The sequence below is a fragment of the Ideonella lacteola genome, from assembly GCF_038066555.1.
Taxonomy (GTDB): domain Bacteria; phylum Pseudomonadota; class Gammaproteobacteria; order Burkholderiales; family Burkholderiaceae_C; genus Ideonella; species Ideonella lacteola.
Map to the genome: position 1 here is coordinate 1 of NZ_JBBUTG010000015.1, position 55,334 is coordinate 55,334.

The following is a 55,334-nucleotide window of genomic DNA, read 5'->3' on the forward strand; positions in this document are numbered from 1 at the left end:
GCCGCGTCGGCCGAAGGCCTGACCCGCGACGCCGTGCAGGCCCAGTACATCGCCAAGCGCGCAGCCAGCAACATCGCCAGCTTCAACCCGGAAGCCGCCTACTTCGCGCAGAACAACGATTCGAGCCAGGCCATCGCCGCGCTGTTCAGCCGCCAGCCGGCGGCGTCGTCTGCCGGCCTGAGCCGCGATGCCGTGCGTGCCGAACTGGCCGGGGCCCGCGCCAGCGGCGAGCGCAACGTGTTCGACACCGAAACCGACCTGCGCGTGCCGAGCAATTCGGTTCCGGCCACGGCCGTCGCACAGCGCTGAGCTTCAGCGAACTCAATGCCCAGACCGGGCACATCGCGCAGGGCGGGCCGCTGACATCAGCGACCCGACCTGCGCCGCCCTGGGCCGCCTTGAGCCCGTGCTGGCTGGCCGCCCTCTGCGAGCCCGTCAGTTTCGGGAGGTCGGCCGAAACATCTCGCGGTGCAGACCCCAGTGTTCGACCGCGGCGGTCAGCACGGTCGACTCGCCCTCGTGGACGTGCGCGTCGACTTCTGCCAATTCGACACACAGACGCAACAAGGTCAACCGCAGCTCAGGGTTCTGAATCTCGGCCATCAGGTCGGCCAACGTGCGCTCGTCCACCGGGCAGGTATCGGACCATTGCAGCTGCCCGCTCGACAGCAAGTCTTCGCAGAAGGTGTCCAGCAGCGCGTGCAACTCATCGCGCCCCATGCCCAGCTGTTCGTGCACGGCCAGACGGCCGAGCAAGTCGATCTCGGTGTCGCCGATGTCGCCATCGGCCACCACGGTCAAGGCGACGATGCGGGCGGCGGCTTGGGGGCTGTTCGTGGGATAGCTGCGCATGAGGGGGCTCTCCTTGGGGGCTGTCGGTCGCGGGTTCAGCTTTCTGGGCTGATGAGTCGTTGGCGCATGCGGCGCGAGTCGCTGCTGCGGCGCCACAGGCGCATCAGGAAGCGCGCAGCACGTGCCAGCGCCTGGTCCAGCGCCGTCCGCCAGTCGGCGGCCACCGAGGTGACGACCACCGATCCGGCGCCGTCGGTTCGCAGCTCCACCTGGCAGCGTTTGTCGACGCCGCCGCGTGGGCCGTTCACATCGGACATCTGCACCTCGGCACGGGGCACCAACCAGCCCATTCGTCGCAGCACGAAGCGCACGCGGCGTTCGGCCAGGTCGCGCAGGTCATGGGCTTTCGGATGGCGGGACTTGAAGAGCACTTGCACCAACGATCTCCATCGGTTGAGGAACAGATGGAATGTGGCTGGCGCCAAGCTTCTAAAAAAGCAGCATTTGTGGAACGCGAACTTCGGACAAATCTGTGCGCTGGGACGAGGCTTCAGCCGCAGACTCCGGGGTTTGGCGCGCTTCGCCGTGCCACGCTCCCGGCAGCTATGTCGGCCGCTCTGTCGGCAGCTCGGGCGGCCGGTCGTCAGGCTGGGGCCTGGCCCGCCGCCTCGACGTGCGGACGAAGTCGATGCGGCCCGCGCTGCGCCCCTGCAAGGCCGTTCAAGGCCTTGCCTTGTCGATGGCCTCGCACAGTTGCCGCGCGCCTTGCACGAAGCGTGGCCCCATCCGGCCGATGAGGTCACCGTCGATCATGGCGAAGCGCTGGTGCTTGACCGCATCCACGTCGGCAAATCGAGGCCATTGAGCCAGCTCGGGTCGATCGCTGGGCGCGCCCGCCATGGCGATGACCTGAGGATTGCGTTGAACGGCGGTTTCCCAGCTCACGGTGGGCGTGAGGCTGGGCAATTCGGCGAACAGGTTGGTGCCACCGCACGCGGTGATCGCCTGGTGGATCAGGTGCTCGCGGTTGATCGTCATCAGCGGCTGGTGCCACAGCTGGTAGAAGACCCTCACGGGCGAGCGTCGGGCGTACTCGGCCTGCAGTTGGGCCCATTGGCTTTCCACGCGCCGCGCCTGCTCGTTACCGGCTTCGGAGCGGCCCATCAGGCGGCCCAGCGAGCGCAGGCTCTGCGCCAATCCGGCGACGGAACGGATCTCGCTCTCGTACACCGGAATGCCCAGCGCTTGTAGTGGCGCGCGGGCACGTTCGGGAAAGCCGGTGCGCCACACCAGCACCAGATCGGGTTTGAGCTTGGCGATGGCTTCGTGCTGCACGGCCACGGCGTCGCCGACGATCGGCAAGGCCTGGGCGGCCGCTGGGTAGTCGCTGTAGCGGCTCACGCCCACCACCTGTGGCCCGGCGCCGATGGCGAACAGCTGCTCGGTCAGGTGAGGGCCGAGTGCAATCACCCGCTGGGGCGGCTTGTCCAGCCGGATCGTGTGGCCGCTGTCGTCGACGACGCTGACGGCCTGGCCGTGGACCGCGTGGCACCACAGCAGGGCCAGTGACAGGCCAAGGCGACGCATCAGACCGCCGCTGACTTGGGCTCGAAGTCGCACCAGGCGCGCACCTGGCAGGCCGCGCAGCGCGGCAGGCGCGCCTGGCAGACATAGCGCCCATGCAGGATGAGCCAGTGGTGCGCGTCGACGCGGTAGGCCTCGGGCACACGCCTCAGCAGCTTCTGCTCGACCTCCAGCGGGTTCTTGCCGGGCGCCAGGCCGGTGCGGTTGCTGACCCGGAAGATGTGCGTGTCCACCGCCATCGTCGGTTCGCCGAAGGCCACGTTGAGCACCACGTTGGCCGTCTTGCGGCCCACGCCAGGCAGGGCTTCCAGGGCTTCGCGTTGCGCTGGCACCTGCCCGCCATGCTGCTCCACCAGGATGCGGCAGGTTTCGATGAGGTGGCGCGCCTTGGTGCGGTACAGGCCGATGGTCTTGATGTGACGCTCGACGCCTTCCACCTCCAATGCCAGCATCTTGGCCGGCGTGGGGGCCGCAGCGAACAGCGCGCGGCTGGCCTTGTTCACGCTCACGTCGGTGGCCTGGGCCGAGAGCAAGACCGCAGCCAGCAGCTCGAAGACGTTGGTGAACTCCAGCTCGGTTTCGGGCTGCGGGTTGGCGGCCTTGAGCGTGGCGAAGAAGCTTTCGATGTGAGCCGGCGTCATGCGGAGGTGGCGTCGTCGGGGGAGGCGTTGTTGGGGTTAGGGGGCGATGGCGCGTCGGTGGCCTGCCGCTGTGCCCGGGCGCGGGCCAGGGCGGCTTCGATGATGGCGCGCTTGCGGTCGATGACGACCGGGTCGGTGTGCTGGGTCTGGTTGACGAGGTCGGCCAGTTTGTTGGCGGCCTTGGCAGCCAGGCGTTCGTCGTTCTCGCGCTTGTCGCGCGCCACCCGCATCTGGCGGAACTCGTAGCGCTGGCGCGCCTCGTTGGCGAGCGACTCGCTCCAGGCGGCCCAGCCGGTGGCGCCGCCGCTGACCGGCTCCATCACGATGCAGTCGACCGGACAGGCGGGGATGCACAGCTCACAGCCGGTGCATTGCGATTCGATCACCGTGTGCATCTTCTTCGCGGCACCCACGATGCAATCCACCGGGCAGGCCTTGATGCAGAGGGTGCAGCCGATGCACCAGTTCTCGTCGATCACCGCCACGCCACGGGCGCCCTCGTGGCCGTGCGCAGGGTTCAGCGGCAGCACGGCCCGGCCGGTGAGCGCCGCCAACCGGGCGATACCTTCCGCGCCGCCGGGCGGGCATTGGTTGATCGGCGCCTCGCCCACGGCGATGGCAGCCGCGTAGCCGTGGCAATCGGGATAACTGCAGCGGGTGCACTGCGTTTGCGGCAGTGCGGCGTTGAGGCGCTCGGCCAGGCTGGCCTGGGCGGGGGTGAGATTCGTCGGCGCGGGATGGATCACCCGCAGATTATCCCCAGCCGGGCTCGTTCATTTCTTGACGCCACCGACCATCAGCCGCGAGACCATGCCCTCGGCCTTCACCTGTTCGAAGGCCTCGCGCGTGCGCTGGACGACCTCGTCGGGCGTCTGACGGCTGTAGGCCATGTAGATGCCGGTCGTCATCTCGCTGAGCGTGAGCACTTTTTCGAGGGCGGCGGGGTCGACATTGGCCTCCTTGCAAAAGCGCAGCACGTCGTTGTCGGGCAGGGGCAGCAGCTGCACCTTGCGGTCCAGCAGCATGCGCAGGCTGTCGGCATTGCGGGCGGAGACCACCAGCTTTTCGAACCCGCGCGACTGCAGGTACTGCTGGCGCACGTCGTCGCGCATCACGCCCACGCTGTAGGCCTTGGCGTCCTGCAGATTTCGCACGGTCACGTCGTCACGGCCGCGCAGCTTGTACAGGTGGTACTCGATGCGCATGAATTCGCCGGCCCACTTGAACTGGTCTTCGCGCGCCTGGGTGCGGGCGATCAGGAAGATCAGCACGTTCGGTTCCTGCAGCGCCAGGTCGTAGGCGCGGGCCCAGGGGTAGAGCGCGATCTTGTAGTCGTTCAACTGCGCCCGCTTCATGGTGGCTTCAACGATGTCGGTGGCCGGGCCGGTCACCTTGCCGTTGCGCAAGTAGGTGTACGACGAGTCTTCGGTGACGATGCGGATGGGCTCGGCGTGGGGGGCGCCGAGCGCGAAAACCGACATCAGCAGCGCCATCGCCGAAGCCCAGAGCCGGCGCGACAAGGCGAAGCGGGGGTGTTGGGGTGACAGGGGGTACGGCATGGGCACCTCGTGTGGTCGTGTCGTCACTCGGAAATCCGGTCGCGGCCCTGGCTCTTGGCGCGGTAGAGCGCCTGGTCGGCCTGGTGCAGCAGTTGGTCGAACTGGTCCATCGTGGCGGGGTCGTACTCCGCCAGGCCGATGCTCAGCGTGAGCACCGGGGCCACGGGCGAATCGCGGTGTGGCACGGCCAACATGGCCATGCGTCGGCGCAGGCGCTCGGCCGCGGTGCGGGCGAACTGGATGTTCATGCTCGGCAGCAGCACGGCGAACTCTTCGCCGCCCATGCGGGCGACGATTTCGCCGGCGCGGGCAAAGTTGTCGCGAAGGGCCTCGGCCACCTGCTGCAGACAGCGGTCACCCTGGGCGTGGCCGTAGGCGTCGTTGTAGCGTTTGAAGAAATCCACATCGCACATCAGCACGCTCAGAGGCTGGCCCAGGCGCTGCGCGCGGCGGAACTCCACATCTTTGATCTCGTCGAAATGGCGGCGGTTGGCCAGGCCCGTCAGCGGGTCCACCCGCGACAACTCTTCGAGACGGCGGTTGGCGGCACGCAATTCGGCGGTCTGCTCATCGACCAGCTCGGCCAGCCGGTCGCGGTGGGCGGCGAGGTCGCGCTCGTCTTGCTTCTGGCGTTCAAGGTAGGTGGAGAGTTTGTGCTGCAGATCGTTGACGCCGACCTCCAGCAGGGCCAACTCGTCACCGCCGCGTGGGCGCCGATTCAGGCGCAACGCGCGTCCGAGCGTGGCAGGGGTCAGCTCTTCGAGGTGTCGCGCGATCACCCGCACGTGCACGGTCACGAGGCTGTTGAACAGCCACATGATCACGCCGGCCAGCAACAACGATTGGACCAACTGGGTGAGCACGATGCCCAGCACATCGGCCTGCAAACGCTCGCGCAGCACCCGCTCATCGCCCACGAGGTGCAACTCGCCCACCACCTCGCGGCCGCCAGGGTAAGGCTCGTAGGTGAGCTCGCGGGTGATCTGCGGCGTCATCGGCGAGACGGCCTGTCCGTCGCGATGCGCTTCCATCACCTCGGGCGTGCGGCCCATCTGCTGGATGCGCAGTTCGATGCGGCCCACCGAGGCCACCTGGGCGGCGCTGTCGAGCTGGGTGCGCAGGGCGTCGCGGTCCATCTCCCAGATGGCCTTGGACAAGGTGCGCTGGAAGACCTGGTCGATCAGCGTCAGCTCGGCGGTCATGGAGGCCAGGTGCGCACGCCAGGCCTGCCAGGTGCGCACGGCGGCCGCCATGCCGGTGAAGATCAGGCCGAACACCAGGGTGGCCAACACCAGCCTGCGCCCGAGCGAGCCGTTGCGCACCGGGCCAGTCGGCGCGGGTGTGCCGTGCATGTCGGGCGTGCCGGTGTCGGCGTCGAGCGGCGGCGGCACGGTCAACCCCAGGGCAGCGTCAGGACTGCCATTTGCGGCGGATGGCATCGTAGGTGCCGTTTCGGCGGACCACGTCGAGGCCCTTTCGAAAGCGTTCGACGACCGCGTCCGAGGTCTTCAGGCTGAAGGCCATGCTCAGCCCTTCCTCGGGGGCCAGATCTGGCAGCGGCAGGACACGGACCAGCGCGGTCTCGGGGTTGTCGCCCGCCTGTCGGCTGAGATAGTGGGCGTTCAGCTCCGCCGCGATCCACAGGTCGACGCGGCCCAGCTTGAGCTTCTGGTAGTTGAATTCGTACTTGTTGCTCGACTGCAGGTTCTTGCCGATCTCGAAACCTTTGCCGATGAGGTACTGCTCGCCGGCGTCTTCATTGACGGTGGCGGTTTGGTAGCGGCGCGCGTCGTCGAGTTGCCGGATGCCCAGATGGCGACCAGGCAGGGCGAACAGGTACCACTGGGTCGGCGAGATCACGCCCACCCACTTGAACAGCTTCTCTCGCTGGGTGGTGCGCGTGATCGAGTAGATCAGCACGTTCTCTTCATTGCGTGCGATGTCGTACGCACGGGCCCAGGGCATGCTCTTGATGGGGGCCTGGATGCCAACTTCCTTCATCACCGCCTGGACCACCTCGGTGCTCATGCCGGTGATCTGGCCACCCTGCGTCATGTTGTACGGAGGGAGCTCTTCGGTGACGACGCGCAGCTCGACGCCGGCGGCTCGAGCCGGGGCCCGGCTGGTGAGCGCGAGGCCGGCCCAGGCCCATGCCATGGCGGCACGGCGTGTGGGCCAGGCGCAAGGCGTTACAAGCAGAGGAGGGCGGCTCATCGGAGGCAGGCGACCTTTGTTATGGGCGCCAGCCTCCCATCGAGCCGACGCTGCCTGGCCACGAGAGGCCAGGCATGCGTCAGGTATCGGCAGGGACAGCCGAAAATTGAGGGGCCGTGGCGTTCACGGCCCGGCGGCGATCAGCCCGCCTTGGCGCTGCGCTTGGAGGCCGCTTTGCGTGACGCCGCGGCCTTGGGGGCGGGGAGGGCGACTTCCGTCGGCTCGTTGTAGCGCTGGATGAAGCTGCGCACTTCGGGATAGACCTTCTCCCGCCAGCGGCGGCCGGAGAAGATGCCGTAGTGGCCGGCACCGACCACGTCGTAATGGAACTGCCGCGCCTTGGGGATGCCCGTGCAAAGCTCGTGGGCGGCCTTGGTCTGGCCGGCACCAGAGATGTCGTCCAGCTCACCCTCGACCGTCAGCAGCGCGCTGGTGGTGATGTCCTGCGGGCGCACCAAATGGCCATCGACCTGCCACGTGCCGTTGACCAGTGCGAAGTCCTGGAACACCGTCTTGATGGTGTCCAGGTAGTACTCGGCGGGCATGTCGAGCACGGCGTTGTACTCGTCGTAGAACTTGCGGTGCGAATCGGCGCTGTCGTCGTCGCCGCGCACCAGGTCCAGGAAGTAGTCGTAGTGCGAGCTGAGGTGGCGGTCCGGGTTCATCGCCACGAAGCCGGTGTGCTGCAGGAAGCCCGGGTACACGCGGCGGCCCGAGCCCGGGAAGTGCGGCGGCACCCGGTAGATGACGTTGTTTTCGAACCAGCTGTAGCTCTTGTTCATCGCCAGGTTGTTCACCGCCGTCGGCGACTTGCGGGCGTCGATGGGTCCGCCCATCATCGTCAGCGTGCGCGGTGTGAATTCACCGGCACTGGCCAGCAGCGACACGGCCGCCAGCACCGGCACCGTGGGCTGGCACACCGAGATCACATGCACCTCGGGGCCGATGTGGCGGATGAACTCTTGCACGTAGGCGACGTAATCGTCGAGGTGGAACGGGCCCGCCTCGGTGGGCACCATGCGGGCGTCGGTCCAGTCGGTGATGTAGACCTTGTGGTCTTGCAACAGGCTCTTCACGGTGTCGCGCAGCAGCGTCGAGTGGTGGCCCGACAAGGGCGCGACCACCAGGACCGTCGGCTGCGACTTCATGTCGACCAGCGCAGTGGGGTCGTCGGTGAAGCGCTTGAAGCGGATCAGGCGGCAAAACGGCTTCTCGACCGCCACCTGCTCTTGCACGGCGACATCGACATCATCGACGCGCACTGTCTTGATCTCGAATTCGGGCTTTTCGTAGTCCTTGGCCAGGCGGTGCATCAGGTCGAGCCCGGCTGCCACGCGCTGCGACATCGGCAGGTGCGTGAAGGGCGACAGAGGGTGGCTGTACAGCTTGGCCGACGCGCTGGCGAATTCAGAGAACGGCGCCAGCAGCGCGCGTTGGGTTTCATAAAGCTGATACAGCATGAGCGGGGCTCCGGCGGGGCTTCAGGGCGTCAGTCGCAGATCGAGGCGAACCTTGCAAGCGCAAAACCAGCCTCGCTTTGACAAACGTTTTCACGTATTGTGCAACGCAACATGACCGCGTGCATGCGTGGATTCACGATGGGCATTCACCCTGATTGGATGCGATGTGCGTCCGCAGCATCCGTGGAAAAGCGCACGCCAGCCCGGCCAGTTTCCGTGGGGCGCTTCCCACAGCCGTGCCGCGGCCTGCCGCCCCGGCGCTGAAAGACCTGTGGGCGGACGGGGGCTGCACGGTGGGATGGCCCCTTGTCCGATCAGCTCATCCAGAACAGCACCACTGCCATGCGCTGGTCCGCAGGATCGTCGCCGCCCCAGTAGGCGGTGGCGCTGTGGATGAGGTCGGCGCGGTACAGCAGCAGGCGGTTGAACCGGTGGTCGACCGCCTGGTCGAGCACGAACAGGTTCGGGGGCACGAAACGCGTGTCCAGCGCCTCGACGAGGTTGTCGAACCGGGCGGGGATGGTGTTGCCGCCGAGTTGCCCATCGGGCAAGCGAACCCGGTAGAAGCCGGTGCCGCAGTGATCCGGCACATTCGGGTGGAGGTAGAGCACCGCGGCGAATCGGCACAGGCGGCGCGCGTCGGTGTGGGGGCGGGGGCCGGCATCGTTGGCCCCGACCAGTTGCACGCAGTTGTGGTTCAGCATGTTGCCCGTGCCAGCTGCCGCCGAGACGGCGAACAGGCGCTTTTGGCCCGTCTGGGCCTTGGCCCAGGCCTCGATCGGGGCCAGTTCCTCGGGTGTCAGGGCGGGCTGGGCGCGGCGGCCGGGCCAGCTTTCAGGGCGCTTGGGGGCGCCTTCGACCCAGTCTTGGCGGGCCAGCAGCCGCTCGCGCACGGCCATCGGGTCGGGCAGGACGTCGTCGAGAACCCAGTATTCCTTGCCCAGTACCGGCGGGCGGTAGATGAGGCGGTGGGCTTTGGGGGCGGGCGGATGCGCTGGGCGCGGCGGCAGGCTGGCGATCGGCATGGTGCGGATTGGATCACGCGCGCGGCCGGCAGCGCCCCCGGGCGCGCCCGCCGTGGCGGCCGCCAGGGCGCGAGGCGGCGAGTCGCCCCGGCCCGGTCACTTGGCGGCGGGCGCCTCTGGGCGAATGCGGTAGGCGCAGCGGCGGCCCCCGGCCAGCACGTGCTCGACACGCTCGACCGTGGCCGACGGCCCGAGACATCGCTGGAACAGCGCCAGCTCAGAGCGGCAGAAGCCCTGGCACTGGGTGGCCGCGGCGCAAATCGGGCAGTGGTCTTCGACGAGCAACCACCCTTGTTCATCTGCCGTGGCGTGCGCCATGTAGCCTTCCTCGCTGCGCACGCGGGCAAGGCCTTGTACCCGTTCGCCCACGTTGTCCAGGCCTTCGAGCTGGCGGCGATAGACCTGCTCGGACTCGGCCTCGCGCGCGGCGATGAGGGTGTCCAGCGCCTGCGGGCCGAAGTGTTCCGCCGCGTGTCGCAGCAACTGCACGGTGAGGTCGCCGTGGCGGTCGGGGAAGCGCCCATGTCCGGCGTGGGTCAGGCGCCAGATGCGGCGAGGCCGGCCCACACCCTGGGGCTCGTCGTGGAAGTCCACCAGGCCCTGTGTGGCCAAGGCCTGCAACTGCTTGTGTGCGCCCATCGGCGTGATGGCGCAGGCTGCGGCGAGGGTGGCGGCGGTCTGCGGGCCACGGCTTTTGAGTTGGAACAGCAGGCGATCGGTGGTTTGTGCGGCCATCGGGGGGGGGGCGATAGGGGGCGGTGCAGGCGATGCGACGGGATGTTTGGGCTTCTTACGCGGCCACCGATGATGCCGCCGAACGCTCGCGCCGGGCTTCATGGTGGGCCCAGCGCCACAAGGCCCAGGCGGCGCAGCCGGCGCACAGGGCGCCCATGGCCATCACCGCGCGCACATGCCACAGCGACAAAGCGCCGCCAGCCAGCGCCACCGCCACGTTCGAGAAGCAGAAGATGGTCGTCAACAGGCCCATCACGCGCCCTTGGCCGTGCCGCGCGAAGCGGGCAGACACCCAGGCCGGCATGAAGGCGTTGTAGACGGCCAGCGGTGTGCCCAGCAGCCCGATCACCAGCAGCCCCGGCGTGCCCGGCAACACCACCAGCAGCGCCAGCCCGGTGGCGCCGCACAGGGCGGCGATGGCGGTGATGCGCATCGGGTGATCGGCCGAGGGGATGCGACCGGCCAGCCAGGTGCCCAGCAACATCGAGCCGCTTTGGGCGGCGGTGATCCAGGCGATGCCCGTGCTGGTGAAGCCGGCTTCCGTGACACACCAAAGCGGCGCGTACTCGTACAAAGCCGTGACGCCGCACATGTAGACCAGCTGCAGCAGGAAGAGCCGTCGCAGGTCGGGATCGTGAACCAGCGGCGCCAAGGTGGAGCCGGCCATCGCACCAGCCGGGGCGGGTGCCGCCCGTGTGTTGTCGCCCGCTGCCATCGACCTCCCACCCGGCACGCCCGTCATCACCAGCCCGATGCAGCCGGCCATGGCTGCCGCGGCCACGGCAAAGGGCACGGCATCGCCCCAACGCAGCAGCAGGCCGCCGAACAGCGGGCCGACGATCCAGCCGCCGTACTGGAAAGCATTGAGCCAGGCGAACGCCTTGACGCGGGTCGATTCACCATGGTGATCGGCCAGCAGGGCGCGTGCGATCGCGACCACGCCTTCCGTGAGGCCGGTGGCAAAGCGCGCCAAGACGAAAAGCAGGTACCAGCGTTCTTCGAGCGCCCCGGCGGTCAGGAGATTGAACAACGCGCACGCCAGCAGGCTGACGACCAGCACCTTGCGCCGCCCCAGGCGGTCGGACAGCGGGCCCAAGACCAGGCTGCCCAGCAGGATGCCCGCGGGGTTGGCGGCCAGCGCCACGCCCAGCAGCCACTCGGGCGGCATGCCGGCGAAATGGGTGAAATTGTCGGCCGGGCCCTCGACGAAGATCGGCGCCAGGATCGGGTAGGGCATGGCCATGCCCACCGTGCACAAGAAGGTCACGGCACACACGGCCACCAGCAGCCGCCAAGAGGCGCGATCCGGGCTCACGGTTGGGGCCTCGGGTTGGCTGCCACCGCTGGCGATGCAGGCAGCACGCGGGCATAGCCGGGCCAGCCTCTGAAGCGCCATTCGGCCAGCGCAGTCCAGGCGAGCTTGATCTGGTGATCATCGCCTTGCGCCGTGAGGGTGGGCAGCGCATCGGCCCAGTGGGCCTCGACCGCTGCAGGCCCCAGGCGCACGGCCACCCAGTCGGGCGCGGGACGGCCGCAGCTCACCCACGCGGCGAGCCAGGCACGCCAGAAACCGCGCATCACGGTGCGCGTTTGTTCCGGGCTCAGCCGGGCGTGGGGCAGCACGAGCCGAAGCGCGTGGCACGCGGTCACCAGGTGAAGCGCAACGAAATCGCGGCTGGCCAGGTAGGCAGCCAGTGAGGCCTCGGCGAATGCGTCGAGGGTGAGCGCCGCGTCACTCGGTGCGCGGGCGCCGATGACGAACTCGTCGAAACCGGGCATTGCCGCGCAAGCCTGCATGTCGTCGGTGATCGTGGATTCCGGCGGCGCGCTGAAGTCGAAGGCCTCGACGTTCATCGCTTCGCCCAACGCGGCGGCGATGGTTGGCAGGCCAACCGGGACCGCGTCGGAGAGTGGCGGGCCCAGGAATTCGAGGCGGTATGTCCACCCCGCCAGGGCATGCGCCAGCTCGCCAGGGTGGCCGGCGTCGATCGCATAGGCCACACGGATGAGCCCATGAAAGCTCGAACTCTCACTCGCCAGCAGAAGCGCCGGCAGATAACGCGCCAACACGGCGGACCGGCCATCTTCGGCCAGCGCTTGCGCATGTCGGCGCGCGGTGTCGGCCTCGGGGCTGTCGGGGGCGAGCGGTGCGAGGCGCGGCGCGATCCGCTCGAACTGCGTCCACATCGTCGCGACGGGCGCCTTCAGGCGGTGAAGGGCTGTCATCACCATGGGCAGGTGATTGGACAGCAGCATGCGCCGCACGGGGTAGCTGGCGGCATACGCGAGCGAGGCGGTCAAGGCCTGATGCAGCGATGAATTGCCGTCCTCGGCTGGCAGGTCGGTGGGGCTGGACATGGCGGTTCGAGGTGTCGTGAGGTGACGCGATTGTCGCCCAAGACCCTCATTTAATAAACAAACAGTTTATTAAATGACGATGCTGACAGGGACTTGAAGGCGGGATCGGAAAGTGTTGGTTTTGAAACCGCTTGCATACCAGTTGTGTCGAGGAGAGTGTCGCAACTTGGTGCACTGAATGCGCGTTTCTGGGTTTGTCGAAAACGGCCCCACGCCTGGGAAACGGGTGTGACGGGCGGTATCGGCGGGGTACGCGCCAAGCCACTCGGGTGTACACAGCTGGCACCCAACTGGTATTGAAAGGAGAGAGCCCCATGACATCTCGCCGAATCGTCTTCGAGCTGGCCGCTGTGTGCCTCAGCAGCCTGCTCGTCACGGCCGTACAGGCCAAATCCATGCCGTATGGCGGCAAGCCCGTTGCCATCCCCGGAATCATCCAGGCCGAGAACTTCGACCTGGGGGGTGACAACGTCGGCTACCACACCAAGGACAACATCAACCATTTCGCGCAGTACCGGCCGGATGAGGGGGTGAGCCTGGAAAAGAGCACCGACACCGGCGGTGGCTACAACATTGGCTGGGCCCGCGCGGGTGACTGGCTGAACTACACCATCAAGGTCGACAAGGCGGGCACCTACACGATCTACACACGCGTGGCCTGCGTGGGCAAGGGCGGCACGTTCCACTACAAGCTCGACTTTGTGGACGCCACCGCAGCTCAGGCCATCCCCGACACGGGCGGCTGGCAAAACTGGGTCACCTTGAGCACGACGATCCAATTGCCGGCGGGCCGCCATGTACTGCAGCTGCACGAAGACACCCCGGGGGCTGACAGCAATGGCGATGTCGGCAACTTCAACTGGATCAAGATCAAGAAGGGCGGATCCGGAGGGGGCGACGGGCGCGAGAAGCTGTTGAGCTTCTTGAAGAACACCTCGGGCGTGGCCACGGTGGTGGGCATGCACAACAAGTACTCGAGCACGCCCCACAGCTACACCGACGAGAACGACGCCATCGCCGGACGGCCTTCGGCGCTGTGGGGAGGCGACTTCCTCTTTGGCGACCAAGTGCAGTACCGCAGCCGCATGATCAACGAAGCCAAGGCCCAATACGCCAAGGGTGCATTGGTGGCGTTGACCTACCACGCCTGCTCGCCCAAGCGCGACGAATACTGCAGCTGGGACGACATCGGCGGCAGCAACCACGCCCAGCTTTCGGACGAGGAGTTCCGCCAGCTCACCACGCCGGGCACGACGCTTTACAACAACTGGATCGGGCGCCTGAACACGCTGGCCGGCTTCTTCCAGGAATTGAAGGACGCCGGGGTGGCAGTGGTGTTCCGGCCGCTGCACGAGATGAACCAGTGCGTGTTCTGGTGGGCCTGCCACACCGGGGCCAACGGCAGTGCGCAGCTGTACCGCATCACCCATGACTACCTGACGAACACCAAGGGGCTGACCAACATCGTCTGGGCCTGGAACATCCAGGATTTCTCCAGCATGCCCAATGACTTGAGCCGCTACGACCCGGGGTCGGCCTACTACGACGTGCTGACGCTCGACATCTACGAAAGCGGCTTCCGTCAGGACTACTACGACACGATGGTCAACTACGCCAAGGGCAAGCCCATCGCCGTGGGTGAAGTGCAGTACATGCCCAGCGCCGACAAGCTGCGCCAGCAGCCCAAGTGGACTTGGGTGATGCAGTGGTCTGACTTCATCTACGACAACGACCACATGATCGCGGATCTGTACGCCGCGCCCAACGTGACGACCCTGGACGAGATGCCCGGCTGGTGAGCCGCGGCGAACGCTGTCAGGCGGGCTGGGCGTTCGTCCAGCCCGCGTTCTGAAGCACGATGCGGTAGCCATCGGGGTCGGCGAAGCTGCGGCCCCGTTGGTCCCAATAGGGGTTGAACGACACCACGGGCAGGAAGCCTGCGTTCAACAGCCGCTCGCAGGCGGCCTGCCACTCGGCCGCCTCGGGCAGGTAAAGCACGATCAGGTCTTCTGGCGTTGGCGTCGGAGGCACCGGATGCTGCCGCGAGTGGGTGAACTCGAAGTGATAGGCGCCACCGGGCTCACCGAGCATCGCGCCATCGAACCCTTCATGGTCTTCAAACCCGCCCAGCCAGGTGAGGCCGAGGCCGCGGCGGTACATCTCGATGGTGCGAGCCAGTTGCGAGACAGGACGGGCGATGCGAAGGTGGGCGGGCATGGCGATTTGCGTGGGTTCGACGTGAAGCCATCATGCCGCATCACTCTAAAATTAAAAACAAACAGTTTATAAACTGCACAACGAAAAGGGCCTTGCGGCCCTCTGCGGAACTCGATGCCAGCTCAGATCACCTTGGCGATCGACTCGGCCACGTAGCCGATGTTCTTCTCGTTCAGCGCCGCCACGCAGATGCGGCCCGAATCAACACCGTACACACCGAACTCGCCGCGCAGGCGTTCCATCTGCGGCTTGGTCAGGCCTGAATAGCTGAACATGCCGCGCTGAGTGGTGATGAACGAGAGGTCTTGCTTCACGCCGGCCGCCTTGAGCCGTTCGACCAGGGCCGTGCGCATGGCCTTGATGCGATTGCGCATGCCTGCGAGTTCCTGCTCCCACTGCTGGCGAAGCGCAGGGGTGGTCAGCACGGTGGCGACCACCTGGGCGCCATGCGTGGGCGGATTCGAGTAGTTGGTGCGGATGACGATCTTCAGCTGCGACAGCACGCGGGCCGCTTCTTCCTTGTTTTCGCAGACGACCGACAGGGCGCCGACACGCTCGCCGTACAGGGAAAAGCTCTTCGAGAACGAGGTGGAGACGAAGAAGTCGATCCCGGCCTGGACGAAGCGGCCGATCACCGCGCCGTCTTCGGCGATACCGTCGCCGAAGCCTTGATAGGCCATGTCGAGGAATGCCACCAGCTTGCGAGCCTTCACGGCCTCGATGACGGCATCCCACTGTGCGGTGGAAATGTCGTATCCGGTCGGGTTGTGGCAGCAGGCGTGCAGCACGACGATGGTGCCGGCGGCGGCGCCGTTGAGCGCAGCCAGCATCGCATCGAAGTTCACGCCCTGGCGGCTGGCGTCGTAGTACGGGTAGGTTTCAACGGTGAACCCGGCGTTGGTGAACAGCGCGCGGTGGTTTTCCCAGCTCGGGTCGCTGATCAGCACTTTGGCGCCGGGATTGACCTTCTTGAGGAAATCGGCGCCGACCTTCAGACCACCCGTGCCGCCCAGGGCCTGCACCGTGGCCACGCGGCCGGCGGCGAGGATGTCGCTGCCCTCGCCAAACACCAAGCCTTGCACGGCCTTGTCGTAGGCGGCGATACCGTCGATGGGCAGGTAGCCGCGGGCGCGGGCCGCTTCCACCAACTGGGCTTCTGCGGCTTTCACGCAGGCCAGCAGCGGCAGCTTGCCGTTTTCGTCGGTGTACACGCCAACGCCCAGATTCACCTTGGCGGGGTTGGGGTCGGCATTGAACTGCTCGTTCAGGCCCAGGATGGGATCACGGGGGGCCATTTCGACGGCGGCAAACAGGGACATCGCAAAGCTTCCTGAAGGGACGGTGTCAGTAGGGGGCGCGCGTCATTCGGGCAAAGACCGCTCAGCTGCGCTACGCTGCAAGGTTCGACCCGCTCGGCCAGCCTGCTTGCAGCCGGGCGATTTTAAAGGTGGATCCAGGGAATACCCCATGCCGGAAACTTCTGAAGTGATGCCGTCCACACCGGCGCCCGATTCGCCGAAGGGCGAGTTCGTGAGCTTCCCCGACTCGCCGTTCCAGCTCTTCCAGCCCTATCCACCCGCCGGCGACCAGCCCACTGCCATCGCCCAACTGGTCGAGGGCGTGAACGATGGCCTGGCTTACCAGACGCTGCTGGGGGTGACGGGCTCGGGCAAGACCTTCACCATGGCCAACGTGATTGCGAGGCTGGGCCGGCCGGCTATCGTCTTCGCGCCGAACAAGACGCTGGCGGCGCAGCTGTACAGCGAGTTCCGCGAGTTCTTCCCGAAGAACGCGGTGGAGTATTTCGTCAGCTACTACGACTACTACCAGCCTGAGGCCTACGTGCCTCAGCGCGACCTGTTCATCGAAAAAGACTCGTCCATCAACGAGCACATCGAGCAGATGCGGTTGTCGGCCACGAAGAGCGTGCTGGAACGGCGCGACACCATCATCGTGGCCTCGGTGAGCGCCATCTACGGTATCGGCAAGCCCGAGGACTACACGCAGATGCGCTTCATCGTGCGGGTGGGCGACAAGATCGGCCAGCGCGACGTGATCGCGCAGCTGATCCGCATGCAGTACACCCGCAACGAAACCGACTTTTCGCGCGGCACTTTCCGCGTGCGCGGTGACACGATCGATGTCTTCCCGGCCGAGCACTCCGAGCTGGCCGTGCGGCTCGAGCTGTTTGACGACGAGGTGGAGAGCCTGAGCTTGCTGGACCCTCTCACCGGCCGCATCCGGCAGAAAGTGCCCCGTTTCACGATCTACCCATCGAGCCACTATGTGACGCCGCGCGATCGCGTGCTGGCCGCCATCGAGACGATCAAGGCCGAACTGCGCGAGCGTCTGGACTTCTTCGTGAAAGAGGGCAAGCTCGTCGAGGCGCAGCGCATCGAGCAGCGCACCCGATTCGATCTCGAAATGCTGCAGGAGGTGGGCCATTGCAAGGGCATCGAGAACTACACGCGGCACCTGTCTGGCGCCGCGCCTGGTGATCCGCCTCCGACGATGGTGGATTACATGCCGCCTGACGCGCTGATGTTCCTCGACGAGAGCCACGTGCTGATCGGCCAGTTGGGCGGCATGTTCAACGGCGACCGGGCCCGCAAGACGGTGCTGGTGGACTACGGCTTCCGGCTGCCCAGCGCACTGGACAACCGGCCGCTGAAGTTCGAGGAATTCGAGCGCAAGATGCGGCAGGCGATCTTCGTCACGGCCACGCCGGCCGACTACGAGAAGACGCATGCCGGGCAGGTGGTCGAGCAATTGGTGCGCCCCACTGGCCTGGTCGATCCGATCGTCGAGGTGCGGCCTGCCACCCACCAGGTGGACGACGTGCTGCAGGAGATTCGCCAAACCGTCGACAACGGCGAGCGGGTGCTGATCACGACGCTGACCAAGCGCATGGCCGAGCAACTGACCGACTATCTTTCGGACAACGGCGTGAAGGTGCGCTACCTGCACTCGGACGTGGACACCGTCGAGCGGGTGGAGATCTTGCGAGACCTGCGGCTGGGCACGTTCGATGTCTTGGTGGGCATCAACCTGCTGCGCGAAGGCCTCGATATTCCCGAGGTCAGCCTCGTGGCCATCCTCGATGCCGACAAGGAGGGCTTTCTGCGGGCCGAGCGCAGCCTGGTGCAGACCATCGGCCGAGCGGCGCGCAATGTGAACGGCCGCGCCATTCTTTATGCCGATCGCATCACCGATTCCATGCGCAGGGCCATCGACGAGACCGAGCGGCGGCGCGTCAAGCAGACGGCGTTCAACGAGGCCCACGGCATCGTGCCGCGCGGCATCCGCAAGGAGGTCAGGGAACTCATCGACGGCGTGGTGGCCGAGAAGTCAGGCAAGGACGACCTGCGCTTGGCGCAGCAGGCGGCCGAGGTCGAGGCGCTCAGCGAGAAGGACCTGAGCAAGCGCATCAAGGCGCTCGAGAAGCAGATGCTGGAGTTCGCGAAGAACCTCGAGTTCGAGAAGGCTGCGCGCGTGCGAGACCAACTGGCGCTGCTGCGCGAACAGGCCTTTGGCGGCGGCGCCGCCCACGACTCGAACGTGGTGTCCCTGGTCAGCGCCCGTTCAGCGAAAGGTTGAGCAGTTGCGGGCAGCCATTGGCCCAGGCCTTGCAGCCAGGCAGGTAGCGTTCGAGCAGGCGCTGCGGTGATCCGCGCTCATTGACCTCGGTGAAGGCCTTTCTCAGCCGGGCGAGGAGCGCAGGATCGGTGCCCTTGCCCAAGGCGAAGTAGTAGCCTGCGCCGTCCATCAACATGGCGGTGCGTTCCACATCGGTGCCGCTCATGCCGTGCTGCTTCATTCGCCAGGCGATGCCGATCTCATTGGCGATGACGAGGTCGATCCGGCCGGCGAGCAGCATCCGCATGGGGGTGTCGCCGTCGCTCACCAGTTGCAGCAGCGCCGGGTCGACGATGTCCAGCTTGAGCATCAGATCGGTCTGTGCGTCGCCGCGGACGGTGGCGACCCGGTAGCGCCTCACGTCAGACAGCGTGTCCACCCGCACATCCTTGCGGCTGGCCAGCTTCCAGAAGAAGCTCTGGTGCCGGGCGAAGGGCCCGATCCATTCATACTGCGCCTCGCGCTCGGGCGTGCGCGCGATCGTGTAGATGAGTATGTTCGGGTTCTGTTTGGCGTACAACAGCGCCCGAGGCCACGGCAGGAACTGGATCTGCAGCTCCAAGCCGGCCGCCTCGGACATTTCACGAAGGATGTCGGTGGCGAAACCCGACGGCGCCGCGCCATCGAGCATGTTGAAAGGGGGCGCGTCGGTGGTGACGGCCTCCAACCGTGCTGCGGCGGAGCACACAGCACATGACACCAGGAGCAGCAGGCAGGCGAGCAAGCGCATCGTGAGCGGCGGCGGAGATGACCCGAGGGCGACGAGCCTCAGAGGCCCGGTGAGTGTAGGGCGCGGCTATCCCGGCGGGCGTGCAATGACCCGGACGGGGTGGTGACATGGCGCGGTTCGAAAACAACGAGGGACAGGAGTGGATGATGAAGAGCGAGTCCAACCGACCCATCCGGGTCTTGATGGTGTGCACGGGCAATATCTGTCGATCGCCCACCGCCGAGGCGGTGCTCAGGGCACAGGCCGAGCAGCGTGGGTTGGGCGATCGGCTGGTCATCGACTCGGCCGGCATCGAGGCCTACCACGTCGGGGCGCCGCCGGACGTCCGCTCTCAAGACCATGCGCGCCGCCGTGGCTACGAACTGGGGGCCTTGCGCGCCCGGCAGGTGGCGGCCAGTGACTTTGACGGCAGCGTCGATTGGCTGCTGGCGATGGACCGCTGGCATCTGGCGGCGATGAAGCGCCGTTGTGCGCCGTCGCGACACGGAACCCTGCGTTTGCTCATGGAATTTGCCGGAAGGGCTGGCGCCGAAGTGCCAGACCCGTACTATGGAGGCCCGGCAGACTTCGAAAAGGTCCTGGATCTGATCGAGGCGGGCTGCGAAGGCTTTCTGGACGCCTTGATCAAGCAGTCAATTGCCCCCAAATGAAGTCTTCAGGTGGCGTTCTGCCGCCAAGCGCGCTTTGACGTATGGCGCGTGGCGAGTTTGCAAATCGATACTCGACAAAAAGACTCGGTTTCGGCTATAATCGATTAAAACAGTCGGACTCTGCCGCGGGTTAACCCGCGGCCCAGGTCCCGCACCACGGGCCTTTGGGCCTTCACGAGCTTGAAAGTCGTCGCGCGAGGGAGGCGGGTCGGAAAGCTCTCACAGGAGAACCCTATGCGATTGACCACCAAAGGCCGCTTCGCGGTCACCGCCATGATTGATCTGGCACTGCGCTCGAACAACGGGCCGGTGGCGCTGGCGGCGATCAGCCAGCGTCAGCAGATCTCGCTGTCCTATCTGGAGCAGCTGTTCGGCAAGTTGCGCCGCCATGAGCTGGTGGAGAGCACCCGCGGTCCTGGCGGCGGCTATTCGCTGGGCCGCAAGGCTGAGGAGATCAGCGTGGCCGACATCATCGTTGCGGTGGATGAGCCTATCGATGCGACCGGTTGCGCGGGCAAGGAAAACTGCATGGGTGACGACGCCGGCCGCTGCATGACACATGAGCTGTGGGCCAGCCTGAACACCAAGATGATCGAGTTTCTCGACTCGATCACGCTGCGCAAGCTGGTCGACGACCAGTTGGCCAAAGGCGTGTCGATCGAAGAAGCGCCGATCAAGCGGGCGATTTCCAGCCAGCCGGTGGTCAAGCCCATCAAGATCACCGCTCCCAACTCCGTGTTCGCCCTGGGCAACGCCTTCTCGAAGTAACTCGCACCCGTTTCCGAAGCCTTTGCCATGGACATGACGCCGCATTTCCCGATCTACATGGACTACGGTGCCACCACGCCGGTCGACGACCGCGTGGTGGACGCGATGGTGCCTTGGTTGCGCGAGCATTTCGGCAACCCGGCATCCCGCAGCCACGCCTGGGGTTGGGAGGCTGAGGAAGCGGTCGAGAAGGCGCGCGGCGAGGTGGCGGCCCTCATCAACGCCGACCCGCGCGAAATCGTCTGGACCTCGGGCGCCACCGAGTCGAACAACCTCGCCATCAAGGGCGCGGCGCACTTTTACTCGGGCACCAAGGGCAAGCACATCATCACGGTGAAGACCGAGCACAAGGCTGTGCTTGACACCGTTCGTGAGCTTGAGCGACAGGGCTACGAGGCGACCTATCTCGACGTGCAGCCGGATGGTTTGCTCGATCTCGAGGCGTTCAAGGCCGCGATCCGCCCGGACACGGTGCTGGCTTCGGTGATGTTCGTCAACAACGAGATCGGTGTCATTCAGGACGTGGTGGCGCTGGGCAACCTGTGCCGCGAAAAGGGCGTGATCTTCCATGTCGACGCGGCGCAGGCCACCGGCAAGGTCGAGATCGACATGACCCAGCTGCCCATCGACCTGATGAGCCTGGCGTCGCACAAGAGCTATGGCCCGAAGGGCATCGGCGCGCTGTACGTGCGCCGCAAGCCCCGTGTGCGGCTGGAGGCGCAGATGCACGGCGGCGGCCACGAGCGTGGCCTGCGCTCGGGCACCTTGCCCACGCACCAGATCGTTGGCATGGGCGAGGCGTTCCGCATCGCACGCGAAGAGATGGCCACCGAACTGCCGCGCATCCGTGCGTTGCACCAGCGTCTGCTCGATGGCCTGTCCGGCATCGAACAGACCTTCATCAACGGCCACCTCGAAAAGCGCGTCCCCCACAACTTGAACATCTCGTTCAACTATGTGGAGGGCGAGTCGCTGATCATGGGTGTCAAGGGCATCGCGGTGTCGTCAGGCTCGGCCTGCACCTCGGCCAGCCTCGAGCCCAGCTACGTGTTGCGTGCCCTCGGCCGCAGCGATGAGCTGGCGCACTCGAGCTTGCGCATCACGATCGGCCGTTTCACGACCGAAGAAGAAATCGATTACGCGGTGTCGACGCTGAAAGAGCGCGTCGCCAAGCTGCGCGAGCTGTCCCCGCTGTGGGACATGTATCGCGACGGAATCGATCTGTCGACCATTCAATGGGCGGCGCATTGAGGGAAAGCGCCGGCCGCTCGCATTCAGAAGCATGGGCCCGGTCCGTCGTTTCTTGAGAGCACCGAGATTCCAGGAGTAGCAAGATGTCTTACAGCCAGAAGGTTATCGACCACTACGAGAACCCGCGCAACGTCGGCAACTTCGACAAGGGTGATGACACCGTCGGCACCGGCATGGTGGGCGCGCCCGCCTGCGGCGACGTGATGAAGTTGCAGATCAAGGTCAACCCCGCCACCGGGCTGATCGAGGACGCCCGCTTCAAGACCTACGGCTGCGGCTCGGCCATCGCGTCGAGCTCGCTGGTCACCGAGTGGGTCAAGGGCAAGACGCTCGATCAGGCGTTGACGATCAAGAACACCCACATCGCCGAGGAGCTGGCGTTGCCGCCGGTGAAGATCCACTGCTCGATCCTCGCGGAAGACGCCATCAAGGCGGCGGTGGACGACTACCGTTCCCGCCATGTCGAGGCGACGGCCACCAGCGAGCAGGCGAGCTGATCTGATGGCTGTCACATTGACCGAAGCGGCGGCCCGCCACGTGACGCGTTACTTGAGCCGTCGCGGCAAGGGCGTGGGTGTGCGCCTGGGGGTGAAGACCACGGGCTGCTCGGGCCTCGCCTACAAGTTGGAGTACGCGGACGACGTGGCGCCGGAAGACGTGGTGTTCGAGCGCCACGGCGTGAAGGTGCTGGTCGATCCGAAGAGCCTGCCTTACATCGATGGCACCGAGCTGGACTTTGTCCGCGAGGGCCTGAACGAAGGCTTCAAGTTCCACAACCCGCGCGAGAAGGATCGGTGCGGCTGCGGCGAGTCGTTCCGCGTCTGAGAGACCGAGAGCGATTCACCCATGCCCGCCTTGACCCCCCAGGCGCCCTGGCTCTTCGTTGCAATGGCTCGCCATCGCCCGCGCTATGGCTGTGCGTTGCGCCTGGATCCGGGTCTCCTGGAGGCCCCTATCGGGCACGGCCGAAAAACTGTCAGCCTCTGAGGCACTGCGAAAGACTCGTCGATCGCATCCAGAAGTCTGCCCAGGCGCGGCGCTTCAGTTCGCCGCGCCTTTTTTGTTGTGTTGTCTGACCATGTCCACCAGCGGCATCCTCATTCGCCCCGAACGGCCCGACCATCCTGACGTGGTGGCCATGCTGGCTGAGCTCGACGAGTACCTCGCGTCGCTCTACGACCCCGAGGACAACTACATCCTCGACGTTCAGGCCCTGCTGGCCCCGGAGATTGATTTCCTGGTGGCCGAGGGGCCGGGCGGATTGGTGGGTTGCGGGGCGACGCGGCAGATGCCCGGCGAGCCCGAGACCGGTGGGCAGGCCTATGGCGAGATCAAGCGCATGTTTGTATCGCCGGCGGCGCGCGGCCAACGAATCGCCGTCCAACTGCTCGGTCAACTGGAGCAACGGCTGAAGTCGCGGGATGTTTCCCTGGCCTTGCTGGAGACCGGCGTGGATCAACACGAAGCGGTGCGTCTGTACGAGCGCAGTGGGTACATCAAGCGGGCGGCATTTGGCGGCTACCCTGACAACGGCCTGTCGGTGTTCTACGAGAAGCGTCTGTGAGTACCGCCGCTGCCATGAAGCTGGACGATGACGACTTCACGCTGTTCGGGCTGGCCCCGCGCTTTGCCCAGGAGCGCAGCGACATCGACCGGCGCTGGAAGGAGTTGCAAGCGCAGGTGCACCCGGATCGATTCAGTGCCGAAGGCGCCGCCGCTCAGCGCTTGGCGATGCAGTGGGCCGTCCGCGTCAACCAGGCGCACCAGCGCTTGAAAGACCCGGTCGCTCGGGCTGCTTACCTGTGCGAGCTGCGCGGCGCGCCCGTCGACGCCGAGCGCAACACGGCCATGCCGCCGAGTTTCCTGATGCAGCAGATGCAGTGGCGCGAAGCGCTGGACGAAGCCGGTGACCCATCGGCGATACAGGCACTGGACGACGAGGTGGCCGAGCGCGAAACCCAACTCCTGGGCGACGTGGGCCGCGCGCTTGACCAGGACGGCGACGCCCATGTGGCCGCCGAGAAGGTGCGGGCGCTGATGTTCGTTCAACGCTTCAGGGCAGACGTCGATCGCCGCCTTGAACAATTCGATACCTGACCCATGGCATTGCTGCAGATTTCCGAGCCGGGCCAATCGCCGGATCCTCACCAGCGGCGGATCGCCGTCGGCATTGATCTGGGAACCACCAATTCGCTGGTGGCGTCGGTTCGCCATGGGGTGGTCGAGTGCCTGCCGGATTCGCTCGGCCGCACGATGCTGCCGTCGATCGTCCGTTACCTCGAAGGCGGTGGGCGACACATTGGCTACGAGGCTGCGCAGGCGCAGGCCGAAGACCCTGAAAACACCATCGTGTCGGTCAAGCGCCTGATGGGGCGAGGCTACTCGGATGTGTTGGGGCGTGGCCAGTTGCCTTATCGCTTCGTCGACCGTCCCGGCATGGTGGCGATTCAAACAAGGGCGGGCGAGAAGACGCCGGTCGAGGTCTCGGCCGAGATTCTTGCGACGCTTCGCCAGCGGGCCGAGGACAGCTTCGATGACGAGCTGTACGGTGCCGTCATCACGGTGCCGGCCTACTTTGACGACGCCCAGCGCCAGGCCACCAAGGATGCGGCCCAGCTCGCGGGGCTGAATGTCCTGCGCTTGATCAACGAGCCGACCGCCGCCGCCGTCGCCTACGGGCTGGAGAACGACAGCGAAGGTCTCTACGCCGTCTACGACCTGGGTGGTGGCACGTTCGACATCTCACTGTTGCGCCTGCAGCAAGGGGTGTTCGAGGTCGTGGCCACCGGGGGCGATTCGTCACTGGGCGGCGACGACTTCGACCATGCATTGGCCGAGTGGGCGATCGCCCAGGCCGGCGTGGAGCCCGCCACACCGCATGAGCGCCGCGCCGTGCTGGTGGCGGCCCGGGCCGCCAAAGAAGCATTGACAGCCGCCGCTGAGGCCACGCTGCGCTGCCAGCTGGGTGGGCGCGACGTGGTGCAGCCCGTCACGCGTGAGCAGTTCGACACCCTGACCGAAGCGCTGCTGCAGCGCACGTTGTCGGCGGTGCGCAAGGTGTTGCGAGACGCCAAGGTCAAGAAAGACGACGTGCGAGGTGTCGTGCTGGTGGGGGGCTCCACGCGGATGCCCTCCGTCCGTCGTGCCGTGGGCGATCTGTTCGGCCGCGATCCATTGACCAACCTGAATCCGGACGAGGTGGTGGCGGTCGGGGCCGCCATCCAGGCCAATGCGCTGGCCGGCAACGCCAAGGATGGCGAGTTGCTGCTGCTGGATGTGATCCCGCTGTCGCTGGGGCTGGAGACGATGGGTGGTCTGGTTGAGCGCCTGATCGAGCGCAATACCACCATCCCGGTGGCGAAGGCCCAAGACTTCACCACCTTCAAGGACGGCCAGACCGCCATGGCGATCCACGTGGTGCAAGGCGAGCGCGAGTTGGTGGCGGATTGCCGGTCTCTGGCGCGGTTTGAACTGCGTGGTATCCCGCCAATGGTGGCCGGAGCAGCGCGCATCCGCGTGACCTTCCAAGTCGACGCCGACGGCTTGCTCAGTGTGTCCGCACGCGAACTGACGTCGGGGGTCGAGGCCGCGGTGCAGGTCAAGCCCAGTTATGGCTTGGCCGATGACGACATCGCGCGCATGCTCAAAGAGGGCTTTTCCAGCGCCGAGCAGGACATGCAGGCGAGGGCGCTGCGCGAGGCGCGCGTCGAAGCGGAGCGCATGGACCTGGCCACCCAGGCCGCCTTGGCGGCCGATGGCGATCTGCTGGACGACGACGAGCGTGCGGCGATCGCGGCCCTGCTCGTGCAGGTGCGTGCCGCCGCCAGTGGTGCCGATCCGGAAGCCATCACCCAGGCTGTCGAGGCCCTGGCCGCCGGCACCGAGTCATTTGCGGCATCCCGCATGAACCGGGGCATCCGCACAGCCCTCACCGGACGCGGCCTCGACGACATCTGAGCCATCGCCAACCCATGCCTGTCATCAAGATCCTTCCCCATGCCCAGCTGTGCCCGGCGGGCGACGAGTTTCAAGCCGAGCCCGGCGTTTCGGTCTGCGAGGCGCTGCTCGAAAACGGCATCGAAATCGAGCATGCGTGCGAAATGAGCTGCGCTTGCACCACCTGTCATGTCGTGGTCAAGCGAGGCTTCGATTCGCTCGGCGAGATCGACGAGATCGAAGAGGATCTGCTCGACAAGGCGTGGGGCCTCACGCCCACGTCGCGCCTGTCCTGCCAGGCGATCGTGAGCGATGAGGACCTCACGATCGAACTGCCCAAGTACACGATCAACCACGCTCGCGAAAACCACTGAACGGTCGCCGCGAGGCTTGGTGGTCCGACGCCAGGCGAACCACCGGTTCGATCGGGATGCAGGCGCTCGAGCCTGCCTGCCGAACCGGGTCGCCAAAACAATCGAGCCAGGCGGTGCCTGGCTCGAAAGGTGAAAAGTGACGGTGTGAGGTGCCGTCAGGCCGTCAGACGGCGGATCCAGCTTCCAAAATCTGGCCTCCACCGGCTGCTGCGAGGCTCGGCCTCGCGAACATCCAGTACCTTGCGGGATGCGAGAAACTGCAGCAGCGCGCGAACTTCTGACGCCTTCAGGCCGTCCCTCTTCATCAACAAAGCTTCGCTGATGTGACGCTGAGACAGGTCGCTCAACAGACGGCGGTACCCGGTACGCCGAAACTCGGCCGGCAGATCCGGCCACGAAAGCAGCTTGTATTCCTTCATACCCAACGATTGATCGGAGACATGGCTCGCTGTTGCGAGGCTTTTGGCCACGCTAGCACGCTATTCTGCGCGAATGACATTGTCATGGCTCCTGTTCAAACCCGGGTTGGCAAAGCGTGGCGAGTCGTGTAGCAAGCCGCGTTCCAGTATGAAACATTCATGAACATCCTCGGCTTTGAGTCGTCGTGCGACGAAACCGGCGTTGCCGTCGTGGCTTTTGAAGGCCAGGAGGCGCCGCGTCTGTTGGGCCAGGCCTTGCACAGCCAGGTCCAGATGCATGAGGCCTACGGCGGCGTCGTGCCCGAGCTGGCGTCTCGCGATCATGTGCGTCGTGCCTTGCCGCTGGCCGAAGCTGCACTGGCCGAGGCCGGCCTCGGGGTGCACGACATCGACCTGGTGGCATTCACCCGAGGCCCCGGGCTGGCGGGCGCCTTGCTGGTGGGGGCCGGCGTGGCGTGCGGCCTTGCGGCAGCGCTGTGTCGACCCACGCTCGGTGTGCACCATCTCGAAGGGCACTTGCTGTCGCCCTTTCTCTCGGCCGATCCGCCCGAGTTTCCCTTCGTTGCGTTGCTGGTGTCCGGTGGCCACACCCAGTTGATGCGGGTCGATGGCGTGGGGCACTACGAGCTGCTGGGTGAAACCATCGACGATGCGGCCGGCGAGGCCTTCGACAAATCGGCCAAGCTGTTGGGGCTGGGCTACCCCGGTGGGCCGGCCTTGGCTCGCCTGGCCACACAGGGCAACGGCCTGGCCTTTGAATTGCCGCGCCCGCTGCTGCATCAGCCCAACCTCGATTTTTCTTTCGCGGGCCTGAAAACCGCGGTGATGACCACCTTGAACCGGCTCGGGCCCGATGTGAACGATGCGCAGCGTGCCGATCTCGCGGCCAGCACCCAGGCGGCCATCGTCGAGGTGCTGGTGCGCAAGTCGATGCGGGCCATCCGACAGACAGGCTTGCGGCGCCTCGTGGTGGCGGGGGGCGTGGGTGCCAATGCCGCGCTGCGCCACGAGCTGGGGCAGGCCTGCACGCGGATGGGCGTCAAAGTGCACTACCCAGAGCTGCACCTGTGCACGGACAACGGCGCCATGATCGCCATGGCGGCTGCCATGCGGTGCCAGGCTGGGTTGGCGGTGTTGAGCAACGAGCATCGCTTCGGCGTCAAGCCCCGGTGGGATCTGGCGGAGGCGGGCGTGGCTTGAGGGCCTGACGTCCGCCCAGAAAAAAGCCGGCCACGCGGGCCGGCTCTTGCGTCATCCGGCCATGACCGGAAACCTCGCCATCAGGGCTGGCGATATTGCTGGTGCATCTGGTCCATGCGGGTGGACTGGGCGGTCGTGAACTGGTTCATGCAGCTGTCGTCCGTGTAGTCCATGAAGTTGGTGATCGGGTCCAGGCCCGCCTTGCCGCTGCAGCTGTCACGGCCGGTCGGGCAGCCAAAGGCGGCCGACTTCTCAGCCGGGGTGTCCTTCACCGAGTCGCCCGGGTTCTTGCAGCCACCTTGGAAGGTGTGATACAGGCCCAGCCAGTGGCCCACTTCGTGGGTGCCGGTGTCACCTTCGTTGTACGGGGCCGCGGTGCCGCCCGGGACGCTGGAGAACAGCACGACGACGCCGTCGTTCTTCGGGCTGCCGGCGTAGTCGCTCGGGAAAGTGGCCCAGCCCAGCAGACCGCCGCCCGGGTTGGCGGAGTACAGGTTCAGTGCATCGGCGCCGCCCTTGCGCAGGGCGGTCTTGGCAGCCTTTTCAGCCGACGAGCCGGGCGACATCGTGTACCAGCTGGAGTTGGTCGTGCGGTCGACGCCGGCCAGCGAGAACTTGAAGGGGGTGCTGGCGTATGCAGCGTTCAGCACGGCGATCTGGTCGTCGATCTGCGACTGGGGGATGTCGCCGTTCGACAGGCCGGTGCCCTTGTTGATGACGTGGAACCACACCGGGATGGTGACGCTGCCAGGCGCGCGCTGCGTGTCGACGCCGCGGGCGGTCTTCATGCGCAAGAAGGCGGTGAGGTTCTCGTCGATGCGGGCCCGCTCGCTGGCTTCCGGAGCGACCGTGTAGCAGCGGTGGCTCAGGACGTCGTCCTTGGCGGCAAAGGCCAGGTTGGCGGCGGCCAATGCGGCGACGGCGGCCAGCAGGGCGGTGGTCTTGAACTTCATGAATGTCCTTTGATGACTTGTTGAATGCAAAGTTGAGCAGGCCTCTTCTCGAAGGCCGGGTGCCGGCCTCGCTCCTCTTGGGGCTTGCTGCCGGGGCAGTATCGGGGGGGCATTCAGGGCGATCAAGGCGGTTGGCCCCTGGTTGGTGCGTTTTCGGGGCGCTTCTTGAAGCTTTATGATTTTCAGTGGATGGGTGTTTCCTCGGCCCGCCCGCCGCGCGTCCCGGCCCTCCTTTGGATTCGGCGCTTTCGAACATCCGGCTCGCTACGAAGCTGGTCATGGGTGCGGCGGGGCCTTGGGGCAGGGGGCGGTAAGCTGGTTTGGGCTATACTCCGCAGGTTTTGCGCTGCCCATGGTTCACGCCTTGGATGGCCAGACAGGCACGACACGGGTCGGTTTCACCCGTGATCGCAAGTGAAAACCGGAAACCGTTCGGCCCAGTCTGACCATCTTCAGGCCGTCGGCGGCTTCCACACTCAAAAAGGAAATCGCCATGTCCGTGGCTGACATCAACAAGGCCGACATCGTCAAGACGCACGCTCGCGGCGCGGCCGACACCGGTTCTCCGGAAGTCCAGGTTGCCCTGCTGACCGCCCGTATCAACGAACTGACCCCGCACTTCAAGGCCCACCTGAAGGACCACCATGGTCGCCGTGGCCTGCTGAAGATGGTCAACCAGCGCAAGCGCCTGCTGTCCTACCTGAAGGACAAGGACGCCGATCGCTACACCGCGCTGATCCAGAAGCTGGGCCTGCGCAAGTAATCATCACCGAATGACCCCGACCGCCGTCCGGCCGTCACCCATGCTGCCGCTCTCTCGCGAGAGCTCGTATCGCATGGGTTGGCCGGGTGGTCGGCCAAAAGCCTGGCTGGGCATCGTCCCGGCGCAGGCTTTTTGTTTTTGAGTTCGCTGGAGCAGGCTGCCACGGTTGTTGCTGTGTCATTCCAGGAGGCAGTCTTGCTGCCTGTTGGAATGGCATACGACCCGCCGCCGTCATGCTCCCGGTCTTTCCGGGCGCCACCGAGAGCGCGCCTCCACATCATCGGAGACTACCCATGAGCATGTTCAACAAGGTGACCAAGACCTTCCAATGGGGGCCGCATCAGGTCGTCATGGAAACCGGCGAAATCGCCCGCCAATCGACCGGCGCCGTGCTGGTCAACATTGAAGACACGGTCGTGTTGGCCACGGTCGTGGCGCGCAAGGAAGCCAAGCCCGGCCAGGACTTCTTCCCGCTGACCGTCGACTACATCGAAAAGACCTACGCTGCCGGCAAGATCCCGGGCAGCTTCTTCAAGCGTGAAGGGCGTCCGAGCGAGCTCGAAACCCTGACCAGCCGGCTGATCGATCGTCCGATCCGCCCGCTGTTCCCGGACGGCTTCTTCAACGAAGTGCAGGTGGTCGTGCATGTGCTGAGCTTGAACCCCGAGGTTCAGGCCGACATCGCCGCGATGATTGCCTCGAGTGCCGCCCTGGCGGTGTCAGGCATTCCGTTCAACGGCCCTATCGGTGCCGCCCGCGTGGGCTACATCAATGGCGAATACGTGCTGAACCCGGGCAAGACCCAGCTGGCCGATTCGAAAATGGATCTGGTCGTTGCTGGCACCGAGGCCGCCGTCCTGATGGTCGAGTCCGAGGCTGACCAACTGCCGGAAGACGTGATGCTGGGCGCGGTCGTCTTTGGCCACGACCAGGGCAAGATCGCGATCAACGCGATCCACGATCTGGTGCGCGACGCCGGCAAGCCGGTGTGGGAGTGGCAAGCCCCGGCGAAGGATGAGTCCTTCATCGCCAAGGTCACCGCGCTGGCCGAAGGCCCGCTGCGCGCCGCCTACCAAATCCGTTCGAAGCAGGCTCGCACCCAGGCTTGTCGCGAAGTCACCGCCAACGTGATGGCGTCGCTCAAGGCCGAAGGCGTCGAATTCGACAGCGTGGCGGTTGAGGGCCTGCTGTTCGAAATCGAAGCCCGCATCGTCCGCGGCCAGATCCTGGCCGGCGAGCCGCGTATCGATGGCCGCGACACCCGCACCGTGCGCGCCATTGAAATCCGCAACAGCGTGCTGCCGCGTGTTCATGGTTCGGCGATCTTCACCCGTGGCGAGACCCAGGCCTTGGTCGCGGCCACGCTGGGCACGGAGCGTGACGCGCAGATGATCGACGCCCTGGCAGGGACGTACGACGAGCGCTTCATGCTGCACTACAACATGCCTCCGTTCGCCACCGGCGAAACCGGTCGCGTGGGCAGCCCGAAGCGCCGTGAAATCGGCCATGGCCGTCTTGCCAAGCGTGCGCTGGTCGCCGCGCTGCCGAGCAAGGAAGACTTCCCCTACACGATTCGAATCGTCTCGGAAATCACCGAGTCGAACGGTTCGTCGTCGATGGCGTCCGTGTGTGGTGGCTGCCTGGCGCTGATGGATGCGGGCGTGCCGATGAAGGCCCACGTGGCGGGCATCGCCATGGGCCTGATCAAGGAAGGCGCCCGCTTTGCGGTGCTGACCGACATCCTGGGTGACGAAGATCACCTGGGCGACATGGATTTCAAGGTGGCCGGCACCACGACCGGTATCACCGCCCTCCAGATGGACATCAAGATCCAGGGCATCACCAAGGAGATCATGCAGGTGGCTTTGGCTCAGGCCAAGGAAGCACGCATGCACATCCTGGGCAAGATGGTCGAGGCCATGGGTGAGGCGAAGACCGAGGTCAGCCAGTTTGCGCCGCGTCTGTACACCATGAAGATCAATCCGGAGAAGATCCGTGACGTGATCGGCAAGGGCGGCGCCACCATCCGCGCGCTGACGGAAGAAACGGGCACCACGATCGACATCGCTGAAGACGGCACCATCACGATTGCCTCGACGGACGGCGACAAGGCGGCCTACGCCAAGAAGCGCATCGAGGAAATCACCGCCGAAGCGGAAGTGGGCAAGGTCTACGAAGGCCCGGTGACCAAGATTCTGGACTTCGGCGCGCTGGTCAACATCCTGCCCGGCAAGGATGGCCTGCTGCACATCAGCCAGATCGCCCACCAGCGCGTCGAGAAGGTCGAGGACTTCCTCAAGGAAGGCCAGGTCGTCAAGGTGAAGGTGCTGGAGACGGACGAGAAGGGCCGCATCAAGTTGTCGATGAAGGCCTTGATGGATCGCCCCGAAGGCATGGAGGAAGAGCCTCGCTTCGAACGTCCCCGTCGTGAAGGTGGCGACCGTGGCGAGCGCGGCGGCCGTGACCGCGGTGATCGTGGTGACCGTGGCGACCGTCCTCGTCGCGAGCGTGCGGAGCAGCGCCCGGAAGGCACGGCGGCTGAAGTGCCGTCCGACGAAGGCCAGGCGCAACAACAGCAGCAGTAAGTCGGCATTCGCCGGACACCAACGCCACCATGCGAGCCATCACCATTCGCGAATTCGGCGCCCCGGAGGTGCTGGTCGAGGCCGAGCGGCCCGACCCGCAGCCGGCCGCCGGCGAATTGCTGATCCGCGTGGCGGCGTCCGGTGTGAACCGGCCCGATGTACTTCAGCGCAAGGGGGCTTATGCGCCCCCCGCGGGAGCGTCGGACTTGCCGGGTCTGGAAGTGGCGGGTGAGATCGTCGGGGGCGATGCGGGCGAGCTGGAGGCAGCTGGCTTTCGCCTCGGTGATCGCATTTGTGCGCTGGTGGCGGGTGGCGGCTATGCCGAGAAGTGCATCGCACCCATTGCCCAGTGCCTGCCTGTGCCTTCCGGTTGGTCGGACGTGGAGGCGGCCACGCTTCCGGAAACGTTCTTCACGGTCTGGTCGAACGTCTTCGACCGTGGGGCGCTCCGGGCCGGCGAGACCCTGCTGGTGCAGGGCGGGTCGTCTGGCATTGGTGTCACGGCCATCCAGCTCGCCAAAGCCATGGGCGCCCACGTGATCGTCACCGCGGGCAGCGATGCCAAGTGCGCGGCATGCGTCGATCTTGGGGCCGATCACGCGATCAACTACCGCACCGGCGATTTCGTGGCGCAGGTGAAGCGATTGACCGCAGGCCGAGGCGTCCACGTCATTCTGGACATGGTGGCGGGCGACTATGTGTCGCGGGAGCTGAGCTGCCTCGCGGACGACGGCCGCCTGGTCATCATTGCCGTCCAAGGTGGCACCAAATCCGAGTTCAATGCAGGAGACGTGCTGCGTCGCCGGCTGACGATCACGGGGTCGACACTTCGGCCGCGGCCCGTCGCCTTCAAGGCGGCGATCGCTCGTTCGCTGCGTGAGAAGGTCTGGCCTCTGTTGGAAGCTGGGCGCATCAGGCCCGTCATCGATCGAGTGTTCAATGCCGCTGACGCGGCGATGGCCCATGCGCTGATGGAGTCCAGCCAGCATGTGGGCAAGATCGTGCTGCGATGGGAATCTGCTTGATCAATCTACGGAAGAGTCAAGAAAAATGAGACGCAAACTGGTGGCTGGCAACTGGAAGATGCACGGCAATCACTCGGCCAATGCCGAGTTGTTGGCCGGCATCGTCGCGGCGCGGCCCTTTGTCTGTGACGTGGCCGTGTGCGTGCCGTTTCCCTACTTGTCGGAGACGGCGGTGGCCCTGGCCGGCAGCGACGTTCGCTGGGGCGCGCAGGATTGCTCGGCCCATGAGCAGGGTGCCTACACGGGTGAGGTGTCGGCCGGGATGCTGCACGAGTTCGGCTGCCGCTATGCGATCGTGGGCCACTCTGAACGTCGCGCCTATCACGCCGAAAGCGATCAACTGGTGGCCGACAAGGCCAAGGCGGCGTTGGCTCGTGGCATCGTGCCGATCGTCTGTGTGGGTGAGACCCTCGCGCAGCGTGAGGCCGGCGAAACGGATGCGGTCGTCAAGCGTCAGTTGTCCGCAGTGATCCACACGCTCGGCCACTGTGTCGGCGAAATGGTGGTGGCCTACGAACCGGTGTGGGCCATCGGAACGGGCAAGACGGCCACGCCGGAGCAGGCGCAGGCCGTCCATGCCCTGCTGCGTGCGCAACTGCGTGCCGCAACGGCCCACGCCGATGCCATGCCCATCCTCTACGGCGGCAGCGTCAAGCCCGACAACGCTGCCACGCTGTTTGCGCAGCCTGACATCGATGGCGGGCTCATCGGTGGCGCATCCCTGAAGGCGGCGGATTTCGTCGCCATTTGTCGCGCAGCTGGTTGAACCGGCCCGCGTCCTCTCGAATCTGGTTTCTCGGAGTCTTTCGAACATGCATATCTGGTTGAACCTGCTGTTGGTGGTGCAAATGCTGGCCGCCATCGCGATGATCGGCCTCGTGCTGGTGCAGCACGGCAAAGGTGCCGACATGGGGGCTTCCTTCGGCAGCGGTGCATCGGGCAGCCTCTTCGGCGCCACGGGCAGTGCGAACTTCCTGTCGCGCTCGACGGCGGTCTGTGCGTCGGTTTTCTTCTTGGCCACCTTGGGCCTGGCGTTCGCTTCGAACAGTGGTGCCGCGCGCGAGGAATCCAGCGGCAGTGTGCTCGATCGTGCTGCGCCGGCTGCTGAAGTTGCCTCAGGTGCGGCCTCTGGCGCCGCGTCGGCGCCTGCGGCTGCCGCTTCGTCGGGCCCCGCGATCCCCACGCAGTGACCTTCGCTCCCGGGGCGCTGTATCAGGAACGCATAAGTCTCTTGTGTTTCTTCGGCAAAACCCTGGGAAGGGCCTGACAATCAGGCTAGAATTTGAGGCTGTTCAGTAAGCAACCCTCACGCAAGCTGAACGGCTCATGCAAGGGCCTGAAGTGATGAGAGCCAAGTGGTTCGTGTCGCGGCCCATGCAGAGAGTGCACGTGCCGACGTGGTGAAATTGGTAGACACGCTATCTTGAGGGGGTAGTGGCGAAAGCTGTGCGAGTTCGAGTCTCGCCGTCGGCACCAAAGTTCTATCGATCAGGTCCTCATCCGGTGCCTGGTCGGGCGCCCTGAATCGAACAGGGAATGAGCTGGGCGCGCTGAGTTCGTCGAGCGGGGGTTTTCAAAGCCTTCGTTCATCGGACGGCGCGCCTTTCTCGTGGCCGGATGTGACAACTGACGACTGCTGGACACCCGACCATGGACCTGCAACCTTATCTCCCCGTCATCCTCTTCATCCTGGTCGGTGCGGCGGTCGGTGTGCTGCCCCAGATCATCGGCTTTGTGTTCGGCCCGAACCGGCCCGACGCGGAAAAGAACTCTCCCTACGAATGCGGCTTCGAAGCCTTTGAAGACGCGCGCATGAAGTTCGACGTCCGGTATTACCTGGTCGCCATCCTCTTCATCCTCTTCGATCTCGAAATAGCCTTCCTCTTTCCGTGGGCGGTCTCACTGAAAGACATCGGTGCGCCCGGTTTCTGGGCCATGATGGTTTTCCTGACCATCCTGGTGGTCGGCTTCATCTACGAATGGAAGAAGGGCGCTCTCGACTGGGAGTAGTGGGGCTTCAGGTTCGGTGGGCCCGTCGGCCGGTGTCTCGCATAGGCGCCGGTCGTCCCAGGAGCAGCCCGCCGTGCGGCTTGCTCCGCTTCGATGTACTGGAACAAAGATGGGTATCGAAGGCGTTCTGAAAGAAGGCTTTGTCACCACCTCGGTGGACAAGCTGGTGAATTGGTCCAAGACGGGGTCGTTGTGGCCGATGACGTTTGGCCTGGCGTGCTGCGCCGTCGAGATGATGCACGCCGGTGCGGCGCGCTATGACATCGACCGGTTCGGCATGCTGTTCCGTCCCAGCCCCCGGCAGAGCGACCTGATGATCGTCGCCGGCACGCTGTGCAACAAGATGGCCCCGGCTCTGCGCAAGGTGTACGACCAGATGGCCGAACCGCGCTGGGTGTTGTCGATGGGCTCGTGCGCCAACGGCGGCGGCTACTACCACTACAGCTATTCGGTCGTGCGTGGTTGCGACCGCATCGTTCCGGTGGATGTCTACGTGCCGGGCTGTCCGCCCACCGCAGAAGCGTTGCTCTACGGCATCTTGCAGCTGCAGGCCAAGATCCGTCGCGAAAACACGATCGCTCGCTGAGAATCGCATGACCCAGAAACTGGACAACCTGCAGGCCGCGCTCGAATCCGTGCTCGGCGGTCGCATCAAGACCTTCAAGCGAGACCGTGGTGAGATCACCATCACGGTGGCTGCCGCGGATTGGTTCGACGTCGCGAAGCAGTTGCGCGACGATGCTCGCCTGCGCTTCGAGCAACTGGTCGACCTGTGTGGCATGGACATGTCGGCCTACCGCGACGAGCCGAACGACGGCCCGCGCTACTGCGTGGTCTCGCACCTGCTGTCGGTCAGCCTGAACTGGCGCCTTCGCGTGAAGGTGTTTGCTCCGGATGACGACCTGCCGATGGTGCCGGCGGTCACGCCGATCTGGACGTCGGCCAACTGGTTCGAGCGTGAAGCCTTCGACCTCTACGGCATCCTGTTCGAAGGTCACCAGGACCTGCGGCGAATCCTCACCGACTACGGTTTCATCGGTCACCCGATGCGCAAGGATTTCCCGGTCACTGGGCATGTCGAAATGCGCTACGACGCGGAGTCCAAGCGCGTCATCTACCAGCCGGTGACCATCGAGCCGCGCGAGATCACGCCCCGCGTGATCCGCGAAGACAACTACGGCGGCCTGCACTGATCCGATATCGTCATGGCAGAGATCAAGAACTACACCCTCAACTTCGGCCCGCAGCACCCGGCCGCCCACGGCGTGCTGCGCCTGGTGCTCGAGCTCGATGGCGAAGTCATCCAGCGCGCCGACCCTCACATCGGCCTGCTGCATCGCGCCACTGAGAAGCTGGCCGAGAGCAAGACTTTCATTCAGTCGCTGCCGTACATGGACCGTCTCGACTACGTGTCGATGATGTCCAACGAGCACGCCTACTGCCTGGCCATCGAGAAGCTGCTGGGCCTTGAGGTGCCGCTGCGCGCGCAGTACATCCGCGTGATGTTCGCGGAAATCACCCGCCTGCTGAACCACCTGCTTTGGCTGGGCTGCCACGGGTTGGACTGCGGTGCGATGAACATCCTGATCTACTGCTTCCGCGAGCGGGAAGATCTGTTCGACATGTACGAGGCGGTGTCCGGCGCGCGCATGCACGCGGCCTACTTCCGTCCGGGCGGCGTTTACCGCGATCTGCCTGATGCGATGCCGCAGTACAAGGTCAGCAAGATCAAGAACGAGCGTGCCATCGGCAAGCTCAACGAGAATCGTCAAGGCTCTCTGCTCGACTTCATCGACGATTTCTGCGCCCGATTCCCCAAGAACGTCGACGACTACGAGACGCTCCTGACCGACAACCGGATCTGGAAGCAGCGTACCGTCGGCATCGGTGTGGTGTCGCCTGAGCGCGCGCTGAACCTGGGCTTCACCGGCGCGATGCTTCGGGGCTCGGGCATTGCCTGGGACCTGCGCAAGACCCAGCCGTATGACGTCTACGACAAGATGGACTTCGATGTGCCGGTGGGCGTGAATGGCGACACCTACGATCGCTACCTGGTTCGTGTCGAAGAGCTGCGCCAGTCCAACCGCATCGTCAAGCAGTGCGTAGATTGGTTGCGCAAGAACCCCGGCCCGGTCATCACCGACAACCACAAAGTGGCGCCGCCTTCGCGTGTGGACATGAAGTCCAGCATGGAAGAGCTGATCCACCACTTCAAGCTCTTCACCGAAGGCTTCCATGTGCCGGAGGGCGAGGCGTACGCGGCCGTCGAGCACCCGAAGGGCGAGTTCGGTATTTACCTGGTCAGCGATGGTGCCAACAAGCCGTATCGCTTGAAGATCCGCGCTCCGGGTTTCGCTCATCTGGCCGCGTTGGATGAGATGGCCCGCGGCCACATGATCGCCGACGCCGTGGCGGTGATCGGCACCATGGACATCGTGTTTGGCGAGATCGATCGATGACTCTCTCAGAAGCCACGAAGCAACGCTTCGCCCAGGAAGTGGCGAAGTACCCCGCCGAGCAGAAACAGTCGGCTGTGATGGCCTGCCTGTCGATCGTTCAGCAGGAACAGGGCTGGGTGTCGGTGGAATCCGAGGCCGCCATCGCCGAGTACCTGGGCATGCCCCAGATCGCGGTGCATGAGGTCACGACCTTCTACAACATGTACAACCAGCAGCCGGTCGGCAAGTACAAGCTGAACGTCTGCACCAATCTGCCTTGCCAACTGCGTAACGGGCAGACCGCGCTGGAACACCTGTGCGGCAAGCTGGGCATCGAAGACGGTGGCACCACCGCCGACGGCCTGTTCACCGTGGCCAAGTGCGAATGCCTTGGTGCTTGTGCGGACGCGCCGGTGATGCTGGTCAACGACCGTCAGATGCTGAGCTACATGCAGGCCGACAAGCTTGACGAGCTGGTGGCGGTGATCCGCTCAGCTGAAGGAAAGGCCGCCTGACGCCATGGCTCTCGATCTCTCCCGCTTCCAGGCCACCGGCCTCGAAACCTGCTTCCATGACCGCCATATCGGCGCGCAGATCTACGCCGGCTTGAACGGCAGCAACTGGCGTCTGGCTGACTACCAGGCGCGTGGCGGCTATCAGGCGCTTCGCAAGATCCTGGGTCTTGACGGCGGCGAACCGATGACGCCCGACCAGGTGATTGCCGAGGTCAAGGGTTCCGGGCTTCGGGGCCGAGGCGGTGCCGGGTTCCCGACGGGGCTCAAGTGGAGCTTCATGCCGCGCGCATTCCCGGGCCAGAAGTACTTGGTCTGCAATTCGGACGAAGGGGAACCGGGCACCTGCAAGGATCGAGACATCCTTCGCTTCAACCCGCACATCGTGATCGAAGGCATGGCCATCGCCGCCTACGCGATGGGCATCTCCGTGGGCTACAACTACATCCACGGCGAGATCTTCGAGGTCTACGAGCGCTTCGAAGAGGCACTGCGTGAAGCACGCGCAGCAGGGTTCCTCGGCGACAAGATCATGGGCAGTGGCTTCAGCTTCCAGCTGCATGCCCACCACGGTTTTGGCGCTTACATCTGCGGTGAAGAGACCGCACTGCTGGAATCGCTGGAAGGCAAGAAGGGGCAGCCTCGCTTCAAGCCGCCGTTCCCGGCGAGTTTCGGCCTGTATGGCAAGCCGACGACGATCAACAACACCGAGACGTTCGCTGCGGTGCCATGGATCATCCGCAACGGCGGCCAAGCCTACCTGGAGTGCGGCAAGCCGAACAACGGCGGCACCAAGATCTTCTCGATGGTCGGTGACGTCGAACGCCCGGGCAATTACGAGATCCCGATGGGAACGCCGTTCTCGAAGCTTCTGGAACTCGCGGGTGGTGTGAAGGGTGGCAAGCTCAAAGCCGTGATCCCCGGTGGTTCGTCTGCGCCCGTGCTGCCGGCCGGGGTGATGATGGATTGCACGATGGACTATGACTCCATCGCCAAGGCGGGCTCAATGCTGGGTTCTGGCGCGGTGATCGTGATGAACGACACCCGCTGCATGGTGAAGAGCTTGTTGCGTCTGTCCTATTTCTACACCCACGAATCCTGCGGTCAGTGCACGCCGTGCCGCGAAGGTACTGGCTGGCTGTGGCGCCTCGTCAATCGCATCGAGCACGGCGAAGGCCGGGCTGACGACCTGGCGTTGCTGGACAACGTGGCCGAGAACATCATGGGGCGCACCATCTGCGCATTGGGTGACGCAGCGGCGATGCCGGTGCGGGGCATGCTCAAGCACTTCCGCGACGAGTTTGCCTACCACGTCGAGCACAAGACCTGCATGGTCGGCGGCGGGCACGCGCCTGCCCAAGCTCGCGCCCACGCCACGGCCTGACGACGCGAAACAACATGGTTGAAATCGAACTCGACGGTAAGAAGGTCAGCGTCGCCGAAGGCAGCATGGTGATGCATGCTGCAGACGCCGCTGGCACCTACATCCCGCATTTCTGCTATCACAAGAAGCTCTCGATCGCCGCCAACTGCCGTATGTGCCTGGTGGAAGTCGAGAAGGCGCCGAAGCCGATGCCGGCCTGCGCCACGCCGGTGACGCAGGGCATGATCGTTCGCACCAAGAGCGACAAGGCGATCAAGGCCCAGAAGTCGGTGATGGAGTTTCTGCTCATCAATCACCCGTTGGATTGCCCGATCTGCGATCAAGGCGGCGAGTGTCAGTTGCAGGACCTGGCCGTGGGTTACGGTGGGTCCTCGTCTCGCTACCAGGAAGAAAAGCGCGTCGTGTTCCACAAGAACGTCGGCCCGCTGATCTCGATGGAGGAGATGACGCGTTGCATCCATTGCACCCGTTGCGTGCGCTTTGGCCAGGAAGTGGCCGGCGTGATGGAGCTGGGCATGATCCACCGCGGCGAGCATTCGGAGATCACCACGGTGGTCGGCGAGACAGTGGATTCCGAGTTGTCGGGCAACATGATCGACATCTGCCCGGTCGGAGCCTTGACCAGCAAGCCGTTCCGCTACTCGGCCCGTACTTGGGAACTGTCGCGGCGCAAGAGCGTGAGCCCTCATGATTCGACCGGCGCGAACCTGATCGTTCAGGTCAAGAATCACCAGGTGTTGCGTGTCGTTCCGCTTGAGAACGAAGATGTCAACGAATGCTGGATCGCGGATCGCGACCGCTTCAGCTACGAGGCGGTCAACAGCCCTCAGCGCTTGACGCAGCCCATGATCAAGCAGGGCGGGCAGTGGCAGGCCGTGGACTGGAACACGGCGCTGGGCTATGTCGCAGACGGCCTGAAGCGTGTGAAGGTCGAGTTCGGCGCCGAATCGATCGGTGCACTCGGCAGCGTGCACAGTACCGTCGAGGAACTCCACCTGCTCGCCAAGCTCGTTCGTGGCCTGGGCAGTGACAGCGTGGACCACCGTCTGCGCCATGCCGACTTCACGGCGGGCGAGGGCGTTCAGTGGCTCGGCACATCGATCGCGTCGCTCTCGAAGCTCGAGCGGGTGTTGGTCGTGGGCTCGTTCCTGCGCAAGGATCACCCCCTGTTCGCCCAGCGGATCCGCCAAGCGGCCCGCCATGGCGCCAAGGTGCTCAGCCTGAATGCCGCCCACGACGATTGGGCGATGCCAGTGGCTGCACAGATCACCGCGGCTCCGGGTTACTGGGCACAGGCCCTGGCCGATATCGCTGGCTACATCGCCAGCGCCCGTGGCATCCAGGCGCCGGTCCAGGCGATGGTGTCGCCGCAGGCCGAGGTGGTGGCCAACGCGCTGCTGTCGGGTGAGCGCAAGGCCATTCTTCTGGGCAATGCGGCCGCACAGCATCCGCAAGCTTCCACGCTGCTCGCGCTGGCCAACTGGATTGGTGAACAAACGGGCGCGACCGTCGGCTTCCTCACCGACGGTGCGAACCGCGTCGGTGCCCAACTGGTGGGCGCGCAGCCGAAGAGCGGCGGCCTGAATGCGGGCCAGATGCTGAGCAAGCCCATGAAGGGGCTGCTGCTGCTGAATGTCGAGCCTACGCTCGATGCGGCCGATGCCGCTGCGGCTCGCGCTGCGCTCCAAGGTTCCGGGCTGGTGGTCGCTCTCACGTCATTCAAGGACGCCGCGGTCGACAACGCCGACGTACTGCTGCCGATCGCGCCGTTCACCGAAACCGGCGGCTGTTTCGTGAACGCAGAAGGGCGTGTGCAGGCGTTCCATGGCGTCGTCCGTGCGCTGGGCGACAGCCGTCCTGCCTGGAAGGTGCTGCGCGTTCTGGGCAATCTGCTGGGCCTGCCCGGCTTCGGCCATGAGTCGGTCGAAGAAGTGCGTGCTGAAGCGTTGGGTGACGTTGCCGGCATCCCGCAACGCCTCTCGAACGTCAGCAAGGCCGGTTTGCAACCCGCAGCGTCGCCGCAGGGGCTGCAACGCCTGGCAGATGTGCCCATCTACTCGACCGACGGTCTCGTGCGCCGGGCGACGTCGCTCCAACTGACGGCTGACGCCAAGGCCCCGGTGGCGCACCTGCCCAAGGCAGTGTGGGATCAGCTGGGGTTGAAGGAAGGCGGTCGAGTCCGCGTGTCTCAAGGGCAGGGCAGCGTCGTGTTGCAGGCCGTGCTGGACACCAATCAGGCGGCCAGCGTGGTGCGTGTGCCGGCTGGTCACCCCGACACAGCGGCGCTGGGGGCGATGTTCGGCCCAATCACCGTCGAAGTGGCCTGAGGCCGAGCAGGACGCAGGAATCCTCATGATCGATAGCTTCAACCAAGCCGGCCTCGAGCTGATGGGCGGCGTGCTGTGGCCAGTGGTCTGGTCACTGATCAAGATCGTCGTCGTCGTCGCGCCCTTGATGGGCTGCGTGGCCTATCTGACGCTCTGGGAGCGCAAGGCCATCGGCTGGTCGCAGATTCGCCCCGGCCCCAACCGGGTTGGCCCGTTCGGGCTGCTCACGCCAATCGCCGATGCGGTCAAGCTGGTCTTCAAAGAGATCATCCGCCCGACAGCAGCCAACAAGGGCCTGTTTTTCCTGGGCCCGGTGATGACCATCATGCCGGCGCTGGCGGCTTGGGCGGTGGTGCCCTTTGGCCCTGAAGTGGCCCTCGCCAATGTCAACGCGGGCCTGCTGTTCCTGATGGCGATCACCTCGATGGAGGTCTATGGCGTGATCATCGCCGGCTGGGCTTCGAACTCGAAGTACGCCTTCCTCGGGGCGCTGCGTGCATCGGCGCAGATGGTCTCCTATGAGATCGCGATGGGCTTTGCGCTGGTCGTCGTCCTGATGGTGTCGGGCAGCTTGAACATGACGGACATCGTCATGGGCCAAGGCAAGGGGCGCATGGCCGACATGGGACTGGGCATGCTGTCGTGGAACTGGCTGCCGCTGCTGCCGGTGTTCGTTGTCTACTTCATCTCGGGCCTGGCTGAAACCAACCGTCACCCGTTCGACGTGGTGGAAGGTGAGTCCGAGATCGTGGCAGGCCACATGATCGAGTACTCGGGGATGTCGTTCGCGATGTTCTTCCTGGCCGAGTACGCCAACATGATCCTGGTCTCCACGCTGTGCGTGCTGATGTTCCTGGGCGGTTGGTTGAGCCCGTTCGCGTTCCTGAGCTTCATTCCTGGCTGGATCTGGCTGGCCATCAAGGTCTTCGTGGTCGTCACGATGTTCTTGTGGGTTCGTGCCACGTTCCCCCGCTTCCGGTACGACCAGATCATGCGTCTGGGCTGGAAGATCTTCATCCCCGTCACGCTGGTGTGGCTGGTTGTCGTGGGTCTGTGGATCCAGTCGCCATTCAACATCTGGCAGTAAGGCGAGGTCGAAACCCAAATGTCTGCTGTCGCTTCCCTGAAAGACGTCTTTTCCAGCTTCCTGCTGTCGGAGCTGTGGAAAGGCCTGATGCTCACCGGTCGCCACTTCCTGTCGCCCACCATCACGGTGCAGTTCCCGGAAGAAAAAACGCCGTTGTCGCCGCGGTTCCGTGGTCTGCACGCTCTGCGCCGTTATGAAAATGGCGAAGAGCGCTGCATCGCCTGCAAGCTTTGCGAAGCGGTGTGCCCGGCCATGGCGATCACGATCGAGTCGGATGTTCGCGCCGATGGCTCGCGGCGTACCACCCGATACGACATCGACTTGACCAAGTGCATCTTCTGCGGCTTCTGCGAAGAAAGCTGCCCGGTCGATTCCATCGTCGAGACGCACATCTTTGAATACCACGGCGAGAAGCGCGGCGACTTGTACTTCACCAAGGACATGTTGCTGGCGGTAGGCGATCGCTACGAAAAAGAAATCGCTGCCAACAAGGAGGCTGACGCGAAGTACCGCTGACGCGGTCACCGCGCGAGATCACGATGAACACGACCTCCGCTCTCTTCTACCTGTTTTCGGCCATCCTGTTGGTTTCGGCGTTCCGCGTCGTCACGGCGCGCAGCACTGTCCACGCGGCACTGTTCCTGGTGCTGGCGTTCTTCAACGCTGCCTGCATCTGGATGCTGTTGAAGGCCGAGTTCCTGGCCATCACCCTGGTGCTGGTCTACGTTGGCGCCGTCATGGTGCTCTTCCTCTTCGTCGTGATGATGCTCGACATCAACACAGACAGCATGCGAGAGGGTTTCTGGACGCACTTTCCATTGGCCGCTTTCATCGGGGTACTGATCGCCCTTGAAATGGCACTTGTCTTGAAGACGGGTTTCAGCGTCCGCGAAGTGAAGCCGCTGGAGCCGGCCTATGCGGAGCTGGGCAACACCCGGGCGCTGGGCAAGATGATCTACACCCAGTATCTGTATCCGTTGCAGGTCGCTGCGGTGCTGCTGCTGGTGGCCATCATCGCCGCCATTGCGCTGACCCTGCGCAAGCGCAAGGACAGCCGCTATCAGGACCCGTCGCAACAAGTGCGGGCCAAGAAGGCTGACCGGGTGCGCCTGGTCAAGATGGATGCCGTGGTCGAGAAGCCGGCCGCATCTGCCACCCAGCAAGGAGGCCAGGCATGACCGCCGCTGGCATCACCCTCGGCCACTACCTGTCATTGGGCGGTATTCTGTTCGCCCTCTCGGTGGTCGGCATCTTCATGAACCGGCGCAACCTGATCGTCCTGCTGATGGCGATCGAACTGATGCTGCTGGCTGTCAACATGAACTTCGTCGCCTTCTCGCACTATCTGGGCGACATGGACGGCCAGGTGTTCGTGTTCTTCATCCTCACCGTGGCAGCGGCCGAGTCGGCGATCGGCCTGGCCATCCTCGTCGTGTTGTTCCGCAATCGCGCAACGATTGCGGTCGACGAGCTGGACTCCCTCAAGGGCTGATGGCCTGAAGCACCCAACGCCCACAGAAGAACATGTCTGCACAACTCTCTCAGAACCTGCTCCTGACGGTGCCGCTGGCGCCGCTGGCCGGCTCCGTGATCGCCGGTTTGTTCGGCAAGGCGGTGGGTCGGCGCGGCGCTCACCTGATCACCATCCTCGGCGTCCTGGTTTCGTTCATCGTCTCGGCGATGGTGTTGAAGTCGGTCGCCATGGACGGCGCCCGTTTCAATGCCACGATTTACGAGTGGATGAACCTGGGCGGCCTGAAGATGGAGGTGGGCTTCCTCATCGACGGCCTCACCGCCATGATGATGTGCGTGGTGACCTTCGTGTCCCTGATGGTGCACATCTACACCATCGGCTACATGGAGGAAGATCCGGGCTACCAGCGCTTCTTCTCGTACATCTCTCTGTTCACCTTCTCGATGCTCATGCTGGTCATGAGCAACAACTTCCTGCAGCTGTTCTTCGGCTGGGAAGCGGTGGGCTTGGTGTCGTACCTGCTGATTGGCTTCTGGTACAAGAAGCCGACGGCAATATTCGCCAATATGAAGGCGTTCCTCGTCAACCGCGTGGGCGACTTCGGCTTCATCCTGGGCATCGGCCTGGTGCTGGCGTATACCGGCACGCTGAACTACGCAGAAGTCTTCGGCAAGGCAGAAGAGTTTTCGAAGATTCCGTTCCCGCTGCCGCTGTTCGGCGGCGAGTGGATGCTGGTGACGGTGACCTGCATCTGCCTGTTCATCGGCGCGATGGGCAAGAGCGCCCAGTTCCCGTTGCATGTCTGGCTGCCTGATTCGATGGAGGGCCCGACCCCCATTTCGGCGCTGATCCACGCCGCCACGATGGTGACGGCAGGCATCTTCATGGTCACCCGCATGTCGCCTTTGTTCGAGTTGTCGGACACCGCGCTGAATTTCGTGATGGTGATCGGTGCCATCACGGCGTTGTTCATGGGTTTCCTGGGCATCATCCAGAACGACATCAAGCGGGTGGTCGCGTATTCGACGCTGTCGCAGCTCGGCTACATGACGGTGGCGCTGGGCGCCTCGGCGTACTCGGTGGCGGTGTTCCACCTGATGACCCACGCGTTCTTCAAGGCACTGCTGTTCCTGGGCGCGGGCTCGGTGATCATCGGCATGCACCATGACCAGGACATCCGCAACATGGGCGGCCTGCGCAAGTACATGCCCATCACCTGGATCACCTCGCTGCTGGGTTCGCTCGCGCTGATCGGTACCCCTTTCTTCGCAGGCTTCTACTCCAAGGATTCGATCATCGAGGCGGTGCACGCCAGCCATTTGCCTGGTGCCGGGTTTGCGTATTTCGCCGTGGTGGCGGGCGTCTTCGTGACGGCGTTCTATTCGTTCCGCATGTATTTCCTGGTCTTCCATGGCAAGGAACGCTTCCACCACAAGCCCTTCCCGGGCGAGCACGATCACCACGACGATCATGGCGAGCATCACGATCCGCATGAGTCGCCTTGGGTCGTCACGGTGCCGTTGCTGCTGCTGGCGATCCCGTCGGTCGTGATCGGTTTCCTGACGATCCAGCCGATGCTCTACGGCGAATTCTTCAAGGATGCCATCACGGTGCATGGGGAGCATCACCATGCCATGGCTGAGTTGGCTGAGGAGTTCCACGGCGCCGCAGCAATGGCCTTGCATGCGCTGTCGACGCTGCCTTTCTGGCTTGCGCTGGCCGGCGTGGTGGTGGCCTACGTGTTCTACATGATCAAGCCTGGTATCCCGGCGGCCATCGCTCGGGCGCTGTCGCCGATCGTGAAGATCCTCGAAAACAAGTACTACATGGACTGGATCAACGAAAACATCCTCGCGGCGGCCGCCCGTGCTTTGGGCCGGGGCCTGTGGAAGGGTGGTGACGTGGCCATCATTGACGGCATCGTCAACGGTTCAGCCAGCACGGTGGGTGCCTTCTCCCGCGTCGTGCGCACGGTGCAGACGGGCCATCTGTCTTGGTACGCGCTGGTCATGGTGCTCGGTGTGTTCGGGTTGATGACATGGCAACTGTGGCCCTATCTGATGGGCCTGATCGCTCACTGACGAACAAGAGCGGAGAATAAGAATGGGTCTTTTGAGCGTTGCCATCTGGCTGCCGATCGCCTTCGGCGCGGTGCTGCTGGCGTTCGGGCGGGACAGCAACCGTGGCGCCACCCGTTGGCTGGCGCTGATCGGCGCTGTGCTGAGCTTCCTGGTCACCTTACCGCTGATCTCCGGATTCGATGCGGGTACGGCTGCCATGCAGTTCCAGGAGAATCTGGCGTGGATCGAGCGCTTCAATGTGCGCTACCACCTGGGTGTGGATGGCATTTCGGTCTGGTTCGTTCTGCTGACGGCGTTTATCACCGTGATTGTGGTGATCGCGGGGTGGGAGGTGATCACCGAGCGTGCGCACCAATACATGGGCGCGTTCCTGATCCTGTCGGGCTTGATGGTGGGCGTGTTCTCGGCCGTCGACGGGCTGCTGTTCTACGTCTTCTTCGAAGCCACGCTGATTCCGATGTACATCATCATCGGCATCTGGGGTGGGCCGCGCCGGGTGTATGCAGCGTTCAAGTTCTTCCTCTACACCCTCCTGGGGTCACTGCTGATGCTGGTGGCCTTGGTGTACCTGTACTTCAAGTCGGGCGGCAGCTTCGAAATCCTCGAATGGCACAAACTGCCGTTGACGATGGGCGCACAGGCGTTGCTGTTCTTCGCCTTCTTCGCGGCCTTCTCCGTCAAGGTGCCGATGTGGCCGGTGCATACCTGGTTGCCGGATGCGCACGTCGAAGCCCCCACCGGTGGCTCGGTGGTGCTGGCGGCGATCATGCTGAAGCTCGGTGCCTACGGGTTCCTGCGTTTTTCGATGCCGATCGCTCCGGATGCCAGCCGTGAATACGCCTGGTTCATCATTGCGCTCAGCTTGATTGCGGTGATCTACATCGGCCTGGTGGCGATGGTCCAGCAGGACATGAAGAAGCTGGTCGCGTATTCGTCGATCGCCCACATGGGTTTCGTGACGCTCGGCTTCTTTGTCTTCAACGAGCTGGGCGTCTCCGGTGGCCTGGTGCAGATGATCTCGCACGGTTTTGTCTCAGGTGCGATGTTCCTGTGCATCGGTGTGTTGTACGACCGCGTCCACTCGCGTGAAATCGCGGCCTATGGCGGCGTGGTCAACACCATGCCCAAGTTCGCGGCGTTCGCCTTGCTGTTTGCGATGGCCAACTGCGGCTTGCCGGGCACCGCCGGCTTCATCGGCGAATGGATGGTGATTTTGGGCACCGTGAAGGTGAACTTCTGGCTGGGCGCGCTCGCTGCCACGGCGTTGATCTTCGGCGCGGCCTATACCTTGTGGATGTACAAGCGCGTGTATTTCGGCGACGTGGCCAACGACGACGTCAAGGCGCTGCAAGACATCAACGCTCGCGAATTCTTCATGATGGCGGTCCTGGCCGTCGCGGTGCTGGCCATGGGCCTGTACCCGAAGCCCTTCACCGATGTGATGCACGTGTCCGTGAACGAGCTGCTGCAGCACGTGGCCAACTCCAAACTGCCCAAGCTGCCCTGAGGCCGCCGCCGGAGTGCTTCCCATGACACAAATGAACTGGCTCGTCGCCTATCCCGAGATCCTGCTGCTGGTGGCCGCCTGTGTGGTGGCCCTGGTGGACCTCACCGTTACCGACCCGAAACGCCGCGTCACCTTCTGGCTGACCCAACTGTCCTTGGCTGCCGTGGCGGTGATGCATGGCCTTGCCCTGAACACGGGCCTGAGCGCGGAGGGCGCTGCAGCATCTGTCTATGGCATGCAGGGTCTCGTCGTCTCCGACCCGATGGGCCACATGCTGGCGCTGTGTGCGGCGTTGACGATGATGGTCACGCTGGCGTACGCCGCCCCCTATGTCGGCGAACGCGATCTGCTCAAGGGCGAGTTCTTCACCCTGTCGATGTTCGTGCTGCTCGGGATCTCGGTGATGATTTCGGCCACCAACTTCCTGGTGATCTACGTCGGCCTGGAGTTGATGAGCTTGTCGCTCTACGCCTTGGTGGCCCTGCGCCGTGACCATGGCTTGGCGACGGAAGCGGCGATGAAGTATTTCGTCCTCGGTGCGCTGGCCAGTGGCTTCCTGCTGTATGGCATGTCGATGATGTACGGCGCCACCGGTTCGCTGGATCTGGCGACTGTGTTGTCGACCATCGCCAAGGGGCAGATCAACCCGACGGTGTTGACGCTGGGGGTGGTCTTCATCGTCGCCGGCCTGGGCTTCAAGCTGGGCGTCGTGCCGTTCCACATGTGGGTGCCCGACGTCTACCAAGGGGCCCCCACTGCCATCACGCTGATGATTGCCGGCGCGCCCAAGCTCGCGGCGTTCGCCATCGCGATTCGTCTGCTGGTCGAAGGCCTTGCTGGCGTCGCCCACGATTGGCAGCAGATGCTGATCGTGCTGTCGGTCTTGTCGATGGTGATCGGCAACCTTGCTGCGATCGCGCAGACCAACTTGAAGCGGCTGCTGGCCTTCTCGGCCATCGCCCAGCTCGGCTTCATGCTGCTGGGCCTGACGCCAACCGTGATCGACGCGAACACGGCCGCGGCCGCCAACGGCTACAGCTCGGCGATGTTCTATGTGGTCACCTATGTGCTGACCACGCTCGGCACCTTCGGCCTGGTGATGTACCTGTCTCGCGCTGGCTTCGAGAGCGAAGAGATCTCGGATCTGGCCGGGTTGGCCAAGCGCAGCCCCTGGCTGGCTGGCGTCATGACGATCTTCATGTTCTCGCTGGCCGGCGTGCCGCCGATGGTGGGTTTCTACGCGAAGTTCGCCGTGCTGCAGGCCTTGGTGGTGACCAACGATCCCGGCTACATCACCCTGGCTGTCGTCGCCGTGCTGCTGTCGCTGATCGGCGCCTACTACTACCTGCGTCTGGTCAAGGTCATGTACTTTGATGAGCCTGCGGTCGGCTCCCCGCGCGTCGAGTCTCGCGGCGGTGCAGGCGCCTTGCTGGCCTGCAACGGTGCCGCTGCACTGCTGCTGGGCGTGCTGCCTGACGGCCTGATGGCTCTTTGCCGCGACGTGGTCGTCCGCGCCTTGGCCGGCTGATTTGGCTTTCCGACCATAACCGGGGCTGAAGTAAATGTCTCAGGCCGCGTCGGTCTGGCTGGTGTTGGTTGCGGCGATCGTCGCGGCCAACCTGCCGTTCATGAACGAACGGCTTTTCGCCGTGGGCCCGAGGCGTCCTCAGAAGCCCTTCGGTTGGCGCCTGGTGGAGTTGGTGGTCTTCGCGATGATTACCTGGGGCCTGGGTGTGGGTCTGGAGTCCTCGATCGGGCAGCGCGCGACCCAAGGCTGGGAGTTCTACGCGGCGGGGGCGTGCCTTTTCATCACCCTGGCGTCGCCTGGCTTCGTCTGGCGCTACCTCCGTCGGCGCACCCATGATGAAGTGGCGGGGGGCGAGGTGCCTTGAGTGAGGCCGACGCCCACCTGATCGAGGAACCCCACGAGCGGCGTCAGCTGCTGCGAGGCAACTTCCTTGATGTGCGAGGCGACACGATCCGGTTGCCGGACGGCGATCTCGCGAGCCGCGAATACATCGTTCACCCTGGTGCGGTGGTGGTGGTGCCCTTTCTTGATGATGGCCGACTCGTGCTGGAGCGCCAGTACCGCTACCCGTTGTCCCAGGTGTTGCTGGAATTTCCCGCCGGAAAGATCGATCCCGGTGAATCCACCTGCCGTTGCGCGGAGCGCGAATTGGCCGAGGAGACGGGGTATCGCGCCCAAGAGTGGGCTTACGCCGCGAGGATGCACAACGCACCGGCCTACTCGACCGAGTTCATCGAAATCTGGTTCGCCCGCGGGCTGAGCCTGGGTGAACGGCACCTCGACCACGGCGAGTTGATCGACGTGGTGGCCATGTCCGAGGGCGAATTGGACCGACTGGCCCGTGAAGGCGCGCTGACCGACGCCAAGACCTTGATTTCGCTGATGTGGCTGCAAAAGTGGCGCGCTGGCGAATGGGCTCTCAACTGGCGCTCTGCAGAAGACTGGTCGCGCTGCCGATAATCCGCGCCATGAAGGTTCTCGATCTGCGATGTGCGCACGGGCACGGCTTCGAAGGCTGGTTTGCCTCCGAGGACGACTATGCCCATCAGCAGGAACGGGGATTGGTCGAATGCCCACTCTGTGGCGACAAATCGGTTCATCGTTTGCCGAGTGCGCCGCGCCTGAACCTGGGCGCGACGGCGCCGGCAGAGGAGCGGCGGACGGCCAACCCGCCGCAGCCCAGTCCCGAAGCGGTCACGCTTCAGAACATGTGGGTCGAGGCCGTGAAGCACGTCATGGAGCGCACCGAGGACGTGGGCGAGCGATTCCCGGAAGAGGCTCGCAAGATGCACTACGGGGAAGCCGAATCACGCGGCATCCGCGGTCAGGCCACGCCTGAGCAGCGCGCCGAGTTGGCCGACGAAGGCATCGACGTGGTGACGCTGCCCGTTCCGCCATCGCTCAAAGGCCCGGCGCACTGATCTCGCGTCACAGGCGGAAGACCGCAGGCTGCAGATTCGTCAGACGACGCGGCCGGGGTTCATGATGCCCGTCGGGTCCAGAGCGTCTTTGATGGCCCGCATCATCCGCACGCCGACCGCCGAGCCTCGCCGGGCCAATTCGTCTCGCTTCAGGGCGCCGATGCCATGTTCGGCAGAGAACGAGCCGCCCAGTCGCTGCACTTCGTCGTAGACCAGTTGATTGATGCGGGATTCGTGCCGAGCCAGGAAATCGGCTGCGGCAGCTCCGGCGGGTGCCTGCAGGTTGTAGTGCAGGTTGCCGTCGCCCAGGTGACCGAAGCACACGATGCGCGACCCAGGGGCGGCCTGCGCCAGCGTTGCGGCCATGCGCTCAACGAAGCCGGCGATGTCCGACACGGGCAGCGAGATGTCGTGCTTGATGTTCAAGCCTTCCTGGCTCTGGGCCAGTGGAATCGATTCGCGCAGATGCCACAGGCCCTGGGATTGGGCGAGGCTCGATGCGACCACGGCATCGCTCACGTCGCCTTCTTCCATCGCTGATTCGAGCACGGCGGACATCCGCTCACGCTCTTCGGACTCGGCGGCCGTGCCCCCCGTCTCAATCAACACCGTCCAAGGTGCGGTGGGCAGCGGTTGCGGCAGCTGCGGAAAGTGCTGCGCGACGAGCGACAGCGCAAAGCGCTGCATCAACTCGAAGCCGGTGAGGTCGGCGCCGAGCCGGCGGCGGGCGAGGCCCAGCAGGCGCACCGCTGCCTCGACAGATTCACACGCAGCCAGTGCCGTCACTGTGGACGCAGGGCGCGGAAACAGCTTCAAGGTAGCCGCAGTGATGATGCCGAGGGTGCCTTCGCTGCCGATGAACAGGTCTCGCAGGTCGTAGCCGGTGTTGTTCTTGCGCAAGCCCGACAATGCTGACCACAGCTCGCCCTGTGGCGTGACCACCTCCAGCCCGAGACAGAGTTCTCGCGCATTGCCGTAGCGCAGCACCTGCGTGCCCCCGGCATTGCTGGCGAGGTTGCCGCCGATGGTGCAACTGCCTTCGGCCGCGAGACTCAGCGGGAACAGCAGGTCATGGGCGTCGGCCTCCTGCTGCACCGCTTGCAGCACGCAACCGGCCTCCACCGTCATCGTGAGGTTGTCGGCGTCGATCTGGCGGATGCCGTTCAGGCGGGTGAGGCTCATCAAGACTTGACGTCCGCTGTCGTCTGGAACGCCGCCGCCCACGAGGCCGGTGTTGCCGCCTTGCGGCACGATTGGCACGCCCGCGGCAGCGCAGGCTCGCACCACCGCGGCAACTTCGTCGGCCTGGCCTGGCCGCACGACGGCCAGAGCCCTGCCGCGATAGCGCTTGCGCCAGTCGACTTCGTAACTGTCGAGCCCATCGCCTTGCAGCACCTGCTCGGCACCGACGATGGTTTGCAATATCGGGACGAGTGCGTCACTCATGCTGGGCTGTCGGGATCGGTTCACCACGGGGAGTGGCGGGATTCGTTTCGGCGGCGGCGCGCTTCTGGCGCCAGCGCACGTGAGCCGCGCAGGCCACAAAGAGCCCGATCGACAACGCGATCTCCGCCAAGGCCAGCCACTGGGCGCGGCCGTTATCGCTGCCCACCCTCACCAGGCCTTCGGTGGCATAGAGCCACACCAGCAGGCTGAGCCAGCGGTAGGTGTACATCCGCATGCGAAGCAGGCCTGGCAGGGCAGGCAGCAAGGGCAGGGCCTTGATCGCCAGGGTGCCCCGGCCCGTGGGGGCCAGCCACAGCTCCCACGCGATGCACAGAATGACCAAGGCCAGCCAGAGGGCGATGGCAGCAGCGCGCGTGGCCAGCGTCGGCCCGTCGGGCGCGAGCGAAGCCGGCGCGACCGAAGGGGGCGTTGCAGACATGGGTGGCATGATATCCGCCATGATTTCAACTCATGCCCTGCGAAAGGGCTGGCACGAGATGGTGGCAGAGGCGCTGCAGACGCTTCGCACCTGGCCCTGGTTCGACACCCTGCGCACCCTGCGCTTGCGCTTTCGTGAAGACAGCCTCGGCCAGACGGCCGGCAGCCTCACCTTCACCACCTTGATTGCCTTGGTGCCGCTGTTGACGGTGATGCTGGCGATCTTCAGCGCGTTTCCGATGTTCTCCAGCTTTCAGGATGCACTGCAGAAGTACTTCCTGCAAAGCCTGGTGCCCGACAGCATCGCCAAACCTGTGCTGGGCGCCTTGACCCAGTTTTCCAACAAGGCCCACAAGCTGGGCACCGCGGGCCTGGCCGCGCTGTTCATCAGCGCGCTGGCCCTGATGTTGACGATCGACCGCACGCTCAACTCGATCTGGCGCGTGCGCAAGCCTCGGCCCATCGCCCAGCGCGTGCTGGTTTACTGGGCCGCCATCACGCTGGGGCCGCTGGTGCTCGGGGTGTCGCTCAGCCTGTCCAGCTACGCCATCTCGGCCTCTCGCGGTTTGGTGGGTGACATGCCTGGTGGCGTTCGGTTCTTCTTGGACCTGTTCGAGTTCGTGTTGTTGGCTGCCACGATGGCGGGCCTGTTCCATTACGTCCCCAATTGCCACGTGCGCTGGCGGCATGCCATGGCCGGCGGCCTGTTCGTCGCCATCGGGTTCGAGGTGGCCAAAAAGGTGCTGGGCTGGTATGTCGGGTCGGTCGGCTCGTTCTCCGCGGTCTACGGCGCCTTCGCCACGGTGCCGATCTTCCTGCTGTGGATGTACACCGGTTGGGTCATCGTGCTGCTGGGGGCGGTGATCGCGGCCTACGCACCCAGCCTGCAGATGCGCGTCGTGCGGCAAGGCAACACGCCGGGCTATCGATTCAGCTTGGCGCTGTCGGTGCTGAGGACTTTGGCGGACGCCCGCGCGTCCGAGCAGCGCGGCCTCGACGCCGAGCAGATCGCGGCCAGCCTGCGGGTCGACCCGCTTCAGATCGAGCCGATCCTGGAATCTCTCACCCAGCGTGATTGGGTGGCTCGGCTGGAAGAAGAGGGCGCACAGCGCCACGTGCTGCTGTGCGATCCGGCCACCACCCCGGTCGCGCCGCTGATCGATTCGCTGCTGCTGCATCCGGACGCCCGTACGCAGGCCTTCCGCGCGCAAATGGGCATCGAGAAACTGACGCTGGCCCAGGTGTTGGCGTGAGGCCAGCCGGCGATCACGCCGGATGCACCACCACCAGCAGCGCTTGCGCCGGTCCCGGCCCCGGGTTGCGGATGGCGTGGGCTTGGTCGACGGCGTAGCGTGCCGTCTCGCCGGCCTTCAATTGCGTCGTGGCTTCTGCGGATTGCACCTGCAGCACACCACTGAGCACGCTCAAGTGTTCACGCGAGCCGGGCTCGTGCGGCTCTGACTCGAGCGCCCCTCCGGGCTGAACCGTCAGTTCGTACCACTCGAACTGGCCCGCCAACTCGATCGGGCCCAGGATGCGCAGCTCGCAATGTCCGTCCGGGCTGCGCAGCGACGGGGTGGCGTGCGATGGCACGGTGGCAATGGCGGGCAGGCTGGGTTTCTCGGCGCCGAGCAGATCCGCCATGGGCACGCCCAGGGCGTTGGCCAGGCGCCAGACCACGGCCACCGTGGGGTTGGCCTGGTTGCGCTCGATCTGCGAGAGCATCGACTTCGACACCCCCGCCTGGCGCGACAGCTCGTCCAGAGACAGCGATCGATCCTGTCGAAGTGCCGCCAGGGTTTCGCCGACGCGCGGCGGTTCGGGAGCGGCAGGACGATTCATGTGGTGGCTCAGCTCAGGTCCAAAGGGGCTTGACGGGCAATGGATCGTTTACGATACTGCACGTCAGTTCGATATATCGAACTTCGGAAAAATCATTGAACGTTGATTGTGCCCGAAGACGATCCACCCAAGGAACACCAAGATGGCCAGCACTGAAGACTTCTTCGCCCACCTGCGCACCGAGCTCGACGGCATCCGCGCTGCGGGCCTGTACAAGGCCGAGCGGATCATCGCCACGCCGCAGGGCGCGCATGTGCGCACAACCGACGGCCGCGAAGTGATCAACCTGTGCGCCAACAACTACCTGGGTCTGTCCAGCCATCCGAAGGTCATCGAAGCCGCGCATGAAGCGCTGCGCACCCATGGCTATGGCTTGAGCTCGGTGCGTTTCATCTGCGGCACGCAAGACATCCACAAGACCCTGGAACAGCGCCTGGCCCGGTTCCTGGGCACGGAAGACGCCATCCTCTACGCGGCCGCGTTCGATGCCAATGGCGGCCTGTTCGAGCCCTTGCTCGGCGAGGCCGATGCCATCATCAGCGACGAGTTGAACCACGCATCGATCATCGATGGCATTCGGCTGTGCAAGGCTCAACGCTGGCGCTACAAGCACAACGACCTCGCCGATCTGGAACGCTGCCTCAGCGAAGCCAACGAAAAGGGCGCTCGCTTCAAGCTCGTGTTCACCGACGGCGTCTTCTCGATGGACGGCACCATCGCCCAGCTGGACAAGATCCGCGAGATCTGCGATCGCCACGGTGCGCTGCTGGGCATCGACGAATGCCATGCCAGCGGCTTCATGGGCGCGCGCGGTCGGGGTACGCACGAGCACCGGGGTGTGTTCGGCAAGATCGACATCATCACCGGCACCTTGGGCAAGGCGCTGGGCGGAGCGTCCGGCGGCTTCACCGCGGCCCGCAAAGAGGTCATCGAAATCCTGCGTCAGCGTTCGCGGCCCTACCTG

General features: G+C 64.8%; 57 protein-coding genes, 1 tRNA gene and 1 pseudogene (1 of these 59 running past the window's edge). 38 read left to right on the plus strand and 21 right to left on the minus strand.

Going from position 1 to position 55,334, the window contains the following annotated elements; all coding sequences use genetic code 11:
- A pseudogene (locus AACH06_RS20515) lies at positions 1-309 on the plus strand (hypothetical protein); the annotation flags it as partial.
- Positions 310-435: 126 nt separating this feature from the next.
- Here AACH06_RS20515 and AACH06_RS20520 read toward each other — a convergent pair.
- From AACH06_RS20520 to AACH06_RS20580, 13 genes are all read right to left on the minus strand, one after another.
- Positions 436-852 (minus strand): tellurite resistance TerB family protein, encoded by a 417-nt coding sequence (locus tag AACH06_RS20520; protein WP_341427633.1) that lies wholly within the window; start codon positions 850-852, stop codon positions 436-438.
- A 35-nt stretch (positions 853-887) separates the two neighbouring features.
- Complete coding sequence (locus tag AACH06_RS20525; protein WP_341427634.1) at positions 888-1,229, minus strand: HPF/RaiA family ribosome-associated protein; 342 nt, start codon at positions 1,227-1,229, stop codon at positions 888-890.
- Positions 1,230-1,512: 283 nt separating this feature from the next.
- Entirely contained in the window at positions 1,513-2,379 is an 867-nt protein-coding gene (locus AACH06_RS20530; RefSeq protein WP_341427635.1) for a cobalamin-binding protein, read from the minus strand.
- Positions 2,379-3,017 (minus strand): endonuclease III, encoded by a 639-nt coding sequence (nth, locus tag AACH06_RS20535; RefSeq protein WP_341427636.1) that lies wholly within the window; start codon positions 3,015-3,017, stop codon positions 2,379-2,381. Before nth ends, AACH06_RS20530 begins: the two co-directional genes overlap by 1 nt.
- Positions 3,014-3,763 (minus strand): electron transport complex subunit RsxB, encoded by a 750-nt coding sequence (gene rsxB / locus AACH06_RS20540; protein ID WP_341427637.1) that lies wholly within the window; start codon positions 3,761-3,763, stop codon positions 3,014-3,016. The genes nth and rsxB overlap by 4 nt, the downstream gene beginning before the upstream one ends.
- A 27-nt stretch (positions 3,764-3,790) precedes the next feature.
- Positions 3,791-4,576 (minus strand): substrate-binding periplasmic protein, encoded by a 786-nt coding sequence (locus AACH06_RS20545; protein WP_341427638.1) that lies wholly within the window; start codon positions 4,574-4,576, stop codon positions 3,791-3,793.
- A gap of 23 nt (positions 4,577-4,599) precedes the next feature.
- The gene (locus AACH06_RS20550; RefSeq protein WP_341427639.1) at positions 4,600-5,967 is read right to left on the minus strand and encodes a GGDEF domain-containing protein; all 1,368 of its coding nucleotides are present in this window, start codon (positions 5,965-5,967) and stop codon (positions 4,600-4,602) included.
- A 19-nt stretch (positions 5,968-5,986) separates the two neighbouring features.
- The gene (locus AACH06_RS20555) at positions 5,987-6,733 is read right to left on the minus strand and encodes a substrate-binding periplasmic protein (protein WP_341427640.1); all 747 of its coding nucleotides are present in this window, start codon (positions 6,731-6,733) and stop codon (positions 5,987-5,989) included.
- 197 nt (positions 6,734-6,930) lie between these two features.
- Positions 6,931-8,250, minus strand: a complete 1,320-nt coding sequence (locus AACH06_RS20560; RefSeq protein ID WP_341427641.1) for a polyhydroxyalkanoate depolymerase — start codon at positions 8,248-8,250, stop codon at positions 6,931-6,933.
- Positions 8,251-8,564: 314 nt separating this feature from the next.
- On the minus strand, positions 8,565-9,275 hold the full coding sequence (locus AACH06_RS20565; protein ID WP_341427642.1) for a DUF6445 family protein: 711 nt from the start codon (positions 9,273-9,275) through the stop codon (positions 8,565-8,567).
- A 96-nt stretch (positions 9,276-9,371) separates the two neighbouring features.
- Entirely contained in the window at positions 9,372-10,010 is a 639-nt protein-coding gene (locus AACH06_RS20570; protein WP_341427643.1) for a helix-turn-helix transcriptional regulator, read from the minus strand.
- A gap of 55 nt (positions 10,011-10,065) precedes the next feature.
- Entirely contained in the window at positions 10,066-11,325 is a 1,260-nt protein-coding gene (locus tag AACH06_RS20575; protein ID WP_341427644.1) for an MFS transporter, read from the minus strand.
- On the minus strand, positions 11,322-12,368 hold the full coding sequence (locus AACH06_RS20580; RefSeq protein ID WP_341427645.1) for a questin oxidase family protein: 1,047 nt from the start codon (positions 12,366-12,368) through the stop codon (positions 11,322-11,324). Before AACH06_RS20580 ends, AACH06_RS20575 begins: the two co-directional genes overlap by 4 nt.
- 314 nt (positions 12,369-12,682) lie before the next feature.
- Between AACH06_RS20580 and AACH06_RS20585 the strand changes: the two genes are divergently transcribed.
- The gene (locus tag AACH06_RS20585; protein ID WP_341427646.1) at positions 12,683-14,167 is read left to right on the plus strand and encodes a glycosyl hydrolase; all 1,485 of its coding nucleotides are present in this window, start codon (positions 12,683-12,685) and stop codon (positions 14,165-14,167) included.
- Positions 14,168-14,183: 16 nt separating this feature from the next.
- Here AACH06_RS20585 and AACH06_RS20590 read toward each other — a convergent pair whose 3' ends face one another.
- Together AACH06_RS20590 and AACH06_RS20595 are read right to left on the minus strand one after the other, a co-directional pair.
- Entirely contained in the window at positions 14,184-14,585 is a 402-nt protein-coding gene (locus AACH06_RS20590; protein ID WP_341427647.1) for a VOC family protein, read from the minus strand.
- Between the two features lie 122 nt (positions 14,586-14,707).
- Complete coding sequence (locus tag AACH06_RS20595; RefSeq protein ID WP_341427648.1) at positions 14,708-15,904, minus strand: amino acid aminotransferase; 1,197 nt, start codon at positions 15,902-15,904, stop codon at positions 14,708-14,710.
- Between the two features lie 148 nt (positions 15,905-16,052).
- On the opposite strand from AACH06_RS20595, the gene uvrB reads away from it, so the two are divergent.
- A complete protein-coding gene (gene uvrB / locus AACH06_RS20600) occupies positions 16,053-18,182 on the plus strand; it encodes an excinuclease ABC subunit UvrB (RefSeq protein WP_341427649.1) in 2,130 nt (709 codons plus the stop codon).
- Here the strand turns inward: uvrB and AACH06_RS20605 are convergent.
- Complete coding sequence (locus tag AACH06_RS20605) at positions 18,157-18,951, minus strand: substrate-binding periplasmic protein (RefSeq protein WP_341427650.1); 795 nt, start codon at positions 18,949-18,951, stop codon at positions 18,157-18,159. The genes uvrB and AACH06_RS20605 overlap by 26 nt on opposite strands.
- A 146-nt stretch (positions 18,952-19,097) precedes the next feature.
- Here AACH06_RS20605 and AACH06_RS20610 point away from each other — a divergent pair, with 146 nt between their 5' ends.
- From AACH06_RS20610 to fdx, 9 genes are all read left to right on the plus strand, one after another.
- A complete protein-coding gene (locus AACH06_RS20610) occupies positions 19,098-19,601 on the plus strand; it encodes a low molecular weight protein-tyrosine-phosphatase (RefSeq protein ID WP_423222066.1) in 504 nt (167 codons plus the stop codon).
- A 234-nt stretch (positions 19,602-19,835) separates the two neighbouring features.
- The gene (gene iscR / locus AACH06_RS20615; protein WP_329721337.1) at positions 19,836-20,369 is read left to right on the plus strand and encodes a Fe-S cluster assembly transcriptional regulator IscR; all 534 of its coding nucleotides are present in this window, start codon (positions 19,836-19,838) and stop codon (positions 20,367-20,369) included.
- A 27-nt stretch (positions 20,370-20,396) separates the two neighbouring features.
- On the plus strand, positions 20,397-21,620 hold the full coding sequence (locus tag AACH06_RS20620) for an IscS subfamily cysteine desulfurase (RefSeq protein ID WP_341427651.1): 1,224 nt from the start codon (positions 20,397-20,399) through the stop codon (positions 21,618-21,620).
- 83 nt (positions 21,621-21,703) lie between these two features.
- The gene (iscU, locus tag AACH06_RS20625; protein WP_341427652.1) at positions 21,704-22,117 is read left to right on the plus strand and encodes a Fe-S cluster assembly scaffold IscU; all 414 of its coding nucleotides are present in this window, start codon (positions 21,704-21,706) and stop codon (positions 22,115-22,117) included.
- 4 nt (positions 22,118-22,121) lie between these two features.
- Positions 22,122-22,445, plus strand: a complete 324-nt coding sequence (gene iscA / locus AACH06_RS20630) for an iron-sulfur cluster assembly protein IscA (RefSeq protein WP_341427653.1) — start codon at positions 22,122-22,124, stop codon at positions 22,443-22,445.
- A 253-nt stretch (positions 22,446-22,698) separates the two neighbouring features.
- Positions 22,699-23,184, plus strand: coding sequence for a GNAT family N-acetyltransferase (locus AACH06_RS20635; RefSeq protein ID WP_341427654.1), 486 nt, complete (start codon positions 22,699-22,701; stop codon positions 23,182-23,184).
- A 14-nt stretch (positions 23,185-23,198) separates the two neighbouring features.
- A complete protein-coding gene (gene hscB, locus AACH06_RS20640) occupies positions 23,199-23,717 on the plus strand; it encodes a Fe-S protein assembly co-chaperone HscB (protein ID WP_341427769.1) in 519 nt (172 codons plus the stop codon).
- A gap of 3 nt (positions 23,718-23,720) precedes the next feature.
- Positions 23,721-25,577 carry a Fe-S protein assembly chaperone HscA gene (hscA, locus tag AACH06_RS20645; RefSeq protein ID WP_341427655.1) on the plus strand — a complete coding sequence of 619 codons (1,857 nt, stop codon included), beginning with the start codon at positions 23,721-23,723 and terminating at the stop codon, positions 25,575-25,577.
- Positions 25,578-25,591: 14 nt separating this feature from the next.
- Entirely contained in the window at positions 25,592-25,930 is a 339-nt protein-coding gene (fdx, locus tag AACH06_RS20650; protein ID WP_341427656.1) for an ISC system 2Fe-2S type ferredoxin, read from the plus strand.
- Between the two features lie 155 nt (positions 25,931-26,085).
- Here fdx and AACH06_RS20655 read toward each other — a convergent pair whose 3' ends face one another.
- On the minus strand, positions 26,086-26,400 hold the full coding sequence (locus tag AACH06_RS20655; RefSeq protein ID WP_341427657.1) for a hypothetical protein: 315 nt from the start codon (positions 26,398-26,400) through the stop codon (positions 26,086-26,088).
- 108 nt (positions 26,401-26,508) lie between these two features.
- Between AACH06_RS20655 and tsaD the strand changes: the two genes are divergently transcribed.
- Positions 26,509-27,549, plus strand: coding sequence for a tRNA (adenosine(37)-N6)-threonylcarbamoyltransferase complex transferase subunit TsaD (tsaD, locus tag AACH06_RS20660; protein ID WP_341427658.1), 1,041 nt, complete (start codon positions 26,509-26,511; stop codon positions 27,547-27,549).
- Between the two features lie 80 nt (positions 27,550-27,629).
- Here the strand turns inward: tsaD and AACH06_RS20665 are convergent, their stop codons facing one another.
- Positions 27,630-28,502 carry a zinc metalloprotease gene (locus tag AACH06_RS20665; protein ID WP_341427659.1) on the minus strand — a complete coding sequence of 291 codons (873 nt, stop codon included), beginning with the start codon at positions 28,500-28,502 and terminating at the stop codon, positions 27,630-27,632.
- A gap of 493 nt (positions 28,503-28,995) precedes the next feature.
- Between AACH06_RS20665 and rpsO the strand changes: the two genes are divergently transcribed.
- The 23 genes from rpsO (at position 28,996) to AACH06_RS20780 (ending at position 50,644) form a co-directional block, all read left to right on the plus strand.
- The gene (rpsO, locus tag AACH06_RS20670; RefSeq protein WP_341427660.1) at positions 28,996-29,265 is read left to right on the plus strand and encodes a 30S ribosomal protein S15; all 270 of its coding nucleotides are present in this window, start codon (positions 28,996-28,998) and stop codon (positions 29,263-29,265) included.
- A 293-nt stretch (positions 29,266-29,558) separates the two neighbouring features.
- A complete protein-coding gene (gene pnp / locus AACH06_RS20675; RefSeq protein ID WP_341427661.1) occupies positions 29,559-31,850 on the plus strand; it encodes a polyribonucleotide nucleotidyltransferase in 2,292 nt (763 codons plus the stop codon).
- Between the two features lie 29 nt (positions 31,851-31,879).
- Positions 31,880-32,875, plus strand: coding sequence for an NAD(P)H-quinone oxidoreductase (locus AACH06_RS20680; RefSeq protein WP_341427662.1), 996 nt, complete (start codon positions 31,880-31,882; stop codon positions 32,873-32,875).
- A 25-nt stretch (positions 32,876-32,900) separates the two neighbouring features.
- Entirely contained in the window at positions 32,901-33,641 is a 741-nt protein-coding gene (gene tpiA, locus AACH06_RS20685; RefSeq protein WP_341427663.1) for a triose-phosphate isomerase, read from the plus strand.
- 46 nt (positions 33,642-33,687) lie between these two features.
- The gene (gene secG / locus AACH06_RS20690) at positions 33,688-34,065 is read left to right on the plus strand and encodes a preprotein translocase subunit SecG (protein ID WP_341427664.1); all 378 of its coding nucleotides are present in this window, start codon (positions 33,688-33,690) and stop codon (positions 34,063-34,065) included.
- A 201-nt stretch (positions 34,066-34,266) separates the two neighbouring features.
- Positions 34,267-34,351 (plus strand) — tRNA-Leu (locus AACH06_RS20695).
- 174 nt (positions 34,352-34,525) lie between these two features.
- The gene (locus AACH06_RS20700; RefSeq protein WP_341427665.1) at positions 34,526-34,885 is read left to right on the plus strand and encodes an NADH-quinone oxidoreductase subunit A; all 360 of its coding nucleotides are present in this window, start codon (positions 34,526-34,528) and stop codon (positions 34,883-34,885) included.
- A gap of 109 nt (positions 34,886-34,994) precedes the next feature.
- On the plus strand, positions 34,995-35,471 hold the full coding sequence (locus AACH06_RS20705; protein ID WP_328577948.1) for a NuoB/complex I 20 kDa subunit family protein: 477 nt from the start codon (positions 34,995-34,997) through the stop codon (positions 35,469-35,471).
- A gap of 7 nt (positions 35,472-35,478) precedes the next feature.
- The gene (locus AACH06_RS20710; RefSeq protein WP_341427666.1) at positions 35,479-36,078 is read left to right on the plus strand and encodes an NADH-quinone oxidoreductase subunit C; all 600 of its coding nucleotides are present in this window, start codon (positions 35,479-35,481) and stop codon (positions 36,076-36,078) included.
- Between the two features lie 12 nt (positions 36,079-36,090).
- Positions 36,091-37,344 (plus strand): NADH-quinone oxidoreductase subunit D, encoded by a 1,254-nt coding sequence (locus tag AACH06_RS20715; RefSeq protein WP_341427667.1) that lies wholly within the window; start codon positions 36,091-36,093, stop codon positions 37,342-37,344.
- Positions 37,341-37,838 (plus strand): NADH-quinone oxidoreductase subunit NuoE family protein, encoded by a 498-nt coding sequence (locus AACH06_RS20720; RefSeq protein ID WP_341427668.1) that lies wholly within the window; start codon positions 37,341-37,343, stop codon positions 37,836-37,838. The genes AACH06_RS20715 and AACH06_RS20720 overlap by 4 nt, the downstream gene beginning before the upstream one ends.
- A gap of 4 nt (positions 37,839-37,842) precedes the next feature.
- Positions 37,843-39,219: an NADH-quinone oxidoreductase subunit NuoF gene (gene nuoF / locus AACH06_RS20725; protein ID WP_341427669.1), complete on the plus strand. Its 1,377-nt coding sequence runs from the start codon at positions 37,843-37,845 to the stop codon at positions 39,217-39,219.
- Positions 39,220-39,233: 14 nt separating this feature from the next.
- A complete protein-coding gene (gene nuoG / locus AACH06_RS20730; protein ID WP_341427670.1) occupies positions 39,234-41,546 on the plus strand; it encodes an NADH-quinone oxidoreductase subunit NuoG in 2,313 nt (770 codons plus the stop codon).
- 25 nt (positions 41,547-41,571) lie between these two features.
- Complete coding sequence (gene nuoH, locus AACH06_RS20735) at positions 41,572-42,633, plus strand: NADH-quinone oxidoreductase subunit NuoH (RefSeq protein ID WP_341427671.1); 1,062 nt, start codon at positions 41,572-41,574, stop codon at positions 42,631-42,633.
- Between the two features lie 18 nt (positions 42,634-42,651).
- Positions 42,652-43,149 carry an NADH-quinone oxidoreductase subunit NuoI gene (nuoI, locus tag AACH06_RS20740; protein ID WP_341427672.1) on the plus strand — a complete coding sequence of 166 codons (498 nt, stop codon included), beginning with the start codon at positions 42,652-42,654 and terminating at the stop codon, positions 43,147-43,149.
- 23 nt (positions 43,150-43,172) lie between these two features.
- Positions 43,173-43,811, plus strand: a complete 639-nt coding sequence (locus tag AACH06_RS20745; RefSeq protein WP_341427673.1) for an NADH-quinone oxidoreductase subunit J — start codon at positions 43,173-43,175, stop codon at positions 43,809-43,811.
- The gene (gene nuoK / locus AACH06_RS20750; RefSeq protein WP_341427674.1) at positions 43,808-44,125 is read left to right on the plus strand and encodes an NADH-quinone oxidoreductase subunit NuoK; all 318 of its coding nucleotides are present in this window, start codon (positions 43,808-43,810) and stop codon (positions 44,123-44,125) included. The genes AACH06_RS20745 and nuoK overlap by 4 nt, the downstream gene beginning before the upstream one ends.
- Before the next feature lie 32 nt (positions 44,126-44,157).
- On the plus strand, positions 44,158-46,188 hold the full coding sequence (gene nuoL, locus AACH06_RS20755; protein WP_341427675.1) for an NADH-quinone oxidoreductase subunit L: 2,031 nt from the start codon (positions 44,158-44,160) through the stop codon (positions 46,186-46,188).
- A gap of 22 nt (positions 46,189-46,210) precedes the next feature.
- Positions 46,211-47,695 (plus strand): NADH-quinone oxidoreductase subunit M, encoded by a 1,485-nt coding sequence (locus tag AACH06_RS20760; RefSeq protein ID WP_341427676.1) that lies wholly within the window; start codon positions 46,211-46,213, stop codon positions 47,693-47,695.
- Between the two features lie 22 nt (positions 47,696-47,717).
- Positions 47,718-49,223, plus strand: coding sequence for an NADH-quinone oxidoreductase subunit NuoN (gene nuoN / locus AACH06_RS20765; RefSeq protein WP_341427677.1), 1,506 nt, complete (start codon positions 47,718-47,720; stop codon positions 49,221-49,223).
- A gap of 34 nt (positions 49,224-49,257) precedes the next feature.
- A complete protein-coding gene (locus AACH06_RS20770; protein ID WP_341427678.1) occupies positions 49,258-49,587 on the plus strand; it encodes a DUF2818 family protein in 330 nt (109 codons plus the stop codon).
- Complete coding sequence (locus tag AACH06_RS20775; protein WP_341427679.1) at positions 49,584-50,183, plus strand: NUDIX domain-containing protein; 600 nt, start codon at positions 49,584-49,586, stop codon at positions 50,181-50,183. Before AACH06_RS20770 ends, AACH06_RS20775 begins: the two co-directional genes overlap by 4 nt.
- Positions 50,184-50,191: 8 nt before the next feature.
- Complete coding sequence (locus AACH06_RS20780; protein WP_341427680.1) at positions 50,192-50,644, plus strand: DUF1178 family protein; 453 nt, start codon at positions 50,192-50,194, stop codon at positions 50,642-50,644.
- Between the two features lie 39 nt (positions 50,645-50,683).
- Here the strand turns inward: AACH06_RS20780 and AACH06_RS20785 are convergent, their stop codons facing one another.
- Together AACH06_RS20785 and AACH06_RS20790 are read right to left on the minus strand one after the other, a co-directional pair.
- Positions 50,684-52,090 carry an FAD-binding oxidoreductase gene (locus AACH06_RS20785; RefSeq protein WP_341427681.1) on the minus strand — a complete coding sequence of 469 codons (1,407 nt, stop codon included), beginning with the start codon at positions 52,088-52,090 and terminating at the stop codon, positions 50,684-50,686.
- The gene (locus tag AACH06_RS20790) at positions 52,083-52,529 is read right to left on the minus strand and encodes a DUF2069 domain-containing protein (protein WP_341427682.1); all 447 of its coding nucleotides are present in this window, start codon (positions 52,527-52,529) and stop codon (positions 52,083-52,085) included. Before AACH06_RS20790 ends, AACH06_RS20785 begins: the two co-directional genes overlap by 8 nt.
- A gap of 19 nt (positions 52,530-52,548) precedes the next feature.
- Between AACH06_RS20790 and AACH06_RS20795 the strand changes: the two genes are divergently transcribed.
- Positions 52,549-53,781 carry a YihY family inner membrane protein gene (locus AACH06_RS20795; RefSeq protein ID WP_341427683.1) on the plus strand — a complete coding sequence of 411 codons (1,233 nt, stop codon included), beginning with the start codon at positions 52,549-52,551 and terminating at the stop codon, positions 53,779-53,781.
- 13 nt (positions 53,782-53,794) lie between these two features.
- Here the strand turns inward: AACH06_RS20795 and AACH06_RS20800 are convergent, their stop codons facing one another.
- Positions 53,795-54,370 carry a helix-turn-helix domain-containing protein gene (locus AACH06_RS20800; RefSeq protein WP_341427684.1) on the minus strand — a complete coding sequence of 192 codons (576 nt, stop codon included), beginning with the start codon at positions 54,368-54,370 and terminating at the stop codon, positions 53,795-53,797.
- Positions 54,371-54,512: 142 nt separating this feature from the next.
- On the opposite strand from AACH06_RS20800, the gene kbl reads away from it, so the two are divergent.
- Positions 54,513-55,334: the 5' portion of a glycine C-acetyltransferase gene (gene kbl, locus AACH06_RS20805; protein WP_341427685.1), read on the plus strand. The gene runs 381 nt beyond the window's last position; only the first 822 of its 1,203 coding nucleotides appear in the window; the start codon lies at positions 54,513-54,515; the stop codon falls past the right edge of the window.

Excerpts from the sequence above, each read along its gene's own strand:
- AACH06_RS20520 (WP_341427633.1), bottom strand. The coding sequence starts at position 852 with ATGCGCAGCTATCCCACGAACAGCCCCCAAGCCGCCGCCCGCATCGTC.
- AACH06_RS20530 (WP_341427635.1), bottom strand. The coding sequence starts at position 2,379 with ATGCGTCGCCTTGGCCTGTCACTGGCCCTGCTGTGGTGCCACGCGGTC.
- nth (WP_341427636.1), bottom strand. The coding sequence starts at position 3,017 with ATGACGCCGGCTCACATCGAAAGCTTCTTCGCCACGCTCAAGGCCGCC.
- AACH06_RS20545 (WP_341427638.1), bottom strand. The coding sequence starts at position 4,576 with ATGCCGTACCCCCTGTCACCCCAACACCCCCGCTTCGCCTTGTCGCGC.
- AACH06_RS20555 (WP_341427640.1), bottom strand. The coding sequence starts at position 6,733 with ATGGCATGGGCCTGGGCCGGCCTCGCGCTCACCAGCCGGGCCCCGGCT.
- AACH06_RS20560 (WP_341427641.1), bottom strand. The coding sequence starts at position 8,250 with ATGCTGTATCAGCTTTATGAAACCCAACGCGCGCTGCTGGCGCCGTTC.
- AACH06_RS20565 (WP_341427642.1), bottom strand. The coding sequence starts at position 9,275 with ATGCCGATCGCCAGCCTGCCGCCGCGCCCAGCGCATCCGCCCGCCCCC.
- AACH06_RS20570 (WP_341427643.1), bottom strand. The coding sequence starts at position 10,010 with ATGGCCGCACAAACCACCGATCGCCTGCTGTTCCAACTCAAAAGCCGT.
- AACH06_RS20580 (WP_341427645.1), bottom strand. The coding sequence starts at position 12,368 with ATGTCCAGCCCCACCGACCTGCCAGCCGAGGACGGCAATTCATCGCTG.
- AACH06_RS20585 (WP_341427646.1), top strand. The coding sequence starts at position 12,683 with ATGACATCTCGCCGAATCGTCTTCGAGCTGGCCGCTGTGTGCCTCAGC.
- AACH06_RS20590 (WP_341427647.1), bottom strand. The coding sequence starts at position 14,585 with ATGCCCGCCCACCTTCGCATCGCCCGTCCTGTCTCGCAACTGGCTCGC.
- AACH06_RS20595 (WP_341427648.1), bottom strand. The coding sequence starts at position 15,904 with ATGTCCCTGTTTGCCGCCGTCGAAATGGCCCCCCGTGATCCCATCCTG.
- uvrB (WP_341427649.1), top strand. The coding sequence starts at position 16,053 with ATGCCGGAAACTTCTGAAGTGATGCCGTCCACACCGGCGCCCGATTCG.
- AACH06_RS20605 (WP_341427650.1), bottom strand. The coding sequence starts at position 18,951 with ATGCGCTTGCTCGCCTGCCTGCTGCTCCTGGTGTCATGTGCTGTGTGC.
- AACH06_RS20610 (WP_423222066.1), top strand. The coding sequence starts at position 19,098 with ATGAAGAGCGAGTCCAACCGACCCATCCGGGTCTTGATGGTGTGCACG.
- iscR (WP_329721337.1), top strand. The coding sequence starts at position 19,836 with ATGCGATTGACCACCAAAGGCCGCTTCGCGGTCACCGCCATGATTGAT.
- AACH06_RS20620 (WP_341427651.1), top strand. The coding sequence starts at position 20,397 with ATGGACATGACGCCGCATTTCCCGATCTACATGGACTACGGTGCCACC.
- iscU (WP_341427652.1), top strand. The coding sequence starts at position 21,704 with ATGTCTTACAGCCAGAAGGTTATCGACCACTACGAGAACCCGCGCAAC.
- iscA (WP_341427653.1), top strand. The coding sequence starts at position 22,122 with ATGGCTGTCACATTGACCGAAGCGGCGGCCCGCCACGTGACGCGTTAC.
- AACH06_RS20635 (WP_341427654.1), top strand. The coding sequence starts at position 22,699 with ATGTCCACCAGCGGCATCCTCATTCGCCCCGAACGGCCCGACCATCCT.
- hscB (WP_341427769.1), top strand. The coding sequence starts at position 23,199 with ATGAAGCTGGACGATGACGACTTCACGCTGTTCGGGCTGGCCCCGCGC.
- hscA (WP_341427655.1), top strand. The coding sequence starts at position 23,721 with ATGGCATTGCTGCAGATTTCCGAGCCGGGCCAATCGCCGGATCCTCAC.
- fdx (WP_341427656.1), top strand. The coding sequence starts at position 25,592 with ATGCCTGTCATCAAGATCCTTCCCCATGCCCAGCTGTGCCCGGCGGGC.
- tsaD (WP_341427658.1), top strand. The coding sequence starts at position 26,509 with ATGAACATCCTCGGCTTTGAGTCGTCGTGCGACGAAACCGGCGTTGCC.
- AACH06_RS20665 (WP_341427659.1), bottom strand. The coding sequence starts at position 28,502 with ATGAAGTTCAAGACCACCGCCCTGCTGGCCGCCGTCGCCGCATTGGCC.
- rpsO (WP_341427660.1), top strand. The coding sequence starts at position 28,996 with ATGTCCGTGGCTGACATCAACAAGGCCGACATCGTCAAGACGCACGCT.
- pnp (WP_341427661.1), top strand. The coding sequence starts at position 29,559 with ATGAGCATGTTCAACAAGGTGACCAAGACCTTCCAATGGGGGCCGCAT.
- AACH06_RS20680 (WP_341427662.1), top strand. The coding sequence starts at position 31,880 with ATGCGAGCCATCACCATTCGCGAATTCGGCGCCCCGGAGGTGCTGGTC.
- tpiA (WP_341427663.1), top strand. The coding sequence starts at position 32,901 with ATGAGACGCAAACTGGTGGCTGGCAACTGGAAGATGCACGGCAATCAC.
- secG (WP_341427664.1), top strand. The coding sequence starts at position 33,688 with ATGCATATCTGGTTGAACCTGCTGTTGGTGGTGCAAATGCTGGCCGCC.
- AACH06_RS20700 (WP_341427665.1), top strand. The coding sequence starts at position 34,526 with ATGGACCTGCAACCTTATCTCCCCGTCATCCTCTTCATCCTGGTCGGT.
- AACH06_RS20705 (WP_328577948.1), top strand. The coding sequence starts at position 34,995 with ATGGGTATCGAAGGCGTTCTGAAAGAAGGCTTTGTCACCACCTCGGTG.
- AACH06_RS20710 (WP_341427666.1), top strand. The coding sequence starts at position 35,479 with ATGACCCAGAAACTGGACAACCTGCAGGCCGCGCTCGAATCCGTGCTC.
- AACH06_RS20715 (WP_341427667.1), top strand. The coding sequence starts at position 36,091 with ATGGCAGAGATCAAGAACTACACCCTCAACTTCGGCCCGCAGCACCCG.
- AACH06_RS20720 (WP_341427668.1), top strand. The coding sequence starts at position 37,341 with ATGACTCTCTCAGAAGCCACGAAGCAACGCTTCGCCCAGGAAGTGGCG.
- nuoF (WP_341427669.1), top strand. The coding sequence starts at position 37,843 with ATGGCTCTCGATCTCTCCCGCTTCCAGGCCACCGGCCTCGAAACCTGC.
- nuoG (WP_341427670.1), top strand. The coding sequence starts at position 39,234 with ATGGTTGAAATCGAACTCGACGGTAAGAAGGTCAGCGTCGCCGAAGGC.
- nuoH (WP_341427671.1), top strand. The coding sequence starts at position 41,572 with ATGATCGATAGCTTCAACCAAGCCGGCCTCGAGCTGATGGGCGGCGTG.
- nuoI (WP_341427672.1), top strand. The coding sequence starts at position 42,652 with ATGTCTGCTGTCGCTTCCCTGAAAGACGTCTTTTCCAGCTTCCTGCTG.
- AACH06_RS20745 (WP_341427673.1), top strand. The coding sequence starts at position 43,173 with ATGAACACGACCTCCGCTCTCTTCTACCTGTTTTCGGCCATCCTGTTG.
- nuoK (WP_341427674.1), top strand. The coding sequence starts at position 43,808 with ATGACCGCCGCTGGCATCACCCTCGGCCACTACCTGTCATTGGGCGGT.
- nuoL (WP_341427675.1), top strand. The coding sequence starts at position 44,158 with ATGTCTGCACAACTCTCTCAGAACCTGCTCCTGACGGTGCCGCTGGCG.
- AACH06_RS20760 (WP_341427676.1), top strand. The coding sequence starts at position 46,211 with ATGGGTCTTTTGAGCGTTGCCATCTGGCTGCCGATCGCCTTCGGCGCG.
- nuoN (WP_341427677.1), top strand. The coding sequence starts at position 47,718 with ATGACACAAATGAACTGGCTCGTCGCCTATCCCGAGATCCTGCTGCTG.
- AACH06_RS20770 (WP_341427678.1), top strand. The coding sequence starts at position 49,258 with ATGTCTCAGGCCGCGTCGGTCTGGCTGGTGTTGGTTGCGGCGATCGTC.
- AACH06_RS20780 (WP_341427680.1), top strand. The coding sequence starts at position 50,192 with ATGAAGGTTCTCGATCTGCGATGTGCGCACGGGCACGGCTTCGAAGGC.
- AACH06_RS20785 (WP_341427681.1), bottom strand. The coding sequence starts at position 52,090 with ATGAGTGACGCACTCGTCCCGATATTGCAAACCATCGTCGGTGCCGAG.
- AACH06_RS20790 (WP_341427682.1), bottom strand. The coding sequence starts at position 52,529 with ATGTCTGCAACGCCCCCTTCGGTCGCGCCGGCTTCGCTCGCGCCCGAC.
- AACH06_RS20795 (WP_341427683.1), top strand. The coding sequence starts at position 52,549 with ATGATTTCAACTCATGCCCTGCGAAAGGGCTGGCACGAGATGGTGGCA.
- AACH06_RS20800 (WP_341427684.1), bottom strand. The coding sequence starts at position 54,370 with ATGAATCGTCCTGCCGCTCCCGAACCGCCGCGCGTCGGCGAAACCCTG.